52 protein-coding genes (1 of these 52 running past the window's edge) are annotated in these 57671 nt (G+C 60.2%); 27 read left to right on the forward strand and 25 right to left on the reverse strand.

What is annotated here, in order from left to right; genetic code table 11:
• Window positions 1-191: 191 nt before the first annotated feature.
• A complete protein-coding gene (tyrS, locus tag CAG02_RS04555) occupies window positions 192-1391 on the reverse strand; it encodes a tyrosine--tRNA ligase (protein WP_085709245.1) in 1200 nt (399 codons plus the stop codon).
• A 210-nt stretch (window positions 1392-1601) separates the two neighbouring features.
• On the opposite strand from tyrS, the gene CAG02_RS04560 reads away from it, so the two are divergent.
• Entirely contained in the window at window positions 1602-3026 is a 1425-nt protein-coding gene (locus CAG02_RS04560; RefSeq protein ID WP_085709244.1) for a peptidoglycan DD-metalloendopeptidase family protein, read from the forward strand.
• Between the two features lie 3 nt (window positions 3027-3029).
• Window positions 3030-4121: an anhydro-N-acetylmuramic acid kinase gene (locus CAG02_RS04565; RefSeq protein WP_085709243.1), complete on the forward strand. Its 1092-nt coding sequence runs from the start codon at window positions 3030-3032 to the stop codon at window positions 4119-4121.
• A 74-nt stretch (window positions 4122-4195) separates the two neighbouring features.
• Here CAG02_RS04565 and erpA read toward each other — a convergent pair whose 3' ends face one another.
• Both erpA and argC read right to left on the reverse strand, forming a co-directional pair.
• Window positions 4196-4546 carry an iron-sulfur cluster insertion protein ErpA gene (gene erpA / locus CAG02_RS04570; RefSeq protein WP_003228776.1) on the reverse strand — a complete coding sequence of 117 codons (351 nt, stop codon included), beginning with the start codon at window positions 4544-4546 and terminating at the stop codon, window positions 4196-4198.
• A 166-nt stretch (window positions 4547-4712) separates the two neighbouring features.
• Entirely contained in the window at window positions 4713-5747 is a 1035-nt protein-coding gene (gene argC, locus CAG02_RS04575; protein ID WP_085709242.1) for an N-acetyl-gamma-glutamyl-phosphate reductase, read from the reverse strand.
• A 135-nt stretch (window positions 5748-5882) separates the two neighbouring features.
• Between argC and hemJ the strand changes: the two genes are divergently transcribed.
• From hemJ to coq7, 6 genes are all read left to right on the forward strand, one after another.
• Window positions 5883-6311 carry a protoporphyrinogen oxidase HemJ gene (gene hemJ, locus CAG02_RS04580; protein WP_085709241.1) on the forward strand — a complete coding sequence of 143 codons (429 nt, stop codon included), beginning with the start codon at window positions 5883-5885 and terminating at the stop codon, window positions 6309-6311.
• 33 nt (window positions 6312-6344) lie between these two features.
• Complete coding sequence (locus CAG02_RS04585) at window positions 6345-7313, forward strand: nitronate monooxygenase family protein (RefSeq protein WP_085709240.1); 969 nt, start codon at window positions 6345-6347, stop codon at window positions 7311-7313.
• A 93-nt stretch (window positions 7314-7406) separates the two neighbouring features.
• Window positions 7407-8357, forward strand: coding sequence for a DUF805 domain-containing protein (locus CAG02_RS04590; protein WP_085709239.1), 951 nt, complete (start codon window positions 7407-7409; stop codon window positions 8355-8357).
• A gap of 61 nt (window positions 8358-8418) precedes the next feature.
• Window positions 8419-9207, forward strand: coding sequence for an SDR family oxidoreductase (locus CAG02_RS04595; protein ID WP_007956321.1), 789 nt, complete (start codon window positions 8419-8421; stop codon window positions 9205-9207).
• Between the two features lie 80 nt (window positions 9208-9287).
• Window positions 9288-9626, forward strand: a complete 339-nt coding sequence (locus CAG02_RS04600; protein ID WP_003228789.1) for a histidine triad nucleotide-binding protein — start codon at window positions 9288-9290, stop codon at window positions 9624-9626.
• A gap of 105 nt (window positions 9627-9731) precedes the next feature.
• Complete coding sequence (coq7, locus tag CAG02_RS04605; RefSeq protein WP_007956317.1) at window positions 9732-10379, forward strand: 2-polyprenyl-3-methyl-6-methoxy-1,4-benzoquinone monooxygenase; 648 nt, start codon at window positions 9732-9734, stop codon at window positions 10377-10379.
• A 60-nt stretch (window positions 10380-10439) separates the two neighbouring features.
• Here the strand turns inward: coq7 and speD are convergent, their stop codons facing one another.
• Window positions 10440-11234, reverse strand: coding sequence for an adenosylmethionine decarboxylase (gene speD / locus CAG02_RS04610; protein ID WP_007956315.1), 795 nt, complete (start codon window positions 11232-11234; stop codon window positions 10440-10442).
• Between the two features lie 237 nt (window positions 11235-11471).
• Window positions 11472-11894 carry an OsmC family protein gene (locus CAG02_RS04615; RefSeq protein WP_016772921.1) on the reverse strand — a complete coding sequence of 141 codons (423 nt, stop codon included), beginning with the start codon at window positions 11892-11894 and terminating at the stop codon, window positions 11472-11474.
• A 238-nt stretch (window positions 11895-12132) separates the two neighbouring features.
• Between CAG02_RS04615 and crp the strand changes: the two genes are divergently transcribed.
• A complete protein-coding gene (gene crp, locus CAG02_RS04620) occupies window positions 12133-12777 on the forward strand; it encodes a cAMP-activated global transcriptional regulator CRP (RefSeq protein ID WP_085709238.1) in 645 nt (214 codons plus the stop codon).
• Between the two features lie 10 nt (window positions 12778-12787).
• Here crp and CAG02_RS04625 read toward each other — a convergent pair whose 3' ends face one another.
• The 4 genes from CAG02_RS04625 to CAG02_RS04640 form a co-directional block, all read right to left on the reverse strand.
• Complete coding sequence (locus CAG02_RS04625) at window positions 12788-13486, reverse strand: lipoate--protein ligase family protein (protein WP_085709237.1); 699 nt, start codon at window positions 13484-13486, stop codon at window positions 12788-12790.
• A 96-nt stretch (window positions 13487-13582) separates the two neighbouring features.
• Window positions 13583-14419: an indole-3-glycerol phosphate synthase TrpC gene (trpC, locus tag CAG02_RS04630; protein ID WP_085709236.1), complete on the reverse strand. Its 837-nt coding sequence runs from the start codon at window positions 14417-14419 to the stop codon at window positions 13583-13585.
• Window positions 14416-15465 (reverse strand): anthranilate phosphoribosyltransferase, encoded by a 1050-nt coding sequence (gene trpD / locus CAG02_RS04635; protein WP_085709235.1) that lies wholly within the window; start codon window positions 15463-15465, stop codon window positions 14416-14418. Before trpD ends, trpC begins: the two co-directional genes overlap by 4 nt.
• A 9-nt stretch (window positions 15466-15474) precedes the next feature.
• Window positions 15475-16068, reverse strand: coding sequence for an aminodeoxychorismate/anthranilate synthase component II (locus tag CAG02_RS04640; RefSeq protein ID WP_085709234.1), 594 nt, complete (start codon window positions 16066-16068; stop codon window positions 15475-15477).
• Between the two features lie 403 nt (window positions 16069-16471).
• Between CAG02_RS04640 and estP the strand changes: the two genes are divergently transcribed.
• Window positions 16472-18382, forward strand: coding sequence for an esterase EstP (gene estP, locus CAG02_RS04645; protein WP_085709233.1), 1911 nt, complete (start codon window positions 16472-16474; stop codon window positions 18380-18382).
• 69 nt (window positions 18383-18451) lie between these two features.
• Here estP and trpE read toward each other — a convergent pair whose 3' ends face one another.
• The 10 genes from trpE to CAG02_RS04695 all read right to left on the reverse strand — a co-directional run bounded on the left by trpE (window position 18452) and on the right by CAG02_RS04695 (window position 30782).
• On the reverse strand, window positions 18452-19930 hold the full coding sequence (trpE, locus tag CAG02_RS04650) for an anthranilate synthase component I (protein WP_085709232.1): 1479 nt from the start codon (window positions 19928-19930) through the stop codon (window positions 18452-18454).
• 71 nt (window positions 19931-20001) lie between these two features.
• Entirely contained in the window at window positions 20002-20820 is an 819-nt protein-coding gene (locus CAG02_RS04655) for a phosphoglycolate phosphatase (protein WP_085688443.1), read from the reverse strand.
• A complete protein-coding gene (rpe, locus tag CAG02_RS04660) occupies window positions 20817-21491 on the reverse strand; it encodes a ribulose-phosphate 3-epimerase (RefSeq protein ID WP_003228808.1) in 675 nt (224 codons plus the stop codon). Before rpe ends, CAG02_RS04655 begins: the two co-directional genes overlap by 4 nt.
• A gap of 114 nt (window positions 21492-21605) precedes the next feature.
• Entirely contained in the window at window positions 21606-22754 is a 1149-nt protein-coding gene (locus tag CAG02_RS04665; protein ID WP_085709231.1) for an iron-containing alcohol dehydrogenase, read from the reverse strand.
• A gap of 205 nt (window positions 22755-22959) precedes the next feature.
• Complete coding sequence (locus tag CAG02_RS04670; protein WP_085709230.1) at window positions 22960-23784, reverse strand: ABC transporter permease; 825 nt, start codon at window positions 23782-23784, stop codon at window positions 22960-22962.
• A gap of 12 nt (window positions 23785-23796) precedes the next feature.
• Window positions 23797-25044: an ABC transporter permease gene (locus CAG02_RS04675; RefSeq protein WP_085709229.1), complete on the reverse strand. Its 1248-nt coding sequence runs from the start codon at window positions 25042-25044 to the stop codon at window positions 23797-23799.
• A 141-nt stretch (window positions 25045-25185) separates the two neighbouring features.
• The gene (locus tag CAG02_RS04680) at window positions 25186-26229 is read right to left on the reverse strand and encodes an ABC transporter substrate-binding protein (RefSeq protein WP_085709228.1); all 1044 of its coding nucleotides are present in this window, start codon (window positions 26227-26229) and stop codon (window positions 25186-25188) included.
• Window positions 26230-26277: 48 nt separating this feature from the next.
• Window positions 26278-27402 (reverse strand): ABC transporter ATP-binding protein, encoded by a 1125-nt coding sequence (locus tag CAG02_RS04685; RefSeq protein WP_085667439.1) that lies wholly within the window; start codon window positions 27400-27402, stop codon window positions 26278-26280.
• 350 nt (window positions 27403-27752) lie between these two features.
• A complete protein-coding gene (locus CAG02_RS04690) occupies window positions 27753-28382 on the reverse strand; it encodes a response regulator transcription factor (RefSeq protein ID WP_085709227.1) in 630 nt (209 codons plus the stop codon).
• The gene (locus CAG02_RS04695; protein ID WP_085709226.1) at window positions 28383-30782 is read right to left on the reverse strand and encodes a PAS domain S-box protein; all 2400 of its coding nucleotides are present in this window, start codon (window positions 30780-30782) and stop codon (window positions 28383-28385) included.
• Between the two features lie 73 nt (window positions 30783-30855).
• Between CAG02_RS04695 and CAG02_RS04700 the strand changes: the two genes are divergently transcribed.
• A complete protein-coding gene (locus CAG02_RS04700; protein WP_085709225.1) occupies window positions 30856-31845 on the forward strand; it encodes an alpha/beta hydrolase family protein in 990 nt (329 codons plus the stop codon).
• Between the two features lie 49 nt (window positions 31846-31894).
• On the opposite strand, the gene CAG02_RS04705 is transcribed toward CAG02_RS04700, so the two are convergent.
• From CAG02_RS04705 to CAG02_RS04715, 3 genes are read right to left on the reverse strand one after another with little or no spacing between them, the layout of a single operon-like run.
• Entirely contained in the window at window positions 31895-32662 is a 768-nt protein-coding gene (locus CAG02_RS04705) for a TerB family tellurite resistance protein (protein WP_085709224.1), read from the reverse strand.
• 1 nt (window position 32663) lies between these two features.
• Entirely contained in the window at window positions 32664-33335 is a 672-nt protein-coding gene (gene murU, locus CAG02_RS04710; RefSeq protein ID WP_085709223.1) for an N-acetylmuramate alpha-1-phosphate uridylyltransferase MurU, read from the reverse strand.
• Window positions 33332-34351: an aminoglycoside phosphotransferase family protein gene (locus tag CAG02_RS04715; RefSeq protein ID WP_085709222.1), complete on the reverse strand. Its 1020-nt coding sequence runs from the start codon at window positions 34349-34351 to the stop codon at window positions 33332-33334. Before CAG02_RS04715 ends, murU begins: the two co-directional genes overlap by 4 nt.
• Window positions 34352-34481: 130 nt before the next feature.
• Here CAG02_RS04715 and CAG02_RS04720 point away from each other — a divergent pair, with 130 nt between their 5' ends.
• The 11 genes from CAG02_RS04720 (at window position 34482) to CAG02_RS04770 (ending at window position 48664) form a co-directional block, all read left to right on the forward strand.
• Window positions 34482-37280 carry an LPS-assembly protein LptD gene (locus CAG02_RS04720; protein WP_085709221.1) on the forward strand — a complete coding sequence of 933 codons (2799 nt, stop codon included), beginning with the start codon at window positions 34482-34484 and terminating at the stop codon, window positions 37278-37280.
• Window positions 37261-38577 (forward strand): peptidylprolyl isomerase SurA, encoded by a 1317-nt coding sequence (gene surA, locus CAG02_RS04725; protein ID WP_139831842.1) that lies wholly within the window; start codon window positions 37261-37263, stop codon window positions 38575-38577. Before CAG02_RS04720 ends, surA begins: the two co-directional genes overlap by 20 nt.
• Complete coding sequence (gene pdxA, locus CAG02_RS04730) at window positions 38574-39563, forward strand: 4-hydroxythreonine-4-phosphate dehydrogenase PdxA (protein WP_085709220.1); 990 nt, start codon at window positions 38574-38576, stop codon at window positions 39561-39563. Before surA ends, pdxA begins: the two co-directional genes overlap by 4 nt.
• Window positions 39560-40378 (forward strand): 16S rRNA (adenine(1518)-N(6)/adenine(1519)-N(6))-dimethyltransferase RsmA, encoded by an 819-nt coding sequence (gene rsmA / locus CAG02_RS04735; RefSeq protein WP_085709219.1) that lies wholly within the window; start codon window positions 39560-39562, stop codon window positions 40376-40378. The genes pdxA and rsmA overlap by 4 nt, the downstream gene beginning before the upstream one ends.
• Before the next feature lie 113 nt (window positions 40379-40491).
• Window positions 40492-40872 (forward strand): Co2+/Mg2+ efflux protein ApaG, encoded by a 381-nt coding sequence (gene apaG, locus CAG02_RS04740; protein ID WP_085709218.1) that lies wholly within the window; start codon window positions 40492-40494, stop codon window positions 40870-40872.
• The gene (locus CAG02_RS04745) at window positions 40872-41753 is read left to right on the forward strand and encodes a symmetrical bis(5'-nucleosyl)-tetraphosphatase (RefSeq protein WP_085709217.1); all 882 of its coding nucleotides are present in this window, start codon (window positions 40872-40874) and stop codon (window positions 41751-41753) included. The genes apaG and CAG02_RS04745 overlap by 1 nt, the downstream gene beginning before the upstream one ends.
• Before the next feature lie 33 nt (window positions 41754-41786).
• Window positions 41787-42116, forward strand: a complete 330-nt coding sequence (gene glpE / locus CAG02_RS04750; protein ID WP_007959911.1) for a thiosulfate sulfurtransferase GlpE — start codon at window positions 41787-41789, stop codon at window positions 42114-42116.
• Window positions 42117-42413: 297 nt separating this feature from the next.
• Window positions 42414-44336 carry a PrkA family serine protein kinase gene (locus tag CAG02_RS04755; RefSeq protein ID WP_011336211.1) on the forward strand — a complete coding sequence of 641 codons (1923 nt, stop codon included), beginning with the start codon at window positions 42414-42416 and terminating at the stop codon, window positions 44334-44336.
• 204 nt (window positions 44337-44540) lie between these two features.
• Window positions 44541-45812 carry a YeaH/YhbH family protein gene (locus CAG02_RS04760; RefSeq protein WP_085709216.1) on the forward strand — a complete coding sequence of 424 codons (1272 nt, stop codon included), beginning with the start codon at window positions 44541-44543 and terminating at the stop codon, window positions 45810-45812.
• Window positions 45809-47371 (forward strand): SpoVR family protein, encoded by a 1563-nt coding sequence (locus CAG02_RS04765; protein WP_085709215.1) that lies wholly within the window; start codon window positions 45809-45811, stop codon window positions 47369-47371. Before CAG02_RS04760 ends, CAG02_RS04765 begins: the two co-directional genes overlap by 4 nt.
• A gap of 63 nt (window positions 47372-47434) precedes the next feature.
• The gene (locus CAG02_RS04770) at window positions 47435-48664 is read left to right on the forward strand and encodes a multifunctional CCA addition/repair protein (protein WP_085709214.1); all 1230 of its coding nucleotides are present in this window, start codon (window positions 47435-47437) and stop codon (window positions 48662-48664) included.
• A gap of 41 nt (window positions 48665-48705) precedes the next feature.
• Here CAG02_RS04770 and folK read toward each other — a convergent pair whose 3' ends face one another.
• Both folK and folB read right to left on the reverse strand, forming a co-directional pair.
• On the reverse strand, window positions 48706-49227 hold the full coding sequence (gene folK / locus CAG02_RS04775; protein ID WP_085709213.1) for a 2-amino-4-hydroxy-6-hydroxymethyldihydropteridine diphosphokinase: 522 nt from the start codon (window positions 49225-49227) through the stop codon (window positions 48706-48708).
• Window positions 49218-49574 (reverse strand): dihydroneopterin aldolase, encoded by a 357-nt coding sequence (gene folB, locus CAG02_RS04780; protein ID WP_085709212.1) that lies wholly within the window; start codon window positions 49572-49574, stop codon window positions 49218-49220. Before folB ends, folK begins: the two co-directional genes overlap by 10 nt.
• Window positions 49575-49648: 74 nt before the next feature.
• Between folB and plsY the strand changes: the two genes are divergently transcribed.
• Window positions 49649-50218, forward strand: a complete 570-nt coding sequence (plsY, locus tag CAG02_RS04785) for a glycerol-3-phosphate 1-O-acyltransferase PlsY (protein ID WP_085709211.1) — start codon at window positions 49649-49651, stop codon at window positions 50216-50218.
• 23 nt (window positions 50219-50241) lie between these two features.
• Here plsY and tsaD read toward each other — a convergent pair whose 3' ends face one another.
• Window positions 50242-51267, reverse strand: a complete 1026-nt coding sequence (tsaD, locus tag CAG02_RS04790; protein WP_085709210.1) for a tRNA (adenosine(37)-N6)-threonylcarbamoyltransferase complex transferase subunit TsaD — start codon at window positions 51265-51267, stop codon at window positions 50242-50244.
• Window positions 51268-51466: 199 nt separating this feature from the next.
• Between tsaD and rpsU the strand changes: the two genes are divergently transcribed.
• The 4 genes from rpsU to CAG02_RS04810 form a co-directional block, all read left to right on the forward strand.
• Window positions 51467-51682 (forward strand): 30S ribosomal protein S21, encoded by a 216-nt coding sequence (gene rpsU / locus CAG02_RS04795; RefSeq protein ID WP_002551877.1) that lies wholly within the window; start codon window positions 51467-51469, stop codon window positions 51680-51682.
• 483 nt (window positions 51683-52165) lie between these two features.
• Complete coding sequence (dnaG, locus tag CAG02_RS04800; RefSeq protein WP_085709209.1) at window positions 52166-54133, forward strand: DNA primase; 1968 nt, start codon at window positions 52166-52168, stop codon at window positions 54131-54133.
• A 67-nt stretch (window positions 54134-54200) separates the two neighbouring features.
• Window positions 54201-56048, forward strand: coding sequence for an RNA polymerase sigma factor RpoD (gene rpoD, locus CAG02_RS04805; RefSeq protein ID WP_085709208.1), 1848 nt, complete (start codon window positions 54201-54203; stop codon window positions 56046-56048).
• 126 nt (window positions 56049-56174) lie between these two features.
• Window positions 56175-57671 carry the 5' portion of a bifunctional diguanylate cyclase/phosphodiesterase gene (locus CAG02_RS04810; protein WP_085709207.1) on the forward strand. Its footprint extends 2250 nt past the window's final position, so only the first 1497 of its 3747 coding nucleotides appear in the window; its start codon is at window positions 56175-56177; its stop codon lies off the right edge, out of view.

The following is a 57671-nucleotide window of genomic DNA, read 5'->3' on the forward strand; positions in this document are numbered from 1 at the left end:
GAAGACCGAACCGTTGAAAGCGCCAGACAAACCGGCATTTCCAACTCCTTCCAGGCTTCGATGATCTGAAGCAATCCGCCATCGAAACCTACATAACTCATTGAATCTCAAGAAGTTTTCCGTTTCGACTGCGCCGGAAGTGGGGCGAATTATAGACATCTAGAATTCGCCGTCAACCCCTTATTTCAACTTTACTCGGATTTCAGCGTAATCCGTGCAAAAGCCTTCTTGCCGGCCTGGCAAACGTGAGTCGCGCCCAGCACATATATAAAGGAGCGATCGACAACCTCACCATCTATACGCACACCACCGGAAGCCAGCAGATCACGAGCAGCCGCCGAGTTCTTCACCAGGCCAGCCTTATTAAGGACAGCAGCAATCGGCATATCCTCGGCAGCAGTCAGCTCAACCTCTGGCAAATCATCTGGCAACTCGCCGTCCTTCATACGGTTACCCGCACCACGGTGAGCATTGGCAGCAGCCTCTTCCCCATGGAAGCGCGCAACAATTTCTTCAGCCAGCTTGATCTTGATGTCGCGAGGATTTGCGCCCGCCTCTACATCGGCACGGAAAGCATTGATCTCATCCATCGAACGGAAGCTGAGCAGTTCGAAATAGCGCCACATCAACGCATCCGGAATCGAAACCAGCTTGCTGTACATGACACCCGGCGCTTCCTGGATACCGACGTAGTTGCCCAACGACTTGGACATCTTTTTAACGCCATCCAGCCCTTCGAGCAGCGGCATCGTCAGAATGCACTGAGCCTCCTGACCGTAACCACGCTGCAGCTCGCGACCCATCAGCAGGTTGAACTTCTGATCGGTACCACCCAGCTCAACATCCGCACGCAATGCAACCGAGTCATATCCCTGAACCAGCGGATAGAGGAACTCATGAATGGCGATTGGCTGATTGGTGGTGTAACGCTTGTCGAAGTCATCACGCTCGAGCATACGAGCAACGGTGTACTGCGAAGTCAGACGAATAAAGTCTGCAGGCCCCATCTGATCCATCCAGGTGGAGTTGAACGCGACTTCGGTTTTCGCCGGATCAAGGATCTTGAATACCTGACTCTTGTAGGTCTCGGCATTTTCCAGAACCTGCTCACGGGTCAGCGGCGGACGAGTTGCACTCTTGCCACTCGGATCACCGATCATCCCGGTGAAGTCACCAATCAGGAAGATCACCTGATGTCCCAGCTCCTGGAACTGACGCAGCTTATTAATAAGCACAGTGTGACCAAGGTGCAGATCCGGCGCCGTTGGATCGAAGCCGGCCTTGATTCGCAGCGGCTGGCCACGCTTGAGCTTTTCGATCAGCTCGGACTCGACCAACAGTTCTTCCGCACCACGTTTAATCAGCGCTAGCTGCTCTTCAACCGACTTCATAACAGACCCGCAAGGCTCAGATTCAAAGGGAACCAACCATACAAGATCGCGCACCAATTACAAGTTTTGCCCGGCGCACGGATACCAATCCACGGGCGAGATACCTGCGGACTTGCCTCAGAGATGATTTGGTTATATTTTATACAGTTATTTCATCTTCATCATGTCATTCATCTTTTCCAATTCATCTTTTCAAAGTCAAAACTACTTATGACCACTGAACCGTCTAAAGCGCCACCGCTTTACCCGAAGACCCACCTGCTTGCCGCAAGTGGGATCGCCGCCCTTCTCAGCCTGGCTCTCCTGGTATTTCCTTCCAGTGATGTTGAAGCCAAAAAGACGACCCTGAGTCTTGAACTGGAAAGTCCTGCTGAACAACTGACACAAGATCAAGACGCTGCTGATGCGGTTCAAGCCACAAATGAACCAGTAGCCTCACCCTTCGCACAAATCGAAAACAGCGCAGAAGACACACCCGAAACCGCCCAGGCCGCACCAGCGCCTGCACCGGTCGCTCCTGAAAAGAAGGCTCCAGGCCACAGGGAAGTGATCGTCTCCAAGGGTGACACCCTTTCGACATTGTTCGAGAAGGTTGGCCTCCCCGCCGCTGCCGTGCACGAAGTTCTGGCCAGCGACAAACAGGCCAAGCAGTTCAGCCAGCTCAAACACGGCCAGAAACTCGAATTCGAACTCAATCCACAAGGCCAACTGACCAATCTGCACAGCAAGGTCAGCGACGTTGAAACCATCACCCTGACCAAGAACGACAAGGGTTATGTATTCAACCGCGTTACTGCCAAACCAACCGTTCGTACCGCTTATGTCCACGGCGTGATCAACAGCTCCCTGTCCCAGTCCGCCGCCCGCGCCGGCCTGTCCCACAGTCTGACCATGGATATGGCCAGCGTGTTCGGTTACGACGTCGACTTCGCCCAGGATATCCGCCAGGGTGACGAGTTCGACGTGATCTACGAGCAGAAAGTGGTCAATGGCAAAGCCGTCGGCAATGGCCCGATTCTGTCCGCCCGCTTCACCAACCGCGGCAAGACCTACACCGCCGTGCGTTACACCAACAAGCAAGGTAATAGCAGCTACTACACTGCCGACGGCAACAGCATGCGCAAGGCGTTCATCCGCACCCCGGTGGACTTCGCCCGCATCAGCTCCAAGTTTTCCATGGGCCGCAAACACCCGATCCTCAACAAGATCCGCGCCCACAAAGGTGTCGACTACGCCGCCCCACGCGGTACGCCAATCAAAGCTGCCGGCGATGGCAAAGTACTGTTGGCCGGTCGCCGTGGTGGTTACGGCAACACCGTGATCATTCAGCACGGCAATACCTACCGCACGCTGTACGGCCACATGCAAGGCTTCGCCAAAGGCGTGAAAACCGGCGGTACCGTCAAGCAGGGCCAGGTCATCGGCTACATCGGCACTACCGGCCTGTCTACCGGCCCGCACCTGCACTATGAGTTCCAGGTCAACGGCGTTCACGTCGACCCGTTGGGCCAGAAGCTGCCAATGGCCGATCCGATCGCCAAATCCGAGCGCGCGCGCTTCCTGGCGCAGAGCCAGCCGTTGATGGCTCGCATGGACCAAGAGAAGGCCACCATGCTGGCCTCGAGCAAGCGTTAAGCCATGGCTCTCTACATCGGCGTGATGTCCGGAACCAGCCTCGATGGTCTGGACATCGCCCTGATCGAGCAGATCTCGGCGATCAACCTGATCGCCACGCACTACATTCCCATGCCTGAATCCCTGCGCGCCGAGCTGCTTGGCTTGTGCGCCAGCGGCCCCGACGAAATTGCCCGCTCGGCCATCGCCCAGCAGAACTGGGTGAAACTTGCCGCCAAAGGCATCCACGTCCTGCTCGAACAGCAACAGCTCAAACCCGAAGCCATTCGCGCGATCGGCAGCCACGGCCAGACCATTCGCCACGAACCGGCACGCGGTTTCACCGTACAGATCGGCAACCCTGCCCTGCTGACCGAGCTGACCGGCATTACGGTAGTCAGTGACTTCCGCAGCCGCGATGTGGCCGCCGGCGGTCAAGGCGCCCCTCTGGTTCCGGCCTTCCATGAAGCGTTGTTCGAAGAGCGTACCGGCAACCGCGCAGTCCTGAATGTCGGCGGTTTCAGCAATCTCAGCCTGATCGAGCCGAACAAGCCTGTAGCCGGTTTCGACTGCGGCCCTGGGAATGTTCTGATGGATGCGTGGATTCATCGACGGCGTGGCGAAAACTATGATCGCAGCGGTGAATGGGCAGCCAGCGGCAAAGTTGAACCAACCCTTCTCAAGGCATTGCTGAGCGATTCCTTCTTCTCGACCAAAGGCCCGAAGAGCACCGGCCGGGAAGTATTCAACCTGCCCTGGCTAGAACAGCAACTGTCACACCTGCCGGATTTCGCCCCCGAAAACGTACAGGCAACGCTGCTTGAACTGACAGCGCTGACCATCGTCGAATCACTGCAAAGCGCTCAATCGAATACCGAAGAACTCCTGGTCTGCGGCGGCGGCGCCCACAACGCCACGCTGATGAAACGCCTGGCCGACCTGCTGCCCAACACGAAAGTCGCCAGCACCGCGACTCACGGCGTCGATCCAGACTGGGTCGAAGCCATGGCCTTTGCCTGGCTGGCCCATTGCTGCCTTGAAGGCATCACCGCCAATCGCCCCAGCGTCACCGGCGCTAAGGGCTTGCGCGTACTCGGCGCCATCTATCCCAATTGAGATAAAACGCAGATAACAAAACGCCGCAGAACCGTGAGGTTCTGCGGCGTTTTGTTGTGTACGGTAAGGCGAAATCAGATCGAGAACGAAGAACCGCAACCACAGGTCGTGGTGGCATTCGGGTTCTTGATCACGAAGCGCGAACCTTCCAGACCTTCCTGGTAGTCCACCTCGGCACCCGCCAGGTACTGGAAGCTCATCGGATCAACCACCAGGCTCACACCTTCGCGCTCGACGATGGTGTCGTCCTCGGCCACATCCTCATCGAAGGTGAAGCCGTACTGAAACCCTGAACAACCGCCGCCCGTAACGAATACGCGCAGCTTCAAGCGATCATTCCCCTCTTCATCGACCAGGCTCTTCACCTTGTGCGCGGCACCCTGAGTGAATTGCAAAGCCGTGGGGGTGAAGGATTCGACGCTCATGCTGACTATCTCCCGGCGTTACGCCGCCATAATGCGTGATGACGCGCATTATCCGCTTGTCCTAGAAAATCGGTCAACTATTGTTACGGTATATCAATAAAGCCATCAGCGACCCGGAATGCAAAAAGGCCCGTCAGACGGGCCTTTTCACCAAGCAGGATCAGTCTTACGGCAGCATGCCTGCGTGAGACAGACCAAAGCGCTCATCCAGACCGAACAGAATGTTCATGTTCTGCACCGCCTGGCCCGACGCGCCTTTGACCAGGTTATCGATCACCGAAAGCACCACTACCAGATCACCATCCTGTGGACGATGAACCGCAATACGGCAAACGTTCGCGCCGCGCACGCTGCGGGTTTCCGGATGGCTGCCGGCCGGCATCACGTCGACGAACGGTTCATTGGCATAACGCTTTTCGAACAGCGCCTGCAGATCCACCGAGCGATCCACCACGGTCGCATAGAGCGTGGAATGAATGCCACGAATCATCGGCGTCAGGTGAGGCACGAAAGTCAGGCCGACATCCTTGCCCGCTGCACGACGCAGACCCTGACGAATTTCCGGCAGATGACGGTGACCTTTCACCGCATAAGCCTTCATGCTTTCCGACGTCTCGGAGTACAGCGAGCCCACGGAAGCACCACGACCGGCACCGCTGACGCCCGACTTGCAGTCGGCGATCAACAGCGAAGTATCGGCCAGACCTGCCTCAAGCAATGGCAGGAAACCCAGCTGCGTTGCAGTCGGATAGCAACCCGGCACCGCGATCAGGCGAGCTTTCCTGATTTTTTCACGGTTGACTTCCGGCAAGCCGTAAACCGCTTCGTCCAGCAGCTCCGGCGCACCGTGCGGCTGGCCGTACCACTTTGCCCATTCATCAGCGTCTTGCAGACGGAAGTCCGCCGACAAGTCGATGACCTTGGTGCCCGCCGCCAGCAATTCACCGGCCAATGCATGGGCTACGCCGTGCGGAGTCGCGAAGAACACCACGTCGCACGCGCCCAGGGTCTTGATGTCAGGCACGCTGAACGCCAGGCCGTCGTAGTGACCGCGCAGGTTCGGGTACATGTCAGCCACGGCCAGACCAGCCTCGGATCGGGAAGTGATTACCACCACTTCTGCCTGCGGATGCTGTGCCAACAGACGCAGCAGTTCGACACCGGTGTAACCCGTGCCGCCGACGATACCGACCTTGACCATAAACCTGCCCTCAACGAACCCACTGGAAAGCCGTCGATAATAGGGGCCGCGCGCCCCTGCGACAACCGTCAAGGTGACGTGCGGACGCTCAAGCCTCTACTATCCGGCCTACCGTGAATGAGGGAAAAACCAAAAATGCTCTATCTATGGATCAAAGCGCTGCATATCGTCAGCATCGTGTGCTGGTTTGCCGGACTGTTCTACCTGCCGCGACTGTTCGTCTACCACGCACAAAGTGAAGATACGATCAGCAAGGAACGCTTCAGCGTCATGGAGCGCAAGCTGTATCGCGGCATCATGGGGCCGGCGATGATCGCCGCGCTGATCTTCGGCGGCTGGCTGATTTACCTGAACCCGAGCATCTTCAGCAGCGGTGGCTGGATTCACGCCAAACTGACCCTGGTGGTGCTGCTGATCGGTTATCACCACATGTGTGGCGCGCAGGTAAAACGTTTTGCCCGTGGCGAGAACACCCGCAGCCATGTCTTTTATCGCTGGTTCAATGAAGTCCCGGTTCTGATATTGCTGGCTATCGTAATTCTGGTCGTGGTCAAGCCGTTCTAACTTCAACTGGTTCAACTTTCCGGGGTACTTCCGATGTCGCTGCCCGCTCTGCTCGAACAACGTCTGCGCCTCCCAGTCGTGGCTGCGCCGATGTTCCTGATTTCCAATCCCGAACTGGTGCTCGCGTGCTGTCGCAATGGTGTGGTCGGCAGCTTTCCGGCGCTCAACCAGCGTGAAAGCAGCGGGTTCAAGGCCTGGCTGGAACAGATCGAAGCAGGACTGGCGACACTGGATAACCCGGCGCCTTATGCCGTGAACCTGATTGTTCACAAGAGCAATCCGCGTCTGGAGGCGGATCTGAACATCTGCGTAGAACACAAGGTGCCCATCGTCATCACCAGCCTCGGTGCGGTGAAGGAGTTGGTCGATGCGGTGCACAGCTACGGCGGCCTGGTTTTTCACGACGTGACGACTCGCCGCCATGCGGAAAAAGCTGCCGAAGCCGGCGTCGATGGCTTGATCGCCGTTGCCGCCGGCGCCGGTGGACATGCCGGCACCTGGAGCCCGTTCTCACTGATCGCCGAGATTCGCCAGTTCTTCGACAAGACGCTGCTGCTTGCAGGATGTTTGAACCACGGCCATGAGATTCTCGCCGCACAGCTGCTCGGCGCGGATTTGGCCTACTTCGGTACGCGATTCATCGGTACGACCGAAAGTCATGCGCCCGACGCCTACAAGGAGATGCTCCTGACAGCCAAGGCAGCGGACATCATTCATACTCCTGCCGTGTCTGGAGTCCCGGCCAGCTTCATGCGCCAAAGCCTGGAGGCTGCCGGATTCGATATGGCGGCACTGCAAGGCAAGGGAGAAGTGAACTTTGGCGACAAACTCAAGCCAATCAACGATGAGGCCAAAGCCTGGAAAACCGTGTGGTCGGCTGGCCAAGGGGTTGGCCAGATCGAAGACCTGCCAAGCGTGGACCAACTGGTGGCGCGCCTCGATGCAGAGTATCGCCAGGCCCTGGAACATGCGGCACAGCTACCGAACCGCTGGCCACGCTGAGAAAATTCCGGCCAGTTGCAGCCTGACTGGCCTTACACTTGGCGGCTGCGACACGTCTCAACTCAATTTCTTCGCGACAAGGATGCCTCGGCCATGAGCGAAACCCGCTACAAGATCGTTTTCGACGGTGCCCTGCAACCCGGTGTCGATATCACCACAGCCAAACTCAACCTGGCCGATCTGTTCAAGAGCGATGTGGCCGCCATCGAACGCCTGTTCAATGGCCGCGCCGTCGCCCTCAAACGCGACCTGTCGCATAGCGATGCCCAGGCTTATCTGCAAGCGCTGGGCAAGACCGGGATCGACGCCCGGATCGAACCGGAAACAGCCATCGAACTGAATCTGTCCGATGTGCAGGAGCACTCCGCCACCGTGGCTGAGCCCGATTCGCCTTATGCACCGCCTCGGGCCAGCGTCGGTGACCAACTGGCAGAATTCGCCACGCTCAAACCCTTCAGTGTCGAAGGCCGGATCGGACGCCTGCGTTACCTGGCATGGTCGATGGTGTTGAGTCTGGTAACCCTGCCGATCGTCGGCGTTTTCGCGCTGATCGGTCTGGGGCTGGTGAGTACCGACTCGACCAGCGGCCTGATCATCGGCGGTATCTTCGCCTTCTTCCTGTTCCTGGCCTTCGCGATCGTCGGCATTCTGTTCAGCATTCAGCGTCTGCACGACATCGGCTGGTCCGGCTGGCTCTGGCTGCTGACACTCGTACCTTTCGTGGGCAGCTTCTTCCCGCTGGTGATCATGGTCATGCCGGGAAGTACCGGCGCCAATCGCTATGGCCCGCCACCGCCACCGAACAGTACCGCCGTCAAAGTACTGTGCTCTCTGTGGATCGTCTTTATTGGATTGTTCTTCGTCGGAGGAATGCTGGGCGGGATTTCCGCGATCCAGCAAGAGTACGAAACCAGCCTCGAAAGCAGTTATGAAAGCGGCTCGGTGACCGCCGATGAAGTCGATGTCGAAGTCGAGCCCGTGCCGAATCCGGTGGACGATGCAGCCGAACCTGCACCCGCCCCTGTAGACTCTGCGAAAGAATGAACAGCGCTCCCCGCCGTGACACCTGCGTCCACGGCGCGGAGCTGTTGCGATGGAGAACTGCATGACCCGTTACGCTCTGATCACTGGCGCCTCCAGCGGCATCGGCCTGGCCATGGCCGAAGCCTTGGCTCGCCGTGGCCGCAGCCTGATTCTGGTGGCCCGACAGCGTGATCAGCTGGAAAGCATTGCGATTGAACTGACCCAGCGTTTCGGCGTGGAGGTGCTGTTCCGCGCCTGCGACCTGGGCGAGCCGCTGCGCCTGTCCGGGTTTCTGCTGGAGCTTGAAGAAGGCGACCGGCAGATCGATCTGCTGGTGAACTGCGCCGGCATCGGCACGTGTGGCCCGTTCCTGGCCCAGGACTGGATGACCGAGCAAGACCTGATAGAGGTGAACATCCTCGCCCTCACCCGCCTCTGCCATGCAATCGGTAATAGCATGGCCCTGCAAGGTGGCGGGCAGATTCTCAATGTGGCGTCGGTGGCCGCTTTCAATCCCGGCCCGTGGATGAGCACTTACTACGCCAGCAAGGCCTACGTTCTGCATTTTTCCGAAGCGCTGCGGGTGGAGCTGAAGAAATGCGCGGTGAAAGTCTCGGTGCTCTGCCCAGGCCCGACGCGCACGGCGTTCTTTCGCACAGCGCAACTGAACAACGACAAACTCAACGCCAGCAAACTGCTGATGAGCCCCGAAGAGGTCGCGCTGTATACCGTGCGCGCCCTGGAGAAAAACCGCGCAATCATCATTCCCGGACGCAGAAACCGCTGGTTCGCCTTTCTGCCACGACTGGGGTCGCGCTGGCTCAACCGCACCATCGTCGGCATGGTCAACAAAGCTTACTGCCCCCGCTGAAGGGCCGGCAGGCAACTGGCTGGGCGCGGTGATCCCTCGTGGGTACACTCGGCCCAGCTCACACAACGGAGAAAACAGCTGTGGATACTCTGTTCACCAAGATCATCAACCGGGAAATCCCGGCGAAGATCATCTACGAGGACGACCAGGTTCTGGCGTTCCACGACATCGCCCCGCAGGCACCGGTGCATTTTCTGGTGATCCCGAAAAAACCGGTGCGCACCCTCAACGACCTGACCGAAGACGACAAGGCACTGGCCGGGCATATTCTGTTCACCGCCCAGCGTCTGGCGCTGGAACTGGGTTGCGAAGAAGGCTTCCGGGTGGTGATGAACTGCAATGAAAAGGGCGGGCAGACGGTCTACCACATTCATATGCACGTACTCGGTCAACGTCAGATGAACTGGCCGCCGGGCTGATCGACTCGAAATCTGTGGGGGCGCCCTGCTCCCACATGACCCAGCGCAAACCTTCCCCGGCCGATTCGGTTAAACTGGCCGCCGAGATTCTTCCCGGAGGTCAGCATGACTACCCAACGTCACTACTCGCCAATTGACCGTCTTCTGCTGCAAGCCGATGCCGCAATGCGAACCCTGCTGCCCTTCAGCGGCCAGCCGTACCGTCCGTCGCCAGCCATCGTGCAGCCCGACGTGCAGATGAGCGACGAAGACACCCGCCACGTCGCCGGCCTGATGCGCATCAACCATACCGGCGAAGTCTGTGCCCAGGCGCTGTATCAGGGCCAGGCCCTGACCGCCAAGCTGCCGCAGGTGCGCGAAGCCATGGAGCATGCGGCCGAAGAAGAGATCGATCATCTGGTCTGGTGTGAACAGCGCATTCATCAGTTGGGCAGCCACACCAGCGTGCTCAATCCGCTGTTCTATGGGATGTCGTTCGGGATCGGCGCAGTCGCCGGGCTGATCAGCGACAAGGTCAGCCTCGGTTTTGTCGCGGCGACCGAGCATCAGGTGTGCAAGCACCTGAACGAGCATCTGGAGCAACTGCCGGCCGAGGATGAAAAATCCCGGGCAATTCTTGAGCAGATGCGTATTGATGAAGAACATCACGCGGAAAGCGCGCTGGAGGCTGGCGGTTTCCGCTTCCCGGCACCGGTGAAGTTCGGCATGAGCCTGTTGGCCAAAGTGATGACCAAAAGCACCTACCGGATCTGAAAAACGCCCATAAAAAAGGCGACTGCCGCAAAGCAGTCGCCTTTTTTGTGCCTGGACTTCTTAGCTCGGCATATTGCGCGCGTAGAAAATTTCCAGCATTTCGTGTTTCACACGCTCGGTCACCTGAGCACGTTGCTCGGACGACAGGTTGCTGGTGGCATCACCGAACAGGTAGTTATCCAGTTCGAAGTTCTTCAGCAGCATTTTGGTGTGGAACAGGTTTTCCTGGTACACGTTCACGTCGGTCATCTGGTACGCGTCGCGGGTGTCTTCGGAGAGGTAGTTCTGGATCGAGTTGATCTCGTGGTCGATGAAGTGCTTGTTGCCTTCAACGTCACGGGTAAAGCCGCGCACACGGTAATCCACGGTCACGATGTCCGAATCGAACTGGTGAATGAGGAAGTTGAGCGCTTTGAGCGGTGAAATGACTCCACAGGTCGACACATCGATGTCCACACGGAACGTCGCAATACCGGCGTCCGGATGGATTTCCGGGTAGGTATGCACCGTGATGTGACTCTTGTCGAGGTGGGCCAGGATGATTTCCGGCAGCGGACCCGGGGACTCTTCGATCTGGCTTTCGGTCGGGGTGACCGGTTCTTCCGAGATCAGAATCGTGACGCTGGCACCCTGAGGCTCATAGTTCTGACTGGCAATGTTCAGAATGTTGGCACCAATGATTTCGACAACTTCCGTGAGGATCTGCGTCAGGCGTTCGGCGTTGTACTCTTGATTGATGTACTCGACGTAAGCCTGCTGGTCTTGCGGGGTTTCCGCGTAGCAGATGTCATAGATGTTGAAGCTCAAGGTCTTTGTCAGGTTATTGAACCCGTGGAGCTTGAGTTTGCTTTTCACCGTTAAAAACTCTCTATGTATGCGGCCCGGCCGCGTGATCAAGCATGCCCGTCAAGTGCGAACGACGCACCTGCGTAGGACGGTTAACACCTCTTCGCGATGGCGATTTTGGTTATCTGTTCAGGCGGATGACCCGTCGGCTGACCGATCACTGCCCTGAAAAAAGTGGCGCATTATGCAGACGTCAGCGGGGGATCGCCAGAGTCTGCACTGCTTTTATGATAGTTGAATGTCGGCTCAGCCGAGTTCGACGATTTCGTAGTCGTGGGTGATTGCCACGCCGGCGGCGCCGAGCATGATCGAGGCCGAGCAGTACTTCTCCGCCGACAGCTCGATGGCGCGTTTGACCTGGGCTTCTTTCAGACCACGGCCCTTGACCACGAAGTGCATGTGGATCTTGGTGAACACCTTCGGATCTTCGGTCGCACGTTCGGCGTCCAGGAAAGCCTCGCAGCTTTCAACGGCCTGGCGGGACTTCTTCAGAATGCTGACTACGTCGAAATTGCTGCAACCGCCAACGCCCAGCAGGAGCATCTCCATCGGGCGAACACCCAGATTGCGACCACCGGCGTCCGGCGGACCGTCCATGACCACGACATGACCGCTGCCGGATTCGCCGAGGAACATGGCTTCGCCAGCCCATTGGATGCGTGCCTTCATCGCCAAGACTCCACTGTAGAAAAAAGGGTCGCCAGCTTAGCACAGGGCCCCGGTTTGACTGCGAGCGGTGATCCTAGGACCGATGCCTTTACTGCGTAGGTAATTTCTCGAATTTTCGACGAAGTGTCTGGTAAGCTGGCGCCAATTCACTGGCGCCCCAAGCCGGTATTTTTAGCGATCGCCTCAGCGCCTCATATAAAAACCAAATATAACCGTGCAGTCTTTTCGGGATACAACCATGGTTGGTATTACCCCCACACCCAAAATCAAGAACCTCGACAAGCTGCTGATGCATTGCCAGCGCCGGCGCCATGCGGCCAAGAGCAACATCATCTGCGCCGGGGATCGCTCCGATACGCTGTACTTCATCATCCGCGGCTCGGTCACGATCCTGATCGAGGACGACGACGGCCGCGAGATGATCATCGCGTACCTGAATGCCGGGGATTTCTTCGGTGAGCTGGGCCTCTTCGAACAGGCCGGCCAGGAACAGGAGCGCAGTGCCTGGGTGCGGGCCAAGGTCGAGTGCGAAGTCGCGGAAATCAGCTACGCCAAATTCCGTGAGCTGTCGCAGCAGGATCCAGACATTCTTTACGTGCTCAGCGGACAAATCGCACAACGCCTGCGTAACACCACACGCAAGGTCGGCGATCTGGCGTTCTTCGACGTCACCGGCCGTGTTGCTCGCTGCTTGCTGGAACTGTGCAAGCAACCCGACGCGATGACCCACCCGGACGGCATGCAAATCAAGGTGACCCGTCAGGAAATCGGGCGGATTGTCGGGTGTTCGCGGGAGATGGTCGGTCGCGTGCTCAAGGATCTTGAGGAACGCAACCTGGTGGATGTGAAGGGCAAGACCATGGTGGTCTTCGGCACTCGCTGAGTTCGAAAACTCAGTCGGCGTAGATCTGCGCCAGCATCAAACGAAAGAGCTCATCGAGACGCGCCAAGGCATTGGGCGCCGGGAACTTCTCATGCAACGCGATGTGGCTGGCGGCATGTACCCGTTGCTCCAGGCCACATGTTTCATTGAAGCGGTTGACCGCCGCCACCATCGATTCGCGCTCGTCATCCAGCAGCATCGCACCGTGCACCAATCCAACCGGGCGCTGACCACCCTGACTCTGGCGCCAGCGTTGAGCGGTGCCGACCATCTTGCGACCGTCAAGGTTGACGTTGAAACGACCGTCGCAGAACGCACCGTCGATTTCACCCAGCGACGACGTCCCACCCAACTCATCCAGCAACTGACAGATAGGATCACACAGACGCCGGTATCCGGTTTCAATGCGGTTCAGATCGCCTTCGCTGCGAGGCGGTGCGTAGACCAGTGCAATGTTGATCGTCGAAGCGGATTGCGGAACAGGTTCACCACCGGTTTCACGCAGCAGCACCGGCCAGCCGGCAGCGGCGGAGACTTCGCAGGCATGATCGAATCCGGTAAGGCGATTCAAACGACGCGGCATGACCAGCGCGCGATCGCTGGGTTGCCAGAACAGCAAACCGAATTCGGCATCACCGGCGCAGACCGAGGCCAGCAGATCCTGTTCGGCTTGCAGGCCAGATTCGATGGTCAAGGAAGTGGGGATCATAAGGTTTCCATAGGACGTTCAGTCTGAGGTGAATCTTATGCTGCCTTCGCGGGCAAACCCGCTCCCACAGGGATACGGGCGCCCGCGAAGAGTCGATCAGTCGAGGGTCGAACCGCTCACCGGAACGCCGCGCTCAGGGAAGAACAGACGTTGCAGTTCAATGCCCGGGCTTTCCGCGCGCATGAACGCTTCGCCGACCAAGAACGCGTAAACGTCGCTGATTTCCATCAGTTCGACATCCGCACGATTGAGGATGCCGCTCTCGGTGATCACCAGGCGATCGCGCGGAATGCGCGGCAGCAGGTCGAGGGTGGTTTCCAGGCTCACGTCGAAGGTATGCAGGTTACGGTTGTTGACCCCGACCAGCGGCGTGTCCAGGGTCTTCAATGCGCGTTCCAGTTCATCGCCGTCGTGGACTTCTACCAGCACATCGAGGCCGACGCCTTTGGCCACCGAAGCCAGTTCGGCCATTTTCACGTCATCCAGTGCGGAGACGATCAGCAGCACACAATCGGCGCCCAGGGCACGGGCTTCGACGATCTGGTACGGATCGATCATGAAGTCCTTGCGGATCACCGGCAGCGAGCACGCGGCGCGGGCCTGTTGCAGGTAGACATCGGCGCCCTGGAAGTAATCGATATCAGTCAGTACCGACAGGCAGGTCGCCCCGCCCTTCTCGTAGCTTTTGGCGATGTCGGCGGGAACGAAGTTCTCGCGGATCACGCCTTTGCTCGGCGATGCCTTCTTGATTTCGGCGATCACGGCCGGTTGTTTCTTCTTGGCCTGCGCCAGCAATGCCTGGGCAAAACCACGGGGTGCATCGGCCGCCTTGGCCAGACTTTCCAGCTCACTCAGGCTCACACGGGCGCTACGCTCGGCGACCTCCTGAACCTTGCGGGCCAGAATGTTTTCCAGAACCGTCGGTACACTCATCCCTCATTCTCCACTTTGAATACCGCGGTAAAGGCACCCAACTCCTCGAGTTTCTCCCGAGCGAGACCGGTGTGCAGAGCGTCGTGGGCCAGTGCCACGCCTTCTTTAAGACTGGTTGCCAGGTCAGCTGCGTACAGCGCCGCACCGGCATTGAGCACGATCATTTCCGCAGCCTTCTGGCCGTTTTCGGTCTTGCGCTTGCCCAGTGCATCGCGAATCAGCGCCAGCGAGGCTTCCGGCCCCTCGACCGACAGACCGTGCAGGCTCTGGCTCTTCATGCCCAGATCTTCCGGCTCGACCCAATACTCGGTGATCTCGTTGTTCTTCAGCTCGGCCACATAGGTTGGTGCGGCGAGACTGAACTCGTCCAGGCCATCCTTCGAATGCACCACCAGCACATGTTTGCTGCCAAGACGCTGCAAGACTTCGGCCAATGGCCGGCACAGGGCCTGAGTGAATACGCCGACTACCTGATGTTTGACGCCGGCCGGATTCGTAAGCGGGCCGAGCATGTTGAACAGGGTACGCAGGCCCAGGTCGCGGCGCGGGCCGGCGGCGTACTTCATGGCTTTGTGATGGGTCTGGGCAAACATGAAACCGATGCCGACGTTGTCGATGCAACGTGCCACCTGAACCGGCGTCAGATTGAGGTAGATGCCGGCGGCTTCGAGCAGGTCGGCGCTGCCGCTCTTGCCCGACACCGCACGGTTGCCGTGCTTGGCCACGGTGCAGCCTGCAGCGGCAACGACAAATGCCGAAGCCGTGGAAACGTTGAAGATGTTCGCGCCGTCACCGCCGGTGCCGACCACATCGACCACGCCGTCGAGGGTCTTGAGTTCGACCTGGTCCGCCAACTCGCGCATCACCGACACCGCACCGACGATTTCGTCGATGCTCTCGCTCTTCATGCGCATGGCCATCATGAACGCGCCGATCTGCGCGTCGGTGCATTGGCCGGTCATGATTTCACGCATCACGTCGCGCATTTCTTCGGTGCTGAGGTCGAGGTGATCGACGATACGGCTCAGGGCTGTCTTGATATTCATGGAGAGTCCTTAGCGCGTGCCGCCGGTTTGTTTAAGGAAGTTGGCGAACAGTTCATGGCCCTGCTCGGTGAGGATCGATTCCGGGTGGAACTGTACGCCCTCGATGTTCAGGGTCTTGTGACGCAGGCCCATGATTTCATCGACCGAGCCGTCATCGTGCTGAGTCCACGCGGTCAGTTCCAGACAATCGGGCAAGGTCTCGTGCTTGACGATCAGGGAATGATAGCGGGTGACGGTCAGCGGACGATTCAGACCGGCAAAAACACCCTTGTCCTCGTGGAATACCGGGCTAGTCTTACCGTGCATCACTTGGCGGGCACGTACCACGTCACCACCAAAGGCCTGGCCGATGGACTGATGGCCAAGACAGACGCCGAGGATCGGCAGCTTGCCGGCGAAGTGCTTGATGGCGTCGATGGAGATACCGGCTTCGGTCGGTGTGCACGGACCGGGGGACACCACGATGCGCTCCGGGTTGAGCGCTTCGATTTCGGCGATGGTCAGCTCGTCGTTGCGCACGACCCTGACCTCGGCACCCAGCTCGCCGAGGTATTGCACAACGTTGTAAGTAAAGGAGTCGTAGTTGTCGATCATCAGCAACATGGCGTTTCGAACCTCTTGAATTCTGACTTGGAAACAGCCTTCGAATGACTTGCCAGGACGCTGCACAAAGTCGGACGCGCAAGTGGCGACAGCAAGGCGGCATTTCAAACGGGCAAGGAAGGCAGAGCGATACAGATCCGGCGGGGCCGGCAGAAAAGATTCAGGCGCGCCAACGCCAGCGGGCGTGTGCCTTGATGACTTGATCCAGAAGTTTGCTGGTGATCAACACGGGGAAGGTCTCGTTCATACGTTCCCGCACAGTAACTTAGCTGGGCAGAGCGTGCAATATGGCCGGGCCTGACGGGGGGAAAACTATGGGAGGGTTGACGACCGATGGCAAAACGCCGGAAGTTTTTGGTACTGTCGTTTCGTTCCATACAACAATAAATAAACGGACTTGCTCATGATCAAACAGACGTTGTTTGTACCGCTCGCCGGATGCCTGCTCGCGTTGGCCTGCGCCCAGGCGAACGCCGCACCCAATCCTTATTCGAATTTCGTTGTCTTCGGTGACAGTCTCAGCGATGCCGGGACGTTTTCTGATCCGGATGGTCCCGCCGGCTCGGTCAAACGGTTTACCAACCGCACCGGCCCCAACTATCAGGACGGCAGCGGAGAGTTCTACTCGCTCAACGCCACCCAACTGATTGGTGGCCGCCTGGGCTTCACGCCGAATCAGACCGCTTCCGCGGATTCGGCGGTACGCGCCGGCCAGGGTTTGCCGGATGGCAATAACTGGGCGGTCGGCGGCTATCGCACCGACCAGATTCTCGACTCGATCACCAGCACGTCCACCACCGACGAACGCACCCGCGCCGGTTATCTGCCGTCGAACGGTTTCCGCGCCGACCCGAATGCGCTGTATTACCTGACCGGGGGCGGCAACGACTTCCTGCAGGGCCGCGTCACCAGTCTGCCTCAGGCCAATGCCGCCGCCGACCGACTGGTCGACAGCGTGCGCACCCTGCAAGGCGCGGGTGCCCGCTACATCATGGTCTGGCTGCTGCCGGACATCGGCCTGACCCCGGCCATCAACGGCTCGCCGCTGCAGGCCTTCACCTCGCAACTCAGCGCCCAGTTCAACACCGAACTGGTGAGCCAGCTACAGACGGTCAATGCCAACGTCATTCCGCTGAACATCCCGGTGCTGCTCAAGGAAGCATTTGCCAATCCGGCACAGTTCGGCCTGGCCACCGATCAGAATCTGGTCGCCACCTGCTTCAGCGGCGATGGCTGCACTGAAAACGCCCGCTACGGGATCAACAGCGCGACACCGGATCCGACCAAACTGATCTACAACGACGCCGTGCACCCGACCGAAGCCGGGCAACGTTTGATCGCCGACTATGCCTACTCGTTGCTGGCTGCCCCGTGGGAGCTGACCCTGCTGCCGGAAATGGCCCAAGGCACGTTGCGCGCGCATCAGGATGAGCTGCGCAATCAATGGCTGGCCGACTGGGAGAACTGGCAGGGCGTTGGCCAATGGCGAGCGATTGTCTCCGCTGGCGGCCAGCATCAGGACTTTGACGACCAGCACGCCGGGGCAAGTGCCGACGGCAACGGTTACAACCTGAACATCGGTGGCAGCTACCGTCTCGACGACGCCTGGCGTGTCGGTGTGGCGGCGGGTTTCTATCACCAGAAAATCGAAGCCGGCGACAACGACTCCGAGTACAAACTCAACTCCTACATGGGCACCGCATTCGCCCAGTACCAGCAAAACCGCTGGTGGGGTGACCTGGCCGTTACCGCCGGACATCTGGATTACGACAGCCTGAAGCGCAAGTTCCAGCTCGGGGTCAACGAACGTGGCGAGAAAGGTGATACCGACGGCTATGTACTGGCTATCGGCGGCCGTGTCGGCTACGACATCGCGCCAGAGGCGAGCAGCCCATGGCATCTGTCGCCATTCGTCAGCGCAGACTTCGGTAAGGTCGAAGTGGATGGCTACTCGGAAAAAGGCGCGGACTCCACGGCGCTGACCTTCGATGACCAGTCGCGCAACTCCCGCCGTCTCGGCCTCGGCATCCAGGGCAAATACCAGATCACCGCACAGACCCAGGTCTTCGGCGAACTCGCCCACGAACGCGAGTACAACGACGACGCCCAGGATCTGACGATGAACCTCAACAGCCTGCCGAACAACCGCTACACCCTGGAAGGCTACACCCCGCAGACTAATCTGAACCGCCTGAACCTGGGCGTGAGCCACAACCTCACCAAGGAAGTCGCCCTGCGCGCCAGTTACAACATTCGCAAGGATGACGACTTTACCCAGCAAGGCATCAATGTTGGCGTAAGTCTCGACTTCTGATCAGAAGGCAATAAAAAACGCGGCGCCCTCAAAGGCGCCGCGTTTTTTTGTGGCTGAATCCCCCGTCACTCAGTCCGGGGTTTGCTCCGCCAGCGCAACGGCACGGAACATCGCCCGGCGCTTGTTGATGGTTTCTTCCCATTCCAGCGCCGGTACCGAGTCGGCAACGATGCCGCCACCGGCCTGCACGTGCAGCTCGCCGTTCTTGATCACAGCGGTACGGATCGCAATCGCGGTGTCCATGTTGCCATTCCAGGCGAAGTAACCGACTGCCCCGCCATACACGCCACGCTTGACCGGCTCCAGCTCGTCGATGATTTCCATCGCGCGGATCTTCGGCGCCCCGGACAGGGTACCCGCCGGCAGGATCGCCCGCAGTGCGTCCATGGCGGTCAGGCCGGATTTCAGCTGGCCGGTGACGTTGGACACGATGTGCATCACGTTGGAATAACGCTCGATGACCATTTTCTCGGTGAGTTTCACCGAGCCGATCTCCGAAACACGCCCGGTGTCGTTGCGACCGAGGTCGATCAGCATCAAGTGCTCGGCGATCTCCTTGTCGTCGGACAGCAGGTCTTCTTCCAGCGCCACGTCCGCCTCTTCGGTAGCCCCGCGAGGACGGGTGCCGGCAATCGGGCGCACGGTGATCAGGTTGTCTTCGACCCGCACCAGCACTTCCGGCGAACTGCCGACGACGTGGAAATCGCCGAAGTTGAAGAAGTACATGTACGGCGTCGGGTTGAAGCAACGCAGCGCGCGGTACAGATCGATCGGCGCAGCCTTGAAGTCGATCGACATGCGCTGGGACGGCACGACCTGCATGCAGTCACCGGCGAGGATGTATTCCTTGATGGTGTCGACGGCTTTTTCGTAGTCATCCTGGGTAAAACTGGAGCGGAACACCGGCTCGGCCGCCTGCTGCTTGCTGAAATCCAGGCCACGGCGCGGGGTGATCGGCTGACGCAGTTTTTCCAGCAGTTCCTGCAACTGCGCCTGACCCTGCTCGTAGGCATCGGCCTGCGCCGGGTCGGCCAGCACGATCGCGTGCATCTTGCCGGCGAGGTTGTCGAAGACCACCACCGCATCGGAGACCATCAGCAGAATGTCCGGCACGCCCAGCGGATCCGGGTTCGGGCACTTGCCGAGGCGCTTCTCTACATAACGCACGCAGTCGTAACCGAAGTAACCCACCAGGCCGCCGTTGAAGCGCGGCAGACCAGCGATGGTCGGCACGTTGTAGCGAGCCTTGAAGGTTTCGACGAAGGCCAGCGGGTCTTCGACGTCGTGGCTTTCGGTCTCGACGCCATCGACGGTGATGCTGACGTGATGGTCATGAACCCGCAGCACAGTGCGGCACGGCAGGCCGATGATCGAGTAACGGCCCCATTTCTCGCCGCCCTGCACCGATTCGAGCAGGTAGGAGTTGGGCTGGTCGGCCAGTTTCAGGTAGATCGACAGCGGGGTGTCGAAGTCGGCCAGGGTTTCGCAGGCCAGCGGGATGCGGTTGTAGCCGTCAGCGGCCAGACGCAGGAATTCTTCGCGGATCATAGGGTGCCTCGTGGTGTGAGGTGCAAATCAGTCAGGTGTGCAAACGCGCCGGCAAGCCGGCCAGGAACAAGTCAGGCGCGCCAACGCCAGCGGGCCAGGGCCTTGATGACTTTCATCCAGAGTTTGCGGGTGACCACCACGATGGCGTTTCCAGAAGGGGATTGAGAAGCGTCGGGCAACGTTATCTCAGCGGCCGTATCCAGGCAACCGGGAATTAACTTGCGCAGATCGTCGATCACCAGCGCCGGGGATTCCTCGGCAATCGGCCGGCCATGGTTGTAGCCATAGCTCAGCGCGACACATTTGACCCCCGCCGCTTTCGCCGCCAGCACGTCACTGCGCGAATCACCGACGAACAACGATTGCGAAGCCGGAATGCCGGACATCTTCATGACGAAGAACAACGCCGCCGGATCGGGCTTCTTCTGCGGCAGGGTATCGCCGCCGATGATCCACTTGAAGTAGCGGCCGATCTTCATCTGATCCAGCAGCGGCGCGACGAAGCGCTCCGGCTTGTTGGTGATCAGCGCCATGGCCACGCCTTGCTTGTGCAGCCATTTCAGGGTGTCGCGCACGCCGGGATAGACCACGGTCAGCTCATGGCTGGCGCCATAGGCTTCCATGAACACCTCCAGCGCATGCTCGGCTTCGACGTCATCCACAGCGGAATGGTCGATGCCGCCCGCCAGCGCCCGACGCACCAGCACCGGCGCACCGTTGCCGACCCACTCGCGCACCGACTCGATACCGGCAGGCTTGCGCCCGAGGGAGAGCAGCATGTTATCCACTGCCGCCGCCAGGTCGGGTACCGAGTCGATCAGCGTGCCATCCAGATCGAACATCACCAACCGCGGCAGTTGCCCCGGGAACAGCTGCTCAAAACCGCTCATGGGCGGGCCAGCGCCAGTTCGGAACGCATCTTGTCGATGACTTCCTGATAGTTCGGCGCATTGAAGATCGCCGAGCCGGCCACGAAGGTGTCGGCACCGGCAGCAGCGATTTCACGGATGTTGTTGACGTTGACGCCGCCGTCGATTTCCAGGCGGATGTCACGGCCCGAGGCATCGATGATCGCGCGGGCTTCGCGCAGCTTGTCGAGGGTGCCGGGGATGAATTTCTGCCCGCCGAAGCCCGGGTTGACGCTCATCAGCAAGACCATGTCGACCTTGTCGATCACGTACTTGAGCACGTCCAGCGGGGTCGCCGGGTTGAACACCAGGCCGGATTTGCAGCCGCCTTCACGGATCAGTTGCAGCGAACGATCGACGTGCAGCGTAGCTTCCGGGTGGAAGGTGATGTAGGTGGCGCCGGCCTCGATGAAGTCGCCGACGATGCGGTCCACCGGGCTGACCATCAGGTGCGCGTCGATCGGCGCGGTGATGCCGTACTTGCGCAGCGCGGCGCAGACCATCGGGCCGATGGTCAGGTTCGGCACGTAGTGGTTGTCCATGACATCGAAGTGAACGAAGTCGGCACCGGCGGCCAGAACGTTGTCCACTTCCTCGCCCAGGCGGGCGAAGTCGGCGGAGAGAATCGACGGAGCAATAACGAAGGGCTGCATGACGCACCTTTTCTGAGCTAAATCACGATGGCGCGCATTGTATACCTCAAGTTTCCGCGCGCGCACCGTGACCGCGATGATTGGGTTGTGCCATGACGGATGACCGGCGGGTTCTCAGTACGCCGCCCGGTAGATCTTCTCGATGTCGCCAGCGCTGAGCTTGCGTGGGTTGTTGCGCATCAGGCGCTCGATCCCCGCGGCTTCTACGGCCATGGCCGGGATCGCGTCTTCGGGCACGCCGAAACTGCGCAGCCCCAGCGGGATTTCCACCGCAGCACACAGTTCGGTCATTGCCGCGACGGCGCTATCGGCCGCTTCATTGAGACTCAGATGAGCGGTCTTCACCCCCATGGCTTCGGCAATATCCTGCATCCGTTCGACGCAGGCCATCTTGTTCCAGGTCATGACATACGGCAGCAACAGCGCATTGCTGACGCCGTGGGCAATGTTGAAGCGCCCGCCCAGCGGATACGCCAGCGCATGCACCGCGCCTACCCCGGCATTGCCGAACGCCATGCCGGCCATCAGGCTGGCGGTGGCCATGTCTTCCCGGGCCTGCAGGTTGGAGGGATTGGCGTAGGCCTTGGGTAAAGATCGGGCGATCAGCTTGATTGCGCCGATGGCCAGCGAATCGGTGATTGGCGAGGCATTCAACGACAGGTAGGACTCGATGGCATGCACCAGGGCATCGACACCACTGGCGGCAGTGACACTGCGCGGACAGGTCAGGGTCATTTGCGGACTGACCAGCGCCACGTCCGGCAACAGGTAATCGCTGACAATGCCCTTCTTCAATTGCGCGACCTTGTCCGAAAGAATCGCCACGTTGGTCACCTCGGAACCGGTGCCGGCCGTGGTCGGGATGGCGATCAGCGGCGGGCCCTTGCGCGGCACCTGATCGACGCCGAACAGGTCTTCCAGCGCGCCGTGATAACCGGCGTACGCCGCGACACTCTTGGCGATGTCGATGGCACTGCCGCCACCGAGGCCGATCAGCCCGTCATGCCCGCCCTCGCGATAGACGCGCATGCAGTCCTCGACGATGGCGATTTCCGGATCCGGCAGCACCCGGTCGAAAATTTCGTACTCGCGCTCGCCGATCTGCGCCAGCGCCAGCTCCACCGTGCCGGACTTGACCAGCGCGGCATCGGTGACGATCAGCGGGTTGTCGATGTCCAGCCGCGTGAGCTCGGCCGCCAGTTGCTCGATGGCCCCGGCGCCGGTGATCAGTTTGTGAGCGATCTTGAACGAGGAAAGACTCATCGTGCGCAGCCTCTTATAGATGTGGGAGCTGAGCACAAGCGTAGCTGGGGAATTGGGGTTGTCTGTCATTCAGCGCATGAATGAGCAGAGCAACCCTTGTGGGAGCGAGCTTGCTCGCGAAGGCGACGTCACATTCGTCACCTGTATCGCCTGACACATCGCTTTCGCGAGCAAGCTCGCTCCCACAGGTTTTGGTGGCGGACTCTCAGACCTGAGCGGTGCGCAGTTTTTCGCTACGCCCACGCAACCACTCCAGCGTCAGCAGCAGGATCACCGAGAAGGCAATCAGCAGAGTGGCAGCGGCGGCAATCGTCGGACTCAGGTTCTCGCGAATCCCGCTGAACATCTGCCGAGGCAACGTCGCCTGCTCGGGACCTGCGAGGAACAGCGTCACCACCACTTCATCGAACGATGTCGCGAAGGCAAACAGCGCACCGGAAATCACCCCCGGCGCAATCAGCGGCAAGGTCACCCGGCGGAATGTCACCAGCGGTGAAGCCCCAAGGCTGGCCGCCGCCCGCACCAGGTTGTGGTTGAAGCCCTGCAAGGTCGCCGACACCGTGATGATCACGAACGGCACACCCAGCACCGCGTGCACCACGATCAGCGAGAAGAAACTGTTGCCCAGGCCCAGCGGCGCGAAGAACAGGTAGCTGGCCACACCGATGATCACCACCGGCACCACCATCGGCGAAATCACCAGCGCCATCACCAGCGCCTTGCCGGGAAAATCGCCACGGGTCAGGCCGATGGCCGCCAGCGTGCCGAAGACCATCGCCAGCACGGTCGCGGCCGGAGCGACGATGATGCTGTTCTTCAGCGAACGCATCCATTCCGCCGAGGCGAAGAAGTCCTGATACCAGTGCAGCGAAAAGCCCTGCAGCGGGTACACCAGGAAACTGCCCGAGTTGAACGACAGCGGCACGATCACCAGCACCGGCAGGATCAGGAACAACAGGATCAAGCCGCAGAGGATCCGCAAGCTGTAGAACCACACCCGCTCGACGGGCGACATATAAGGACTCAGCATTTCAAATTCCCCTTAGCTCAGGCGCAGGCGACTGGCGCCCACCAGCCAGCTGTAGATCAGATAAAGCACCACGGTCGCCAGCAGCAACAAACCGCCCAGCGCAGTGGCCATGCCCCAGTTGATGCTGGTGTTGGTGTAGAACGCGACGAAGTAGCTGACCATCTGATCGTTCGGGCTGCCCAGCAGCGCCGGGGTGATGTAGTAGCCGATGGCGAGGATGAACACCAACAGGCAACCGGCGCCGACACCGGCATAGGTCTGCGGGAAGTACACCCGCCAGAAGCTGGCGAATGGATGGCAGCCGAGGGAAATCGCAGCGCGCATGTAGGTCGGCGAGATGCCTTTCATCACGCTGTAGATCGGCAGGATCATGAACGGCAGCAGGATGTGCACCATCGAGATGTAGACCCCGGTGCGGTTGAACACCAGCTCCAGCGGTTTATCGATGATGCCCATTGCCATCAGTGCACTGTTGATCAAGCCGCCAGATTGCAGCAACACGATCCACGCGGCGACTCGTACCAAGATTGAGGTCCAGAACGGCAGCAGCACCAGAATCATCAACAGGTTGCTTTGACGCGACGGCAGGTTGGCCAGCAGGTACGCCAGCGGATAAGCGAGCACCAGGCAGATCACGGTGATGATCAGACCCATCCAGAAGGTCCGGGCGAAGATGTCGAGGTAGATCGCCTGATCCGGGGTCGCCGGGGCCAGTTCGCCGAGGTCGTCGATGCGGTGATCCACCGCCGCCAGCAGGTAGAACGGGGTGATGCTGCTGGTGTTGCGCTTCACCGCTTGCCAATAGGCCGGATCGCCCCAGCGTTCGTCGAGGCCTTCCAGCGCTTCTTTATAAGAGGCCGGTTCGCTGGCGAAGGGCAGCGAGCGGGCAGTTTTGGTCAGCAGGCTGCGATAGCCGGCCAACTCCATGTTCAGGCGCTTGGACAGATCGCCCAAGGTCTGGTTTTTGCGGGCTTCGGCGAGATCTTCGCCGGCGGCCTTGTAGACCGGTTCAGCGGGCAGTCCGCGACCGTCCCAACTGGCGATGGCCGCCACGGTGCGAGGCATGCCGCCCACCACTTCCGGGTTGCCGACGCTTTTGTAGAGCAGCGCCACGATCGGCACCAGGAACACCAGCAACAGAAACAGCACCAGTGGCGCGATCAGCGCCTGGGCTTTCCAGCGGTTAACCCGCTCGGCGTGCTTGAGCCGCTGCTTCAAGGTGGGGCTGTTGCCCTCGTTCAGGGGAACGGCGATAGCCATGACGTACTCCGCAAATCTTTGATCAATCGAAAATGTGGGAGCGAGCCTGCTCGCGATAGCGTTTTCGGACTCAACATTGATGCCGACTGACACACCGCAATCGCGAGCAGGCTCGCTCCCACAGGAGGGCGAGCCCTCTACTTACTTCGCAGCCCAGGCGTTGAAACGCTGCTCCAGTTGCTCACCGTTGTCAGCCCAGAAGCTGACGTCGATCTGCACCTGATTGGCGATGTTTTCCGGGGTGGTCGGCATGTCTTTCAGAATCGCCTTGTCCAGCAACGGCACGGCCTGAGAGTTGGCCGGACCGTAGGCGATGTTTTCCGAGTAGGTCTTCTGCTGCTGCGGCTGCACCGAGAACGCGATGAATTTCTTCGCCGCTTCGGCACGTGCCTTGTCCAGGCCTTTCGGGATGGCCCAGGCGTCGAAGTCGTAGATGCCGCCGTTCCACACCACTTTCAGGTTGGATTCTTTCTGCACGGCAGCGATACGACCGTTGTAGGCCGAGCTCATGACCACGTCACCGGAGGCGAGGTACTGCGGCGGCTGGGCGCCGGCTTCCCACCACTGGATGTTCGGTTTCAGCTCATCCAGTTTCTTGAATGCGCGGTCCTGGCCGTTCTTGCTGGCCAGTTCCTTGTAGACGTCTTTCGGCGCAACGCCGTCGGCCATCAGTGCGAATTCGAGTGTGTACTTGGCGCCTTTGCGCAGGCCGCGCTTGCCCGGAAATTTCTTGGTGTCCCAGAAATCCGCCCAGCTGGTCGGTGCGGTTTTCAGCTTGTCGGCGTTGTAGGCCAGTACGGTCGACCATACGAAGAAGCCCACGCCGCAAGGCTGGATCGCGCCTTTGACGTAGTCTTCGGTCTTGCCGAACAGCGCAGGATCGAGCTGCTCGAACATGTCTTCGTCGCAGCCACGGGACAGCTCCGGCGATTCAACCTCCACCAGATCCCAGGAAACGCTCTTGGTATCGACCATGGCTTTGACCTTGGCCATCTCACCGTTGTACTCGCCGGCGACGATCTTGCCGTTGCCCGCCGCTTCCCACGGTGCGTAGAAGGCTTTGACTTGCGCCGCCTTGTTCGCCCCGCCAAACGACACCACGGTCAGATCCGGGCCGGCAGCCATTGCGCTTGCCGCACCCATCAGGCCCAGGGTCAGGGCTGTGAACTTCAGGGATCTCAACATTTATTGTTCTCTCCACGTGCAGGGTTGGTGTTGGTATTGCGGGGCGTTTTAGTGCGCCTCTAAAAGTGGGTCGAGTGCACGAACGTGCTCGACCTGCCAGCCAAGCGGAACCACGTCGCCGACCGCGAGCGCTGGATCGAGCTCGGCAATCGGTTGTTTCACGAAGAAGTCGGTCTTGCCGCAGACTTCCAGGCGCACCCGGACGTGGTCGCCCAGATAGATGAATTCGGCCACCCGCCCGGAGAAGCGGTTGACGCATTGGTCGCTCGAACCGTTGAGGCTGACGCGCTCCGGCCGGATCGACAGGGTGACGGGTTCACCGGTCTGGCCGATGTTGACCGCCAGCGCCTCGACCTTTTCCCCACGACCCAGCTCGACCACGCAGCGCTCGCCGCTCTGGCTGAGCAGGCGACCGTTGAGGCGGTTGTTCTCGCCGATGAAGTTGGCGACGAAGGTGTTCTTCGGTTCTTCGTAGAGGGTGCGCGGCGGCGCGATCTGCTGGATCTCGCCCTGATGGAACACGGCAACGCGGTCGGACATGGTCAGGGCTTCGCCCTGGTCGTGGGTCACGTAGACCACGGTCACGCCAAGACGCTGGTGCAGGTGTTTGATTTCCATCTGCATGTGTTCGCGCAGCTGTTTGTCGAGGGCGCCGAGGGGTTCGTCCATCAGCACCAGTTGCGGCTCGAACACCAGCGCACGGGCCAGCGCCACACGTTGCTGCTGGCCGCCGGACAACTGCGCCGGATAGCGCGAAGCGAAGGCATCGAGCTGGACCATGCTAAGGACTTTCTTGACCTTGTCGCTGACGTCGCTCTTGTTCAGGCCACGCACGGTCAGCGGGAATGCCAGGTTCTCGGCGACGGTCATGTGCGGGAACAGCGCGTAGTTCTGGAACACCATGCCGATGTCGCGCTTGTGCGGCGGCACGTTGTTGATCGCGCGCCCGGCCAGGAGGATTTCGCCGGCGGTCGGCGTTTCGAAACCGGCGAGCATCATCAGGCTGGTGGTCTTGCCGGAGCCGGACGGCCCGAGCAGGGTCAGGAACTCGCCCTTGCGGATGTCCAGGTTGAGGTCTTTGACGATCAGGTTCTCGCCGTCGTAGCTCTTCTGCACTCCACGAAAGCTGACCAGCACATCGCTGGCCCCTGCGTTTGATTCGACCTGGCTCATACCCACACCTTTGTTATTGATGACTGCTGTGGGATTAAGCCTAGTGGCTGCTTGCAGTCACGCAAATCGGGGCGCAGGAGAGAATCGCCTCAGCCGGATGGAAGGCCGGGGGTAGGGATTGCCCTACAAGGATGGCGCTAATAGATAGAGCAGTTGCGAGTGTTGAGCTGCAAGCCGCAAGAACAAGCAAAAGCGCGTGTCGCTTATGGATATGCCCAATATCGCAGGATCGATGAAGAAACCTGTGGGAGCGAGCTTGCTCGCGAAAGCGGTGTGTCAGTCGCCATCTTTTCTGTCTGACACGGCCTCTTCGCGAGCAAGCTCGCTCCCACAGTGGATAGAGGTGTGGTTCAGAGAAGTTTGTGTTCCATCGCGTACTTCACCAGTTCGGCAAGTGAAGTGATGTTGAGTTTCTGCATCAGCCGCGCCTTGTGGGTGCTGATGGTCTTGCTGCTCAAGGCCAGTTGCTGGGCGATGTCATTGACGTTGGCGCCCTGGGCCAGGCGTTCGAACACCGAGAACTCGCGCTCCGACAGCAACGAATGCAGTGGCCGTGTATCGGTCAGGCCGACTTCGAAGACCATCCGGTCGGCCAGTTCCGGATCGATGTAGCGTCCACCCGCCGCGACCTTGCGGATTGCCGTCAGCAGCAGCGCCGGATCGCTGTCCTTGGTCGCATACCCGGCGGCGCCGACCTTCAGCGCCCGGGCGGCCATCTGCGCTTCGTCGTGCATCGACAGCACCAGAATCGCCGGCGGATTGTTCAGTGCGCGGATGCGTGGAATCGCTTCCAGCCCGTTGACCCCGGGCATGGAAATATCCAGCAGCACCACCTCGCACGGCACATTGCGCAGGGTCTCGAGCAACTGTTCGCCATTGCTCGCCTCCCCCACCACTTGCAGATCCTTGGCCAGGCCGATCAATTGCTTGATGCCTTCGCGAACGATGGTGTGGTCTTCGGCTACCAGTACACGGATCACTTACTTCTCCTCATCCAGAGGCACCCGCACGCTCAGTGTGGTGCCCTCGCCCGGCGCGCTGTCGAGTGACAATTGCCCGCCCATGATCAACACCCGCTCGCGCATGCCCACCAGTCCAAAGGATGTCGGCCTGCCCGCAGCGGCGACAAATCCTACGCCATCATCGCTGACCGTCAGACACAAATCGGCGCCGTTCAGCGCCAGCGTCAGTTCCACAGTATGCGCCTGGGCATGGCGCATGACGTTGGTCAGCGCCTCCTGGAGGATGCGGAACAGGCCGATGGCCTTGGCGTCGCTCAGCGGCGGCAGATTGTCCGGCACCTGCACCAGACACGGAATCTGCGTGCGCGCCTCGAATCGCCGGGCCTGCCATTCGATCGCCGAGGCAATCCCGGCATCGAGAATCGGCGGGCGCAATGCCGTCGCTACGTCGCGCACCAACTGGAACAACTGGGCGATCAGGCGTTTCATGCTGTTCAGGCGCTCGTTCAGACCCGGGTCGAGTTGCGCGTAGGCCAGTTCGCACATCGATGTCTCCAGTTTCAGCACCGTCAGCATCTGCCCCAGTTCGTCGTGAACTTCACGGGCAATGCGCGCCTTCTCCTCTTCCCGCACGCTTTCGAGGTGCGCCGACAGTTCGCGCAACTGCTCCCGCGATGCCGCCAGCTCCAGTTCGATGCGCTTGCTTTCGGTGATATCCCAGACGATGCCGTCCCAGACGTAGGCGCCATCCTCCAGTTGCCGGGTGATGGCCTTGATCTCGGCCCAACGCTGCTCGCCCTGGCGCGTCAGGATCCGCCCCTGCCACGACCAGTCGCTGTCGGTGTCCAGCGCATGGTCCTGAGTCTGGTGATAACCGGCCTTGTCGTCCGGATGCACCAGGCTGCGTAAACCCATGTCGCGATGGGCGATGGCGGCCGGTGCGTAGCCCACCAGACTCTCGCTGCCCTCACTGATGTAGGCAAAGTCGATCTGCCCGGTCACCGGCGCCCGCTCCAGGCGGAACACCAGCCCCGGCACGTTGGCCGCGATGCCTTGCAGGCGCGCTTCGCTTTCCTGCAACGCGGCCAGGGCCCGCCGGCGTTCGGTCACGTCGGTGAGGTAGACCACCAGATACTCACTGTCGCGAAAGCGCAGAAAACTCAGCGACACATCCGCCGGCAACACACTGCCATCGGCCCGCATGCAGCTCGTCTCGAAACTGAGGGGCCCTTCTTCGCTGGCCCGGGCGCGCTTCCACAAATTGAGCCAGCGATCCATGTGCAGGCCGGGTTCGAAGTCGATCAACGGGCGCTCGATCAGTGCGCCCTGTGGATAACCGAGCATGTGTTCCGCCGCTCGGTTGGCGTAACGCACGTGGCTGTCCCAGTTGACCCAGAGAATGCCGACGGTGCTCTGGTCGATGGAAAACTGGGTCAGGCGCAAGGCTTCTTCGCTGGCCGCGCGCAGGGCGATGTCTTCCCGGGCGGCCAGCAGGCGTTGTTCGAGACTGCGTTGCTGACGCCGCTGCCAAAAAACAATCGCCGCGCAACTGAGCAGCAACACGGCGAACAGCAGGCTCAGGTTCTGCCAGAACCCCGGCGATTCCGAAAGCCGTGGGTATTTGGGTTGCAGCCATTGCGTGTGCAGGCGCTCCAGATCTTTCGCCGGGATCGCCCGCAAGGCGCTTTCGACGATCCCGGCCAGTTCCGGCCAGTCGCGACGGGTGGCGACTCGCAGCAGTTGCGGCAGACCGATGTCACCGACCACCACCAGCCCGGCAAACTCCGGCTCGGTCGACAGCCGCCCCAATTGCGCTTCGTCCACCACCGCGTAAGACGCTTGCTGACTCAACAGCAACTGCAAGGCCTGACGCTCCAGCGGCACGCCCTGCAGATTCAGATGGGGATAGTTGCCGCGCAGATAATCAGCGGTGACGCTGGGCATGCGCACGGCAACCCGGGCCTGGCTGTCGAGTTTTTCCAGTTCGACCGAACTGCTGACTTTCTGATCACTGACCACCAGTTGCGGCACGCGCATGTAGGGATCGGAGAACTGCCAGAGGCGCAGTGAGCCGGGTGTCTGGGTTAGGCCCGGGGCGATATCGATTTCGCCCTCCCGTGCGGCGGCTTCGAGTTGTTCCAGATCGGGGAAGTTGCGCCAGCTGAGTTCGATGTCGAGGGCCTTGGCCATCCACTTCATCACCTCGACATTGGCCCCGGACAGCCGCTGCAGACGCCGGTCGTATTGCGCGTACGGTGCCTGCAGAATCAGGCCGACACGCAGTTCATTGTGCCCGGCCAGCCACTGATGCTGGCTCGCCGACAGCTGCGCAGCATGACTCGGCGGGGCAGGCGCGGCCCAGCCCATCAAGGGAAACGCCAGACAGCCGATAACCCACAGGCAGTAAAAACGCATCATTGAAATCCCATACACTGACAAATTCTGACCAACCCATTAGGCTGCCGGGATACTTTCTGGCCTGGAATAACCGATGCCCCCTGTCTCTCGCCTGGCAATGCCAGCATTGTGCCTGTCGCTGATCCTGCCTTGTGCCTTTTCCGTCGAAGCCGCCGATCCGGCACCCGCCCCTGCCGCGGAAAAACCCGCCGAAGAAAAACCGGTCGAACGCCAGCCACTGCTTGAGCGTAGTCAGGAAGAGGCCTCGGCACTCGAACGCAAAGTCCCGGCCCAGGAACAACAACAGTTGCAGGCCGGCAGCGATACCTTCCTCGCCCTGTGGAAACCGGCCAACACCGCCGACCCCAAAGGCGTGGTAATCCTCATCCCCGGTGCCGGCGAAACCGCTGACTGGCCCCAGGTGATCGGCCCGCTGCGGCGTAAACTGCCGGACGTCGAGTGGAACAGCCTGAGTATCACCCTGCCCGACCTGCAAAGCGATGCCATCGCACCACGCGTGGTCGAAGCACCGGCAACGCCGAAAACCGCCGATGCCGGCAGCAAGGATTCGACCACCGCCCAACCGATCGAGCAAGCCGCCGGTGGTGAAGCGGACGTGGCTGACAAGGTCGTTGCCGAGACCACTGAAGAACAATCCAAGGCCGACGCCGAGCGAATCTTCGCCCGCATCGACGCGGCGATTGCCTACGCCGAACAGCAAGGCGCACACAGCATCGTGGTCCTCGGTCACGGCACTGGCGCCTATTGGGCCGCACGGTTCCTCAACGAAAAGCAGACCGCGCAAGTGGAAAAACTGCTGATGGTCGCCGCGCAAGTGCCGCCCAAGGCCAAGCCTGAACTGGCAGAGCTGACACCACTGTTGAAACTGCCGACGGCCGATATCTTCTATATGGACAAGCCGCTGGATCGCAACGCCGCGCTGGAGCGTTTGCAGGCCAGCAAGCGCTTGAAGACGTCGTCGTTCAGCCAGGTCGCGCTCAAGGCGCTGCCCGACAACAAGGCCGAGCAGGAGCAATTGTTCCGCCGGGTGCGCGGCTGGCTGAACCCGCAAAACCCGGACTGACCGACCACACAAAAAAAGATCGCAGCCTGGGCTGCGATCTTTTTTTCATCTAGCGGAAATCCCGCCGCTCGCGAATCAATGTGTAGGCATTGTGCAATTCACGGGTCTTTTCAGTCGCCTCGAGCACCTGGGCCGCCGTCGCCCCCGCCCCGGCCACCTTGTCCGGATGATGACGACTGAGCAGGCGACGGTAGGCGCGTTTGATCTGTGCCGGTTCGCTGGTCGCCGACACGCCGAGCAGGCGCATCGCGTCCTGATAACTCACCGCCGCGCTGACGATCGGGCGCTTGTGCGGTTCGTAATCCGCCGCCAGCGCCTGAATCTGGTGAGTCGTCCAGCCCAGCCACTTGCCCCACTGCGCCAGCAGTTCTCGCTCGCTGCTGCCGGCCCGGCCGTCGGCCCAGACCATCCGCCAGCAAGCACGCAACACGCCTTCGGCAGCATGGGGTTGAGCACTCAGACGCCGCAGATAACCGCGCAGGCGATCCCCACCGGACTTGCCGCGATTGAACGCGGCAATGGCCCGACGCTGCGCCGGCTCGCTCATGTCCAGCGCGCGCATCTCCTGACGCGCCTGCTGGATATGGCCGTCGGTGACCCGCCCGTCGCTCTTGGCCAGACGCCCGAGCAGGACGAACAACAACTCGTCGTTGCGCAGCATCGGCTGGCCGCCGAGTTTTTCCCGCAAATGTCCCCAGCTCTGCAAATGCAGGCGCCGATCCAGCGCCTGCCCCAACAAAGCCCCAAGCATGGCCCCCGGAATGCTGGCGATAGCAAAACCCGCTCCGGCTCCAATCAGAGTCCCTGGCCACAACATATCAGCGACTCGCTTCTATCAAGGTTTCGGCTTCAGCCAGACGCTCGTGCGTACCGACATCAACCCACTGACCTTTCAGTCGCTCACCGCTGACCTGCCCGTCCGCCATGGCCTTGCGCAGCAACGGTGCCAGTTTGAAGGCGCCGTCCGCGCAGCCATCGAACAATTGCGGGTGCAGCACGGCGATGCCGCTGTAGGTCAGGGTCGGCGCTTGCGGTTGGCCGTCCTGTACCTGATCACCGACCAGGCTGAAGTCGCCGGTCGGGTGGTGCGCCGGATTGTCCACCAGCACCAGATGCGCCAGTCCGCTGATCGGCTGGTGCAGCATGCTGAAGTCATAATCGGTCCAGATATCGCCGTTGACCACCAGGAACGCTTCGTCGCCGAGCAGCGGCAAGGCGCGAAAGATCCCCCCACCGGTTTCCAGTGGCTCGCCCTCGGGCGAGTAACGGATGCTCAGGCCGAATTGCGAGCCGTCACCCAGGTAATCTTCGATCTGCTGGCCGAGCCAGGCATGGTTGATCACGATTTCGCTGAAACCCGCCGCCGCGAGGGCGCGCAGGTGATACTCGATCAATGGCACGCCAGCGGCACGCACCAGCGGTTTGGGGGTGGTCAGGGTCAGCGGGCGCATGCGCTCGCCTTTGCCGGCCGCCAGAATCATTGCCTTCATGCCGTCACTCCGGCACGCAGGCTGACCAGCAGCGCCTGCAGTTGCGCCAACTCCGGACGGCGGGCGATCACCGTTTCTATATAAGCGAAGAAACGCGGCACGTCGGCCAGGTATCGAGGCTTGCCATCACGGTGACAGATGCGGGCGAAGATCCCGATGACCTTCAAGTGACGCTGCACACCCATCAGGTCGCTGGCACGCAGGAAGTCTTCGAAATCCGGCTGCACGGGGATGTTGAGCGCTGTCGCCTGCTGCCAGTAGTTTTCCAGCCAGCCGCGCACACGCTCTTCAGGCCAGCTGAGGAAGGCATCCTTGAACAGGCAGGTCACATCGTAGGTCACCGGGCCGTACACCGCGTCCTGGAAATCCAGCACGCCAGGGTTCGGTTCACTGAGCATCAGGTTGCGCGGCATGTAGTCGCGGTGCACCAGCACTTTGGGCTGGGCCAGCGCGCTGTCGATCAGCAGATCGCTGACCTGCTGCCATTGTTGCTGCTGAGTCGCGTCGAATTCGATGCCCAGCTCGCGCTTCACGTACCACTCGGGGAACAGTTCCAGCTCACGGCGCAGCAGCGCAACGTCATAGCTCGGCAGCGGTGCCACCATCGGCAACTGCTGAAAAGCCAACAGCGCCTGCAAGGCATCGCTGAACAATGCGTCGGCATTTTCGCCATTGATCACGTCGAGATAGGTCTTGTTGCCCAGGTCATTGAGCAAAAGAAATCCGCGATCGAGGTCTTCTGCATAAATTTTCGGCACGTTGATACCGGATTTCGCCAGCAAAAAGGCGATATCCACGAACGGTTTGCAGTTTTCCTGGGGTGGTGGTGCGTCCATCACGACGAAACTGCGACCGGCGCCTTCCCAACGGAAATAACGGCGGAAACTCGCGTCGCTGCTGGCCGCGATCAACGTGGCCGGGGGTACGGCACCCCAGCCCTGCTCGGCAAAAAGGGTCGCCAACTGTTCATCGAGCCAAACTTTCAGGTGTTGCAAGCGTACATCTTGGTCAGGCATTGCAAGGGTCTCCGACGGCGCTAGCCGTCAAGCGGGTCATGCTTTATTATCCAGCATCTTTTTCAGACCATCGAGAGGCGTGCGGCCCACACCGCGGGCAGATGGCACGCAGGAAGCCCGGACTAATAAGATGGCATTGAAATCCCCCGCGTTTCGTAAAAAATTTCCGTTGTTGGTAACCGGCAGTCTGCTGGCTATGCAACCTCTGGCCAGTTCATTCGTTGTCGCCGCCGAGCAGTATGACTGCGCGGTCTCGGCTACGGGCGGCTGGGCCTGTTCGCCGAAGACGCCGACGGCTGCATTGCCACCGCGTCCGGTGCATGACGGCAGTGCCGTCAGCGCTGCCGGCGAAGCCCCGGCCGAGAACGGCAGCGCTTCGGACTCCGGTTCCAAACCCGTGCTGGTCACCGAGTCCAAGGGCCGCGGCCTGAAATCCCGTAGCGAAGACTACAGTCACCTCGACTGGGTTCCGCGCGAGAAGCTCACCGCCGCCCAACTGGCCGAGACAGGTCCTTACTGCTCTGGTTCCTATATCGAACCAATTCGTCCTGGCATGAATGACAAGACGAATAAAAGTGACGCCCCGACCTTCATCGGCGCGAAAGCGTCGCGCTACAACACCGAAGATCAGGTCGGCACGCTGGCCGGTGACGTGGTCCTGCGTCAGGGCAGCATGCAGGTCGAATCCCAGGAAGCGAGCCTCTACCAGGCCGAGAGCCGCGCCGAACTCAAGGGCGACGTGCGCATCCGCGACAACGGCGCGCTGATCGTCGGCGACCACGCCGATGTGCAGCTCGACACCGGTGAAGCGAAAGTCGACAACGCCGAATACGTGATGCACAAATCGCGCATCCGCGGTAACGCGCTGTACGCCAAGCGCGCCGAAAACGCGATCATCCGCCTGAAGGACGGCACGTACACCACGTGCGAACCGAACAGCAACGCCTGGCAGCTCAAGGGCAACAACATCACCCTGAACCCTGCCACCGGCTTCGGTACCGCGACCAACGTGACACTGCGGGTCAAGGACATTCCGATCCTGTACACGCCGTACATCTATTTCCCGATCGACGACCGTCGTCAGTCGGGTTTCCTGCCGCCGACCATCGGCACCGGCAGCGACACCGGCTTCATGCTGGTCACCCCGTACTACTTCAACCTGGCACCAAACTACGATGCCACGTTGTATCCGCGCTACATGAGCAAGCGCGGCCTGTTGATGGAAGGCGAATTCCGTTACCTGACCAAGTCCAGCGAAGGTCAGTTCGGTGCCGCGTACCTCAACGACGAAGACACCGATCGCAGCAAGCAGAGCGATTACGAAAAAAATCGCTACATGTACAACTGGCAACACAAGGGTGGCCTGGACTCCCGCGTGTTCACCCAGGTTGACTACACCAAGATCAGCGATCCGTATTACTTCCAGGACCTGACCACCGACCAGATCGGTGTGAAGAGCCAGGACTACGTGAATCAGCAGGGTTCCGTCACCTATCGCGGCGACAGCTACACGGCTCGCCTGAACGCTCAGGCGTATCAGCTGGCAACCGTGTCGAACATCACGCCATACGACCGTCTGCCGCAGATCACCTTCAACGGACAGCTGCCGTATCACCCGGAAGGCCTGGATTTCGATTACGAGACCGAGATCGTTCGGTTTGATCGCGACCTGAAAAACGGCAACTTCACGAACGAAGACGGCACTGTCGAGCCGCGTCTGGACAACAACATCCAGGGCCTGGCCCGCGCCAACGGTGACCGACTGAATCTGAAGCCTGGCGTCAGCCTGCCGATGAACTGGACCTATGGCTTCCTCAAGCCATCGCTCAAATACCAGTACACTCAGTACCAGTTGGATCTGGACGGCACCGGCAAGTCTCAGATTGCTGCAATGTCGCCGGAAAACCAGAATCTCTACGGCAAGTTCAGCAGCAACCAGAACCGTGGCGTACCGATTGCAAGCATCGACAGCGGACTGTACTTCGACCGCGACACGTCCTACTTCGGCAAGAACTACCGTCAGACTCTGGAACCACGTCTGTTCTATCTTTATGTACCCGAGAAAGACCAGTCTGATATTCCAGTGTTCGACACCAGCGAATACACCTTCAACTATGCCTCGCTGTTCCGTGACAACCGCTTCTCCGGTTCCGACCGTGTCGGCGACGAGAACAAGCTTTCGTTGGGCGTGACCAGCCGCTGGATCGAAGAAGATGGCTTCGAACGTCAACGCATCAGTGTTGGCCAGGCCTTGTACTTCAAGGATCGCGAAGTCCAACTGCCAGGGATCGATGCCAAAACCCGCGACGATGCGCATTCCAATGTCTCGCCATACGCGCTGGAATACGAATACCGCTGGAACCGCGACTGGCGCACCACTGCCGACTACAACTGGGATCCGGACAGCCGCAGCCCTCGTTCCGGCAGCGCGATGTTCCACTACCAGCCTGAAGACAACCCGAACAAGGTGGTCAACGTCGGTTATCGCTATCGCAACGACCAGGTTCGTTACGACCAGAACACCGGTAAATGGTCGGTGGGCGGTGGTGACTACGGCACCCCGGGCCAGCCTGGTTATGTGAAGGACTACTACAAGATCCAGCAGCATGACTTCTCGGTCATTTGGCCGATCGTTCCACAATGGAGCGCCATCAGCCGCTGGCAGTACGACTACAACCGCAACCGCACGCTGGAAGCCTTCGGTGGTTTCGAATATGACAACTGCTGCTGGAAACTGCGCCTGATCAACCGCTACTGGGTCAGCTATGACGAATTCAGTCAGAACGCCCCGGAAAACGAAAAAGGCGACCACGGCCTCTTCCTCCAAATTGTTCTGAAGGGACTCGGCGGCCTCACCGGCGCCAAGACTGAGAGCTTCCTCGACAAAGGCATCCAAGGTTATCGTCAACGTGAAGACCAAGCTTTCTGATTGTCTGCGCCCGCTGATGCTGGGCGCGCTGTTCCTGGGTACTGCGGCGAACGCCGCAGTACAGTCCATCGATAAGGTTGTGGCCATCGTCGACAACGACGTGGTCATGCAGAGCCAGCTGGATCAACGCGTCCACGAAGTTCAGCAAACCATCGCCAAGCGCGGTGGCGGCTTGCCGCCTCCGGGCGTGCTCGATCAGCAGGTGCTCGAGCGCCTGATCGTCGAAAACCTGCAGCTGCAGATCGGCGAACGTTCAGGCATCCGCATCACCGATGAAGAGCTGAACCAGGCTGTCGGCACCATTGCCCAGCGCAACAACATGACTGTCGACCAGTTCCGCGCGGCACTGGCTCGCGACGGCCTGAGCTACGAAGGCGCCCGTGACCAGATCCGCAAGGAAATGATCATCAGCCGTGTGCGTCAGCGCCGAGTTGCAGAACGCATTCAGGTATCGGAGCAGGAAGTGAAGAACTTCCTCGCCTCCGACCTGGGCAAGATGCAACTGTCGGAAGAGCTGCACCTGGCCAACATCCTGATTCCGACCCCGGAAAGCGCCAACTCTGAAGCGATTCAGAGCGCCGCACGCCAGGCGATGGAGGTTTACCAGCAACTCAAGCAGGGCGCTGATTTCGGTCAACTGGCCGTTGCCAGATCCGGCAGCGACAACGCCCTGGAAGGCGGCGACATGGGCTGGCGTAAAGCCGCTCAACTGCCACCACCGTTCGATCGTGAACTGAGCGCCATGTCGCCAGGCGACATCACTCAGCCTGCGCGCACTCCGGGTGGCTTCATCATCCTGAAGCTGCTGGAAAAACGCGGCGGCGAAAGCCAGATGCGTGACGAAGTGCATGTGCGCCACATCCTGGTCAAGCCAAGTCCGGTCCGCGACGAAGCCAAGACAAAGGAACTGGTTCAATCGCTGTATAACCGCATCGAAGCTGGCGAAGATTTCGCCGAACTGGCGAAAAAATACTCGGAAGACCCGGGTTCCGCCCTTAACGGCGGTGACCTGAACTGGATCGACCCGAACGCACTGGTACCGGAATTCCGCGCCGTGATGGCCAAGTCCCCGCAGGGTCAGCTGTCCAAGCCGTTCCAGACCCAGTACGGCTGGCACGTTCTGGAAGTCCTTGGCCGTCGCGCCACCGACAGCACCGAACAGGCCCGTGAGCAGCAGGCAATGACCGTACTGCGCAACCGCAAATACGACGAAGAGCTGCAGACCTGGCTGCGTCAGATCCGTGACGAAGCGTACGTAGAGATCAAACTCCCTGGTGCAGACCAGGCAGCGCAGTGAAACCCAAGCGTTTCGCGCTGACACCCGGCGAACCAGCCGGCATCGGTCCCGACCTGTGCCTGCTGCTCGCCTCGCAAGCCCAGCCACATCCCCTGATTGCCATCACCAGCCGCGACCTGCTCCAAGAGCGGGCCGCGCAGCTGGGGCTGGCCGTCAGTCTGCTGCCCGTTTCGCCCGGTCACTGGCCGGACGTTCCGGCGCCGGCCAACAGCCTTTTTGTCTGGGACACCCCGCTCAGCGCCCCCGTGGTCGCCGGGCAGCTGGACAAGGCCAACGCCGCATTCGTCCTTGAAACCCTGACCCGCGCCGGCAATGGCTGCCTGAACGGCGATTTCGCCGGGATGATCACCGCCCCGGTGCACAAGGGCGTGATCAACGAATCCGGCATCGCCTTTTCCGGACACACCGAATTCCTCGCCGACCTGACCCACACCGCCCAGGTGGTGATGATGCTCGCCACCCGCGGTTTGCGCGTGGCGCTGGTCACCACTCACCTGCCCTTGCGCGACATCGCCGATGCGATCACGCCGGAGCGACTGGAACGGGTCACGCGGATCCTGCACGCCGACCTGCAAGACAAATTCGGCATCGCCCGACCGCGCATCCTGGTCTGCGGGCTCAACCCGCACGCCGGTGAAGGCGGACACCTGGGCCATGAAGAAATCGACATCATCGAACCAACATTAGAGCGCCTGCGCGGCGAGGGCATGGACCTTCGTGGCCCGCTGCCTGCCGACACTCTGTTTACCCCCAAATATCTGGAGCACTGCGACGCAGTGCTGGCGATGTACCACGACCAGGGCCTGCCCGTGCTCAAGTACAAAGGCTTCGGCGCTGCGGTCAACGTGACCCTGGGCCTGCCGATCATCCGCACCTCCGTCGACCATGGCACCGCCCTGGATCTGGCCGGCAGCGGCAAGATCGACACCGGCAGCCTGCAGGTCGCCCTGGAAACCGCCTACCAGATGGCCGAGACCCGTTTATGACCGAGCAATACCAACACAAGGCGCGCAAACGCTTTGGCCAGAACTTCCTGCACGATGCTGGCGTCATCGACCGCATCCTGCGCTCCATCAGTGCCAAGTCCGGTGACCGGATGCTGGAAATCGGCCCGGGCCAGGGCGCGCTTACCGCCGGCATTCTCAATTCCGGCGCACAGCTGGACGTGGTCGAACTGGACAAGGACCTGATCCCGATCCTCAACCAGCAGTTCGCCGGCAAGAGCAATTTCAACCTGCATCAGGGCGATGCGTTGAAGTTCGACTTCAACACCCTGAATGCTGCGCCGAACAGCCTGCGCGTGGTCGGCAACCTGCCGTACAACATTTCCACGCCGCTGATTTTCCACCTGCTGAACAACGCCGGCATCATTCGCGACATGCACTTCATGTTGCAGAAGGAAGTCGTGGAGCGTCTGGCCGCCGGCCCGGGTGGCGGCGACTGGGGCCGTCTGTCGATCATGGTTCAGTACCACTGCCGGGTCGAACATCTGTTCAACGTCGGCCCGGGCGCTTTCAACCCGCCGCCGAAGGTAGACTCGGCCATCGTGCGCCTTGTACCGCACGCGGTACTGCCGCACCCGGCCAAGGATCATCGCCTGCTGGAGCGCGTGGTGCGCGAAGCCTTCAACCAGCGCCGCAAGACCCTGCGCAATACCCTCAAGCAATTGCTGAGCAACGCTGAGATCGAGGCCGCCGGCGTCGATGGCAGCCTGCGGCCCGAGCAGCTCGATCTGGCCGCATTCGTGCGCCTGGCCGACAAGCTTGCCGAACAGCCCGCGAAAACACCTGCAGCCGACTGACAGGCAATCATCGCGCTCGGGCAGGACACCGCTCTGGTCTCCTGCCCGATACTTGCCTAGACTCAATCCATCGGCTACCCCCCGCGTCCCGCTTTGTCCTTAAGGCCTTTTGCATGTCTGATCCTCGTTATCAGGTCGATGTCAGTGTCGTTACTCACTACCTGGCAGACCAATCGCAACCCGAGCACGACCGCTTCGCCTTCGCCTACACCATCACTGTGCAGAACAATGGCGAACAACCGGCCCGACTGATGTCCCGGCATTGGGTGATCACCGATGGCGACGGGCATGTCGAAGAAGTGCGCGGTGCCGGCGTGGTCGGCCAGCAGCCCTTGATCGATGCGGGGCAAAGCCACACCTACAGCAGCGGCACGGTCATGACCACCAAGGTCGGCACCATGCAGGGCAGCTATGAAATGGTCGCCAGTGACGGCAAGCATTTCGATGCAATCATCAAACCCTTCCGCCTCGCCGTTCCCGGAGCCCTGCACTAATGGCGACGTATGCCGTCGGCGACCTGCAAGGCTGCCTCGAACCGCTCAAGTGCCTGCTCAGGCAGGTCGCGTTCGACCCGGCAGTGGATCGGTTGTGGCTGGTAGGCGATCTGGTCAACCGTGGCCCGCAATCGCTGGAAACCCTGCGTTTCCTCTATGGCATGCGTGAGTCGCTGGTCTGCGTCCTCGGCAATCACGATCTGCACCTGCTGGCGGCGGCGAAAAACATCGAGCGCATGAAAAAGTCCGACACCCTGCGCGAGATTCTCGAAGCACCGGACTGCGCCGAACTGATGGAGTGGCTGCGCCAGCAGAAACTCATGCACTACGACGAGCAACGTGAAGTCGCAATGACCCACGCGGGCATCCCGCCGCAATGGTCGCTGCGCAAGGCCTTGAAGTACGCCGAAGAAGTCGAGACCGCCCTGCGCGACGACAACCTGCTCCCGGCCTTCCTCGACGGCATGTACGGCAACGAACCGGCGAAGTGGGACAGCGACCTAAAAGGTGTGGCCCGCCTGCGGGTCATCACCAACTACTTCACGCGCATGCGCTTCTGCACCGCCGAAGGCAAGCTCGACCTCAAGAGCAAGGAAGGTCTGGACACGGCGCCACCGGGCTACAAACCGTGGTTCCAGCACAAGGAACGCAAGACCCGTGGCCTGCGGATCATTTTCGGCCACTGGGCGGCGCTTGAGGGAGATGTCCACGAGCCCGGCATTTCGGCCCTCGACACCGGATGCGTGTGGGGCGGCAGCCTGACCCTGATGAACGTCGACAGCTTTGAACGGCTGTCGTGCAAATGCGACGAACACGGCGGTGTCCTGCCTCCCGTCGCACCACCGATCACCGAATCCTCGCCAGTCAGCGCCCCGCGTTAGACTGCGTTTTCAGCCGAGCCACAGGAACCCGCCATGAGCGAATTCAAACGAATCCCCCCGGAACAGGCCCAGGCCCTGCGCGAGCAAGGTGCCGTGGTCGTCGACGTCCGTGACCCAGCCACATTCGCGGCGCTGCACATCAGCGGCTCGAAGCATCTGGACAATCATTCCCTGCACGCCTTCATCCAGGGCGCCGACCTCGATGCCCCGACCGTCGTGGTCTGCTACCACGGCAATTCGAGCCAGGGTGCCGCGGCGTATCTCGTCAGCCAGGGCTTTTCCGACGTCTACAGCATGGACGGCGGCTTCGAGCTGTGGCGTACGACTTTTCCTTCGGAAACCGCGCAAGGCACCTCCGAATAATTTTTTTGTAACGTGCAAGCCCCGGCTCCCGTGGGCTCGCGCGGTGGCAGACGAACGGTCTGCCACAACTAATTACGTATCTCGCCTTTACCTCCCGAATTCCCAACTATCCTTAAGCCCAGGCCATCCAAAACAGGGGAGAGCCGGTACACCGGCGCACGGGTCATCGGGAGTGACTTTCGCGGTTGTCGATCGCGGAAGGGTTCTGGGGGGTAAACAACAGCTGCCATCGCGGCTGCTTGCCAGCATCGACTGAGTGATCCGGCGTCGGCTCCACGTATCGAGCGAGGTGACGTCATGAGTATCTTTAGCCACTTCCAACAACGCTTCGAGTCCACACGCCAGGAAGAATTCTCGCTGCAGGAATACCTGGAACTGTGCAAAAAGGATCGCAGCGCCTACGTTTCCGCCGCCGAGCGTCTGTTGATGGCTATCGGCGAACCGGAGCTGCTCGACACTTCGACCAATTCGAGGCTGTCGCGAATCTTTTCCAACAAGGTGATCCGCCGCTATCCGGCCTTTGAAGACTTCCACGGGATGGAAGAATGCATCGACCAGATCGTGTCGTATTTCCGCCATGCCGCCCAGGGTCTTGAGGAGAAGAAACAGATCCTCTACTTGCTCGGCCCCGTCGGTGGCGGTAAATCGTCCCTGGCCGAGAAGCTGAAACAGCTCATGGAAAAAGTGCCCTTCTATGCCATCAAGGGCTCACCGGTATTCGAATCGCCACTGGGTCTGTTCAACGCCACCGAAGATGGCGCGATCCTCGAAGAGGACTTCGGCATTCCCCGGCGCTACCTGAACACCATCATGTCGCCATGGGCCACCAAACGCCTGGCCGAATTCGGTGGCGACATCAGCCAGTTCCGCGTGGTCAAGCTGTACCCGTCGATCCTCAACCAGATCGCCGTGGCCAAGACCGAACCGGGCGACGAGAACAACCAGGACATCTCCGCGCTGGTAGGCAAGGTCGATATCCGCAAGCTGGAAGAATTCCCGCAGAACGACGCCGATGCCTACAGCTATTCCGGTGCGCTGTGCCGGGCCAACCAGGGCCTGATGGAATTTGTCGAAATGTTCAAGGCACCGATCAAGGTGCTGCACCCTTTGCTGACCGCCACTCAGGAAGGCAACTACAACAGTACCGAAGGTCTGGGGGCAATTCCGTTCACCGGGATTCTGCTGGCCCACTCCAACGAATCGGAGTGGCACACCTTCCGCAACAACAAGAACAACGAAGCCTTCATCGACCGGATCTACATCGTCAAAGTGCCGTACTGCCTACGGGTCAGCGACGAAGTGAAGATCTACGACAAGCTGCTGTTCAACAGCTCCCTGGCCAAGGCCCATTGCGCGCCGGACACCCTGAAGATGCTGGCGCAGTTCACCGTTCTGTCACGCCTGAAGGAGCCGGAAAACTCCAACATCTATTCCAAGATGCGCGTGTATGACGGCGAAAACCTCAAGGACACTGATCCGAAGGCCAAGTCGATCCAGGAATACCGCGATGCGGCGGGCGTCGACGAAGGCATGAACGGCCTGTCGACCCGGTTTGCGTTCAAGATCCTGTCCAAGGTCTTCAACTTCGATCCGCACGAAATCGCCGCCAACCCGGTGCACCTGCTCTACGTGCTGGAACAGCAGATCGAGCAGGAACAGTTCCAGGCCGAGACCCGCGAACGTTACCTGCGTTATCTGAAGGAGTACCTGGCGCCGCGTTATATCGAATTCATCGGCAAGGAGATCCAGACCGCTTACCTCGAGTCCTACAGCGAGTACGGCCAGAACATCTTCGACCGCTACGTGCTATACGCGGACTTCTGGATTCAGGATCAGGAGTATCGCGATCCGGAAACCGGCGAGATCCTCAACCGCGTCGCCCTCAACGAGGAACTGGAAAAGATCGAGAAACCGGCCGGCATCAGCAATCCGAAGGATTTCCGCAACGAAATCGTCAACTTCGTGTTGCGCGCCCGGGCCAACAACAACGGCAAGAACCCGACCTGGCTCAGCTACGAAAAACTGCGGGTGGTCATCGAGAAGAAAATGTTCTCGAACACCGAGGACCTGCTGCCGGTCATCAGCTTCAATGCCAAGGCCAGCAAAGAGGATCAACAGAAACACAACGACTTCGTTACACGAATGGTCGAACGCGGCTACACCGACAAACAGGTACGACTGCTCTCCGAGTGGTATCTGCGGGTCAGAAAATCACAGTAAACCGCGGCCGGTCAGACCGGTTGTCGTCAGCCCGAGGCCTGTGTGCGCATTTTCTGCTACACAGGCCTCTGGAAGGTGTTCGAAAGGCGGTAGCGAGGTTCAGGCAGCACCCAAAGCGCTTGGGGGAGCGTTTGCGTCCCCAGGCATTCGGTTAAACGCTGCATGACCGCTCGCCCTTTGCAGGACAGCTTCTAAGGAGCAGTCATGAGCTATGTGATCGACCGACGTCTCAATGGCAAGAACAAGAGCACGGTGAACCGTCAGCGCTTCCTGCGGCGTTACCGTGACCACATCAAGAAGGCTGTCGAAGAGGCGGTCAGCCGGCGCTCCATCACCGACATGGAGCACGGCGAGCAGATCAGCATTCCCGGTCGCGACATCGACGAGCCGGTGCTTCATCATGGTCGCGGCGGCAAGCAGACCGTGGTTCATCCCGGCAACAAGGAATTCACCGCCGGCGAACACATCGCCCGCCCGCCGGGAGGTGGCGGAGGCCGTGGGCCGGGCAAGGCCGGAAACTCCGGCGAAGGCATGGACGAATTCGTCTTCCAGATCACCCAGGAAGAATTCCTCGAGTTCATGTTCGAGGACCTCGAACTGCCGAACCTGGTCAAACGCAACCTGACCGGTACCGATACCTTCAAGACAGTTCGCGCCGGGATCAGTAACGAGGGCAACCCGTCCCGGATCAACATCATCCGTACCCTGCGCTCGGCCCATGCCCGGCGAATCGCGCTGTCCGGCAGCAGCCGCGCCAAGCTGCGCGAGGCCAAGGAAGAACTGGCACGCCTGAAACGCGAAGAACCGGATAATTTCGGCGACATTCAGAACCTGGAAGCGGAAATCGAGAAACTCAGTGCGCGCATTCATCGCGTGCCCTTCCTCGACACCTTCGACCTCAAGTACAACCTGCTGATCAAGCAGCCGAACCCCAGTTCCAAGGCCGTGATGTTCTGCCTGATGGACGTTTCCGGCTCCATGACCCAGGCGACCAAGGACATCGCCAAACGCTTTTTCATCCTGCTGTACCTGTTCCTGAAGCGGAACTACGACAAGATCGATGTCGTGTTCATTCGCCACCACACCAGCGCCCGGGAAGTGGACGAGGAAGAGTTTTTCTATTCCCGCGAAACCGGCGGCACTATCGTTTCCAGCGCACTGAAACTGATGCAGGAGATCATGGCCGAGCGTTACCCGAGCAACGAATGGAACATCTACGCCGCCCAGGCCTCCGACGGCGACAATTGGAACGACGATTCGCCGATCTGCCGCGACATCCTGATCAACCAGATCATGCCGTTCGTGCAGTACTACACTTACGTAGAGATCACCCCGCGCGAACATCAGGCCCTGTGGTACGAGTACGAACGCATCGCCGAAGCCTTTTCCGACACTTTTGCCCAGCAGCAGCTGGTCTCGGCCGGAGATATCTATCCGGTCTTCCGTGAACTCTTCCAGCGCAGGTTAGTGACATGACCGCCAAAGAGCAGAAGCGCCAACCCATTTCCACCGGCTCCGAATGGACATTCGAGCTGATCCAGACCTACGACCGCGAAATTGCCCGGATCGCGGCCGGGTACGCCCTGGACACCTATCCCAACCAGATTGAAGTGATCACCGCCGAACAGATGATGGACGCCTACGCCTCGGTCGGCATGCCGCTGGGCTATCACCACTGGTCCTACGGCAAACACTTCCTCAGCACCGAGAAATCCTACAGTCGCGGGCAGATGGGACTGGCCTACGAGATCGTGATCAACTCCGACCCGTGCATCGCGTATCTGATGGAAGAGAACACCATCTGCATGCAGGCCCTGGTGGTGGCCCATGCCTGCTATGGCCACAACAGCTTCTTCAAGGGCAACTACCTGTTCCGCACCTGGACCGACGCCAGCTCGATCATCGACTACCTGGTGTTCGCCAAGCAGTACATCATGCAGTGCGAGGAGCGCCACGGCATCGACGCGGTCGAGGACCTGCTCGACTCCTGCCATGCATTGATGAACTACGGCGTCGACCGCTACAAACGCCCGTATCCGATTTCCGCCGAGGAAGAGCGGCGCCGGCAGAAGGATCGCGAAGAACACCTGCAGAAGCAGATTAACGATCTGTGGCGCACCATCCCCAAAGGCGCGGACAAATTCAGCGACAAGGACAATGCACGGTTCCCGGCCGAACCCCAGGAAAACATCCTGTATTTCATCGAGAAACACGCACCGCTGCTGGAGCCGTGGCAGCGGGAGATCGTGCGCATCGTGCGCAAGATCGCCCAGTATTTCTATCCACAGCGCCAGACTCAGGTGATGAATGAAGGCTGGGCAACGTTCTGGCACTACACGCTGATGAACGACCTTTACGACGAGGGTCTGGTCACCGACGGTTTCATGATGGAGTTCCTGACGTCTCACACCAGCGTGGTGTTCCAGCCGGGTTTCGACAGCCCCTACTACAACGGCATCAACCCTTACGCACTGGGCTTTGCCATGTACCGCGACATCCGTCGCATGTGCGAAGAACCGACAGAAGAAGACCGTCGCTGGTTCCCGGAAATCGCCGGCACCGACTGGCTGTCGACCATCAAGTTCGCCATGAGCAGCTTCAAGGATGAGAGTTTCATCCTGCAGTACCTGTCGCCGAAGGTGATCCGTGACCTGAAACTGTTCAGCATCCTCGACGACGACCAGAAAGATGATCTATTGGTGCCTGCCATCCATGACGAGGGCGGCTACCGGATCATCCGTGAGACCCTGGCCGCACAGTACAACCTGGGCAACCGTGAACCGAACGTGCAGATCTACAGCATCGACCGGCGCGGTGACCGTTCTCTGACCCTGCGTCACCAGCAGCACGACCGAAAACCGCTGGGCGACTCCACCGACGAGGTACTCAAACATCTGCACCGGTTATGGGGCTTCGACATTCATCTGGAAACCCTGCAGGGCGACCAGATCATGAAAACCCACCATGTACCGCCCCGCAGCGAACACGGCGAGGGGGATTACGGTCGGCTCGATCTGGCCGTCATACATCTTTGATCCCGTTCAGGCCTCCGAAAGTCCGGCGCAAGGGTTATCCTGTCGGGCCAACGGAGGTTTTTTATGCAGATTTACAAGGTCGGCGGTGCAGTACGTGATCGCCTGCTGGGCAAACCGGTCACCGATATCGATTGGGTGGTGGTCGGCGCCACCGCAGAAGAAATGCTCGCCAAAGGGTTTCGCCCGGTCGGTGCGGATTTCCCTGTGTTTCTTCACCCGAAAAGCGGCGAGGAGTACGCTCTCGCCCGCACCGAACGCAAGAGCGGTCGCGGTTATGGCGGATTCACTTTTCACGCCAGCCCCGAGGTCACGCTTGAAGAAGACCTGATCCGTCGCGACCTCACGATCAACGCCATGGCCGAGGACGACCAGCAAAACCTGACGGATCCCTATCACGGCCAGCGCGATCTCGAAGACCGGATCCTGCGTCACGTTTCCCCCGCGTTCGCCGAAGATCCATTGCGGGTCCTGCGTGTTGCCCGCTTCGCGGCTCGTTACGCAGAACTCGGTTTCAAGGTTGCACCCGAGACCCTTGAGTTGATGCGCCAGCTCAGCGAATCCGGTGAACTGGAGGCCCTGACCGCCGAACGCAGCTGGAAAGAGATTTCCCGCGCACTGATGGAAAGTCAGCCGCAGGTGTTCATTCAGGTACTGCGTGACTGTGGCGCACTGAAAGTGCTGATGCCGGAGGTCGACGCCCTGTTCGGCGTACCGCAACCGGAAGTCCATCATCCGGAAATCGACAGCGGCATTCACACACTGAGCGTGCTTGAGCAAGCCGCCCTGCACCAGCAACCATTGACGGTGCGCTGGGCCTGCCTGCTGCATGATCTCGGCAAGGGCCTGACCCCGGAAGAGGAATGGCCGCGGCACATTGCCCACGAGCACAAGGGCCTGAAGCTGATCAAAGCGGTCAACGAGCGCTTCAAGGTACCGAAGGACTGTCAGGAACTGGCCTTGCTGGTCGGCCAGTATCACACCCACGGCCATCGCGCCCTGGAACTGAAGGCGTCGACCTTGCTGGAATTGCTGCAGAGCTTTGATGTTTATCGCCGGCCGCAGCGTTTCGAAGAGTTTATCGTCGCATGCGAGATGGATGCCCGAGGTCGCAAAGGACTTGAGCAGCGCAGTTATCCACAGGCCGATTACCTGCGCGGTGCCGCCAGCGCTGCTCGGGGCGTTGCGGTACAGCCGCTGCTGGAGAAAGGATTCAAGGGCCCGGAACTGGGCGAAGCGCTCAAGCGTGAACGGCTCAAGGCGTTGAAGGCTTACAAGGAATCAGCGTCGTCCTGAGAACACCTGACGCCATCGCGAACCGGTCGCGATGGCGTCAGTCAGTTCAACAGATCTGGAGGCGTGAGCTGAATACCGCGCCATTCAAACCCGACCGGTGCCAGCACCTGATCGATCTGCGCCTCGGACCACAGCGTGGCAAAGCTTTTTCCCACACCTGGATGTACCCGATCCGGCGCGATCAGCGACAACGGCCACAACACGAAGGCATTTTTCAGAATCTCGGCCCGAGGCAGGATCAGCCCGTCGAAATTGCCTGCCAGCTCACCGTACAGCAAGACGTCGATATCCAGCGGCAATCCCTTGCGATCCGGGGCATAACGGCCGTTATCCGCCTCGATGAATTTCAGCCGTCGATCCAGCTCCATCAGCGGCAGATCGGTGTAGGCCGACACCACGAAATTGAAGAACGGGCCGCTCTTGATCCCCACCGGCTGGCTTTCGAACACCGCCGAACAGCGGATATCCACCAGAAAACCGGCCAAGGCATCCAGGCCTGCACGCAAATGAGTTTCGCGCTCGATATTGCTACCGAGCCCGAGGTAGACCTGAGTCAGCGACATCCGCGCTCGATCTCCACACCCACGCCACCCTTGGCGGCCGGGACCGCGCCAGGCTTGGTCAGCTTCAGGCGCACCCAGGTGATCTTGAATTCGGCCATCAGCACTTCGACCAGACGCTCGGCGAAGGTCTCGACCAGCTGGAACCGTGCCTGCTCGGCAAAGGCCTGGATCCGTGTGGAAACACTGGCGTAATCGAGTGCCAGGGTCAGGTCGTCACCGGCGGCTGCCGGACGATTGTCCCAGGCGAAGCTCAGATCAAGACGCAGACACTGTCGGATGCCGCGCTCCCAGTCGTAGGCACCGATCACGGTGTCGACTTCCAGGCCCTCGATAAACACTCTGTCCAAGCACTTCTCTCCGCTGCACGACAAGGGCGCAATGCGCCGTTAGAATCAGGGCGTCCTCGCCCGGAATAGTTAGCATGTTTTGGTTACTGGCGATTCTCGCCTACCTGCTCGGCTCGCTGTCCTTCGCCATTTTGCTCAGCCGCCTGACCGGAAATCCGGATCCGCGAATGAGTGGCTCGGGTAATGCCGGTGCCACCAACATGCTGCGCCTGGCCGGTCGCAAACTCGCGATCCTGACCCTGCTGGGTGATCTGTGCAAAGGCCTGCTGCCGGTGCTGATCGCCTCGGCGGCAGGCCTTTCGCTGCAGGATCAGGCATGGATCGGCGTCTGCGCCGTGATCGGTCACCTGTTCCCGCTGTACTTCCGTTTCCGCGGCGGCAAGGGCGTCGCCACGGCGGCCGGCATGCTGCTGGGTCTGTATCCACCCGCCGCATTGCTGGCGGTGTGCGCCTGGCTGCTGACGTTCTACCTGACCCGCACCAGCTCACTGGCAGCATTGATTGCCACACCCCTGACCCTGCCATTGCTGGCCTGGCAGGAGCCGGAAGCACTATTGCCGATGAGCACGCTGACGCTGCTGATCGTCTGGCGCCACCGGGGCAATCTACGCGACCTGTTTGCCGGGCGCGAACGGCATTTTTAAATACCGTACGTGAGCACCGCTCATCACAGCGCCGACAACTGCTCCATCGGCCAGCGTGCCTGCACGCTGATGGCCAGGCTTTCCTGCTGGCCGGCCTGCAGACGCTGGCAACCGGCAAACGCAATCATCGCGCCGTTGTCGGTGCAGAATTCGGGACGGGCATAGAACACATCGCCCTTCATGTCGCCGAGCATTTTTTCCAGAGAAACCCGCAATGCCTTGTTGGCGCTGACGCCACCGGCGATCACCAGACGCTTCATGCCGGCCTGCTTCAACGCGCGCTTGCACTTGATGGTCAAAGTCTCCACCACAGCCTGCTGGAACGCCAGCGCGATGTCGCAACGGGCTTGCTCGCTGTCGTCCCCGGCGCTGACGCACTGCTGCCAGGTGTTAAGGGCAAAGGTCTTCAAGCCGCTGAAGCTGAAATCCAGGCCCGGGCGATCGCACATCGGACGCGGGAAGGTGAAACGTCCTGCGGCACCCTTCTCTGCCAGCTTGGCGATTTCCGGCCCACCCGGATAATTGAGGCCCATCATCTTCGCAGTCTTGTCGAAGGCTTCGCCTGCGGCGTCATCAAGGGTTTCGCCCAGCAGGCTGTATTGGCCGATGCCATCGACCTGAACCAGCTGCGTATGACCACCGGAGACCAACAAAGCGACGAACGGAAACTCCGGCGGTTTTGGCTCCAGCATCGGCGCCAGCAAGTGACCTTCCATGTGATGCACACCGAGGGCCGGAATGCCCCAGGCAAACGCCAGCGCCTGGGCGCAGGAAGCCCCGACCAACAAAGCCCCCACCAGGCCAGGACCTGCGGTGTAGGCGATGGCGTCGATCTCGGTCGGCACGCAGTCAGCCTCGGCCAGCACCTGACGGATCAAGGGCAGCATGCGCTTGACGTGATCGCGGGAGGCGAGCTCCGGCACCACACCGCCGTAGATGCGGTGCAGGTCGATCTGGCTGAACAGTGCGTCAGCCAGCAGACCGCGCTCGCTGTCGTATAAAGCGACGCCGGTTTCGTCGCAGGAAGTTTCTAATCCCAGTACTAGCATGGGTTTGCGCCTTGTTTAGGCTGAATTCGAAGGCGCGCATAATAGTCGCCACTGGATGCCCCGACCAGCGGTTTTCGATCAGAGGCTTTGCATTCCGAGCGTTGAGGGGTTAACATCCGCAACCCTTAAAAACCGACGTCTTCAAGTGCTCTTTTGCCGCGAGGATGTTGACCCCGGTAATGAATGAAGGTAGCTCTGGATGCCAGCCGTCAAAGTTAAAGAGAACGAACCCTTCGACGTAGCTCTGCGTCGTTTCAAGCGCTCCTGCGAAAAAGCCGGTGTACTGGCTGAAGTTCGTAGCCGCGAATTTTACGAGAAGCCAACTTCCGAGCGTAAGCGCAAGGCAGCAGCCGCTGTTAAGCGTCACGCCAAGAAAGTTCAGCGCGAACAGCGCCGCGCCGTTCGTCTGTACTAATACACAGACGATCGTAGCAAGCTTCTGCCAAGCCCGGCCCTCAGCCGGGCTAATGGCATTTGCGTAAAACGCTTGATGCTTCACCGTCGAAGCCGCACACGCGACCGAGACAAATCCGCTTCACCGCGTCAGGCCTGGCTCTTTTGCCAGCGGTGCACGTCTTTTCTGACGAGCCTTTCAAGGCTACTGACGAGCACACCCACTGATTCCTCTTACGACGATCAGCCCAAGGCACCTGCTTGCGTGCCCGCTTCATGAGCTATCCGAGGCCCTCAACCGGCCGTCAGCGGATTCAGCGCAACACTTTCATAAAGTCGAAGACTGATAGGTACTAACGTCAGTGGATTTTCGGCAGATACACTTCCCGACAGCGATTACGCAGACGACACCGGTCGAGCCGCACTCTTCGTGCGCTTTCAAGCATGACCCGTGTCCGGCCGCCCTTCGCATCGGACTCATTACAGCGCAGACGACGAGAACGCCATGGCCGGGCTGATTCCCCAGAGCTTCATTGACGACCTGCTGAACCGCACCGACATCGTCGATGTGGTCAGCTCGCGCGTGCAACTGAAGAAGGCTGGCAAGAACTACACCGCCTGCTGCCCGTTCCATAAAGAGAAAACCCCGTCGTTCAGCGTGAGCCCCGACAAGCAGTTCTATTACTGCTTCGGTTGCGGCGCCGGCGGTAACGCGCTCGGTTTTCTCATGGACCACGACAACCTGGACTTCCCCCAGGCAGTCGAAGACCTGGCCAAAGCCGCCGGCATGGAAGTGCCCCGCGAAGAAGGTGGCCGCTCGCACAAACCGCGACAGCCGACCGATTCGCCGCTTTATCCACTGCTGACTGCCGCTGCGGACTTTTACCGCCAGGCGCTCAAGAGCCACCCGGCACGCAAGGCTGCCGTGGATTACCTCAAGGGTCGCGGCCTGACGGGTGAAATTGCTCGGGACTTCGGCCTCGGCTTCGCCCCGCCAGGCTGGGATAATCTGTTCAAGCACCTGAGCAGCGACACCCTGCAGCAGAAAGCCATGATCGACGCCGGCCTGCTGATCGAGAACGCCGAAACCGGCAAGCGCTATGACCGCTTCCGCGATCGCGTGATGTTTCCGATCCGCGATACTCGCGGGCGCATTATCGCCTTCGGCGGTCGGGTCCTCGGCGACGACAAGCCGAAATACCTGAACTCACCGGAAACCCCGGTATTCCATAAAGGTCAGGAACTCTACGGCCTCTATGAAGCCCGCAAGAACAACCGCAACCTCGACGAAATCATTGTCGTCGAGGGCTACATGGACGTCATCGCCCTGGCCCAGCAAGGCCTGCGAAACGCCGTCGCGACCCTGGGCACAGCTACCAGCGAAGAGCATCTGAAGCGCCTTTTTCGGGTCGTACCGAACGTGCTGTTCTGCTTTGACGGCGACCAGGCCGGCCGCAACGCCGCATGGCGTGCACTGGAAGCCACGCTGAGCAGCCTGCAGGACGGTCGCCGCGCACGCTTCCTGTTCCTCCCCGAAGGCGAAGACCCGGATACCTTGATCCGCGCCGAAGGCACCGACGCCTTCCGTGCACGGATCAATCAACACGCGCAGCCACTGGCAGACTATTTCTTCCAGCAACTGACCGAAGAAGCCGACCCTCGCTCGCTCGAAGGCAAGGCGCACATGGCGACGCTTGCCGCGCCGCTGATCGATAAAGTGCCAGGGGCCAACCTGCGAATCCTGATGCGCCAGCGCCTGACCGAGATCACCGGTCTGAGCAGCGAGACCGTCAGTCAGTTGGCCCAGAGCACACCGCAGGAAGCGCCGCCCGCCTACGACCCCGGCATCGATTACGACGCGATGCCGGACTTCAGCGACTACCATCAGCCGCAGGCACAGGACATGTATGTGCCGCAGCAGGAATGGACGCCGAAGAAACCCGGTGCCGGCGGCAAGAAATGGGATAAAAAGCCCTGGGACAAGAACGGCAAGCGTGGCGGTGATCGCGATCAACCGCGCACCCCTAGAGTGCCGGCTCCCGTCGAGCCACCGATCATGGCCGCCCTGCGAACCGTGATCCATCACCCGCAACTGGCGCTGAAGGTCGAGACGGCCAGCCATTTTGCGGACGAAGACAATACCAATACCCAGCTGCTGGTGGCCTCACTGGAAGCCGTGCAAAAGAATCCTCAGCTAAACTCTTTTCAGTTGATCTCGCGATGGCATGGCACCGAACAAGGTCGATTGCTGACCCGCCTGGCAGAAAAGGAGTGGTTGATCAACGGAGAAAACCTTGAACAACAGTTTTTCGACACCATAACTAGCTTGTCAGCCCGCCAGCGCGAGCGAAAGCTGGAACAACTTCTCAGGAAATCACGTCAAAGCGATCTGAGCACCGAAGAAAAATCTTTGCTGCTCGAATTGCTCAAACGGGATGTTCCTGCATCAAACCCGACCTCAACTGGCGCGTGAGGTCATAGCTCAGGTATAATCCTCGGCTTGTTTTTTGCCCGCCAAGACCTTCAGTGGATAGGGTGTTATGTCCGGAAAAGCGCAACAGCAGTCTCGTATTATTGAGTTGATCAAACTGGGTCGTGAGCAGAAGTATCTGACTTACGCCGAGGTCAACGACCACCTGCCCGAGGATATTTCAGATCCGGAGCAGGTGGAAGACATCATCCGCATGATTAACGACATGGGGATCCCCGTACACGAGAGTGCTCCGGATGCGGACGCCCTTATGTTGGCCGACGCCGATACCGACGAGGCCGCTGCGGAAGAAGCAGCCGCCGCGTTGGCAGCGGTCGAGACCGATATCGGTCGCACCACTGACCCAGTGCGCATGTACATGCGTGAAATGGGTACGGTCGAGCTTCTGACTCGTGAAGGCGAAATCGAAATCGCCAAGCGTATCGAAGAGGGCATCCGTGAGGTGATGAGCGCAATCGCGCACTTCCCCGGCACGGTTGACCATATTCTCTCCGAGTACACTCGGGTCACCACCGAAGGCGGTCGCCTGTCCGACGTCCTGAGCGGTTACATCGACCCGGACGACGGCATTACGCCGCCGGCTGCCGAAGTGCCACCGCCGATCGACGCGAAAGCCGCGAAAGCGGACGACGATTCCGAGGACGATGACGCCGAAGCTTCCGATGACGAAGAAGAAGCCGAAAGCGGTCCTGATCCGGTCATTGCTGCCCAGCGCTTCGGCGCCGTGGCCGACCAGATGGAAATCACCCGCAAGGCCCTGAAAAAGCACGGTCGTCACAACAAGGCAGCAGTTGCCGAGTTGCTGGCCCTGGCTGATCTGTTCATGCCGATCAAACTGGTGCCGAAGCAATTCGAAGCCCTGGTCGAGCGTGTTCGCAGTGCCCTGGATCGTCTGCGTCAGCAAGAGCGCGCGATCATGCAGCTGTGCGTACGTGATGCACGCATGCCGCGTGCCGATTTCCTGCGCCAGTTCCCGGGCAACGAAGTCGATGAAAGCTGGTCCGACGCCTTGGCCAAAGGCAAGAGCAAGTACGCCGAAGCCATCGGTCGCGTGCAACCGGACATCATCCGTTGCCAGCAGAAGCTGACCGCGCTGGAAACCGAGACCGGTCTGACCATCGCCGAGATCAAGGACATCAACCGTCGCATGTCGATCGGTGAGGCGAAAGCCCGCCGCGCGAAGAAAGAGATGGTTGAAGCGAACCTGCGTCTGGTGATCTCCATCGCCAAGAAGTACACCAACCGTGGCCTGCAATTCCTCGACCTGATCCAGGAAGGCAACATCGGTCTGATGAAAGCGGTGGACAAGTTCGAATACCGTCGTGGTTACAAGTTCTCGACCTATGCCACCTGGTGGATCCGTCAGGCGATCACTCGCTCGATCGCCGACCAGGCCCGCACCATCCGTATTCCGGTGCACATGATCGAGACGATCAACAAGCTCAACCGCATTTCCCGCCAGATGTTACAGGAAATGGGTCGCGAACCGACCCCGGAAGAGCTGGGTGAGCGCATGGAAATGCCTGAGGACAAGATCCGCAAGGTGTTGAAGATCGCCAAAGAGCCGATCTCCATGGAAACCCCGATCGGTGATGACGAAGACTCTCATCTGGGTGATTTCATCGAAGACTCGACCATGCAGTCGCCAATCGATGTCGCCACTGTCGAGAGCCTGAAAGAAGCGACTCGCGAAGTGCTGTCCGGCCTCACTGCCCGTGAAGCCAAGGTACTGCGCATGCGTTTCGGTATCGACATGAACACCGACCATACGCTCGAAGAAGTCGGCAAACAGTTTGACGTGACCCGTGAGCGGATCCGTCAGATCGAAGCCAAGGCGCTGCGCAAGCTGCGCCACCCGACGCGAAGCGAACACTTGCGTTCGTTCCTCGACGAGTGATACCAGAACCCCCGGCCCAGGCCGGGGGTTTTGTTTTATCGGGCAGATTAAATGCCTCGCACCACCCTCCCCCGCGCACAGCCCGTCTACACTCGAAACATTCCCCCGAGCCATAACGAGACCGTTATGCCCAGACTGGCGTCCGTGCTTTTTTTGCTGTCACTGATGATCTGGACCGCAACGGCTGACGCGCTGACTCTGACCGACGAAGAACGTAGCTGGCTGGCGGCTCACCCGGACTTGCGCCTGGGTGTCGATGCGTCGTGGCCGCCATTCGAGTTTCGCGATGACCAGAACCGCTATCAGGGCCTGGCGGCGGACTATATCGACGTGATCCGCCAGCGTCTGGCCATCAAACTTACCCCCATAGAGCCCTCGAGCTGGACAGCCGTGCTCGAACAGGCCAAAAACGGCACGATCGATCTGCTGCCGGGCATCATGTCCACCCCCGAACGCCAGAATTACCTGGCCTTCACCCGCCCTTACCTGGACTTTCCGATCGTCATCCTCGCCCACGTCGGCGGGCCGCAACCGCGCAAGATCGAGGATCTGTACGGGCTGAAGATCGCCGTTGTCGAAAACTATGCACCCCATGAACTGTTGCGCACCCATCATCCCGATCTGAATCTGGTGGCCATGCCCAATGTCAGTTCGGCGTTGCAGGCCCTGGCGACCGATGAGGTGGACGCAGTGGTCGGCGATCTCGCCTCCAGTGTCTGGAGCCTGCGCCAGCTCAAGCTCGACGGGCTGTATGTCAGCGGCGAAACCCCTTATCGATATCAACTGGCAATGGGGGTTCCCCGCGACAGCAAAATGCTGGTGGGCATTCTGGACAAAGTCCTGGCCGACATGTCCCCGGAGCAGATCAGCAGCATCCAGGAACACTGGGTGGGCAACGTCCTCGATCATCGGACATTCTGGTCGGATCTGCTGGTCTATGGCCTGCCAGGCCTGCTGTTGCTGGTGATCATCCTGGCAGTGGTGATCCGCATCAACCGCCGCTTGAGCTCGGAAATCGCCCGACGCATCGACCTCGAACAGGAACTGCGCAGCAGCGAGTACCACTATCGCGGGCTGGTAGAGAGCCTGTCGGCCATTGCCTGGGAAGCACGAATCAGCGACTTCACCTACAGCTACGTGTCGCCCCACGCCGAAGACCTGCTGGGTTATCCACTGTCGCACTGGCTGATTCCGGGCTTCTGGCGCAACATCATCCATCCCGCCGACCTGACCCGCGCCCAGAGCTTCTGCGATCACGAAGTCCTCGCCGGGCGCGATCACAGCCTCGACTATCGGGTGATCACCGCTGATGGCCGGTGCCTGTGGGTGCGCGACATCGTCAGCCTCATCGAGCACGGCCACGAGCCGGTGATGCGCGGCTTGATGATCGATATCAGTGAAACCAAACGTACCGAAGAAGCCCTGCGCCTGTCGGAGCAGAAATTCGCCTCGGTGTTCCAGCAATGCCCGGACATTCTGGTGATCGCGCGGCTGTCCGACGGCTGTCTGCTGGAGGTCAACGAAGCCTTTGAAGAACAGATCGGGCTCAAAGCCGAAGACGTCATCGGCCAGACCGCTACCGAACTCAATATCTGGGGCATTCCCGGGGTTGGCCCCGGCCTG

The sequence above is a fragment of the Pseudomonas sp. R43(2017) genome, assembly GCF_002112345.1.
GTDB lineage: Bacteria > Pseudomonadota > Gammaproteobacteria > Pseudomonadales > Pseudomonadaceae > Aquipseudomonas > Aquipseudomonas kribbensis.

Excerpts from the sequence above, each read along its gene's own strand:
- tyrS (WP_085709245.1), bottom strand. The coding sequence starts at position 1,391 with ATGAAGTCGGTTGAAGAGCAGCTAGCGCTGATTAAACGTGGTGCGGAA.
- CAG02_RS04560 (WP_085709244.1), top strand. The coding sequence starts at position 1,602 with ATGACCACTGAACCGTCTAAAGCGCCACCGCTTTACCCGAAGACCCAC.
- CAG02_RS04565 (WP_085709243.1), top strand. The coding sequence starts at position 3,030 with ATGGCTCTCTACATCGGCGTGATGTCCGGAACCAGCCTCGATGGTCTG.
- erpA (WP_003228776.1), bottom strand. The coding sequence starts at position 4,546 with ATGAGCGTCGAATCCTTCACCCCCACGGCTTTGCAATTCACTCAGGGT.
- argC (WP_085709242.1), bottom strand. The coding sequence starts at position 5,747 with ATGGTCAAGGTCGGTATCGTCGGCGGCACGGGTTACACCGGTGTCGAA.
- hemJ (WP_085709241.1), top strand. The coding sequence starts at position 5,883 with ATGCTCTATCTATGGATCAAAGCGCTGCATATCGTCAGCATCGTGTGC.
- CAG02_RS04585 (WP_085709240.1), top strand. The coding sequence starts at position 6,345 with ATGTCGCTGCCCGCTCTGCTCGAACAACGTCTGCGCCTCCCAGTCGTG.
- CAG02_RS04590 (WP_085709239.1), top strand. The coding sequence starts at position 7,407 with ATGAGCGAAACCCGCTACAAGATCGTTTTCGACGGTGCCCTGCAACCC.
- CAG02_RS04595 (WP_007956321.1), top strand. The coding sequence starts at position 8,419 with ATGACCCGTTACGCTCTGATCACTGGCGCCTCCAGCGGCATCGGCCTG.
- coq7 (WP_007956317.1), top strand. The coding sequence starts at position 9,732 with ATGACTACCCAACGTCACTACTCGCCAATTGACCGTCTTCTGCTGCAA.
- CAG02_RS04615 (WP_016772921.1), bottom strand. The coding sequence starts at position 11,894 with ATGAAGGCACGCATCCAATGGGCTGGCGAAGCCATGTTCCTCGGCGAA.
- crp (WP_085709238.1), top strand. The coding sequence starts at position 12,133 with ATGGTTGGTATTACCCCCACACCCAAAATCAAGAACCTCGACAAGCTG.
- CAG02_RS04625 (WP_085709237.1), bottom strand. The coding sequence starts at position 13,486 with ATGATCCCCACTTCCTTGACCATCGAATCTGGCCTGCAAGCCGAACAG.
- trpC (WP_085709236.1), bottom strand. The coding sequence starts at position 14,419 with ATGAGTGTACCGACGGTTCTGGAAAACATTCTGGCCCGCAAGGTTCAG.
- trpD (WP_085709235.1), bottom strand. The coding sequence starts at position 15,465 with ATGAATATCAAGACAGCCCTGAGCCGTATCGTCGATCACCTCGACCTC.
- CAG02_RS04640 (WP_085709234.1), bottom strand. The coding sequence starts at position 16,068 with ATGTTGCTGATGATCGACAACTACGACTCCTTTACTTACAACGTTGTG.
- estP (WP_085709233.1), top strand. The coding sequence starts at position 16,472 with ATGATCAAACAGACGTTGTTTGTACCGCTCGCCGGATGCCTGCTCGCG.
- trpE (WP_085709232.1), bottom strand. The coding sequence starts at position 19,930 with ATGATCCGCGAAGAATTCCTGCGTCTGGCCGCTGACGGCTACAACCGC.
- CAG02_RS04655 (WP_085688443.1), bottom strand. The coding sequence starts at position 20,820 with ATGAGCGGTTTTGAGCAGCTGTTCCCGGGGCAACTGCCGCGGTTGGTG.
- rpe (WP_003228808.1), bottom strand. The coding sequence starts at position 21,491 with ATGCAGCCCTTCGTTATTGCTCCGTCGATTCTCTCCGCCGACTTCGCC.
- CAG02_RS04665 (WP_085709231.1), bottom strand. The coding sequence starts at position 22,754 with ATGAGTCTTTCCTCGTTCAAGATCGCTCACAAACTGATCACCGGCGCC.
- CAG02_RS04670 (WP_085709230.1), bottom strand. The coding sequence starts at position 23,784 with ATGCTGAGTCCTTATATGTCGCCCGTCGAGCGGGTGTGGTTCTACAGC.
- CAG02_RS04675 (WP_085709229.1), bottom strand. The coding sequence starts at position 25,044 with ATGGCTATCGCCGTTCCCCTGAACGAGGGCAACAGCCCCACCTTGAAG.
- CAG02_RS04680 (WP_085709228.1), bottom strand. The coding sequence starts at position 26,229 with ATGTTGAGATCCCTGAAGTTCACAGCCCTGACCCTGGGCCTGATGGGT.
- CAG02_RS04685 (WP_085667439.1), bottom strand. The coding sequence starts at position 27,402 with ATGAGCCAGGTCGAATCAAACGCAGGGGCCAGCGATGTGCTGGTCAGC.
- CAG02_RS04695 (WP_085709226.1), bottom strand. The coding sequence starts at position 30,782 with ATGATGCGTTTTTACTGCCTGTGGGTTATCGGCTGTCTGGCGTTTCCC.
- CAG02_RS04700 (WP_085709225.1), top strand. The coding sequence starts at position 30,856 with ATGCCCCCTGTCTCTCGCCTGGCAATGCCAGCATTGTGCCTGTCGCTG.
- CAG02_RS04705 (WP_085709224.1), bottom strand. The coding sequence starts at position 32,662 with ATGTTGTGGCCAGGGACTCTGATTGGAGCCGGAGCGGGTTTTGCTATC.
- murU (WP_085709223.1), bottom strand. The coding sequence starts at position 33,335 with ATGAAGGCAATGATTCTGGCGGCCGGCAAAGGCGAGCGCATGCGCCCG.
- CAG02_RS04715 (WP_085709222.1), bottom strand. The coding sequence starts at position 34,351 with ATGCCTGACCAAGATGTACGCTTGCAACACCTGAAAGTTTGGCTCGAT.
- CAG02_RS04720 (WP_085709221.1), top strand. The coding sequence starts at position 34,482 with ATGGCATTGAAATCCCCCGCGTTTCGTAAAAAATTTCCGTTGTTGGTA.
- rsmA (WP_085709219.1), top strand. The coding sequence starts at position 39,560 with ATGACCGAGCAATACCAACACAAGGCGCGCAAACGCTTTGGCCAGAAC.
- apaG (WP_085709218.1), top strand. The coding sequence starts at position 40,492 with ATGTCTGATCCTCGTTATCAGGTCGATGTCAGTGTCGTTACTCACTAC.
- CAG02_RS04745 (WP_085709217.1), top strand. The coding sequence starts at position 40,872 with ATGGCGACGTATGCCGTCGGCGACCTGCAAGGCTGCCTCGAACCGCTC.
- glpE (WP_007959911.1), top strand. The coding sequence starts at position 41,787 with ATGAGCGAATTCAAACGAATCCCCCCGGAACAGGCCCAGGCCCTGCGC.
- CAG02_RS04755 (WP_011336211.1), top strand. The coding sequence starts at position 42,414 with ATGAGTATCTTTAGCCACTTCCAACAACGCTTCGAGTCCACACGCCAG.
- CAG02_RS04760 (WP_085709216.1), top strand. The coding sequence starts at position 44,541 with ATGAGCTATGTGATCGACCGACGTCTCAATGGCAAGAACAAGAGCACG.
- CAG02_RS04765 (WP_085709215.1), top strand. The coding sequence starts at position 45,809 with ATGACCGCCAAAGAGCAGAAGCGCCAACCCATTTCCACCGGCTCCGAA.
- CAG02_RS04770 (WP_085709214.1), top strand. The coding sequence starts at position 47,435 with ATGCAGATTTACAAGGTCGGCGGTGCAGTACGTGATCGCCTGCTGGGC.
- folK (WP_085709213.1), bottom strand. The coding sequence starts at position 49,227 with ATGTCGCTGACTCAGGTCTACCTCGGGCTCGGTAGCAATATCGAGCGC.
- plsY (WP_085709211.1), top strand. The coding sequence starts at position 49,649 with ATGTTTTGGTTACTGGCGATTCTCGCCTACCTGCTCGGCTCGCTGTCC.
- tsaD (WP_085709210.1), bottom strand. The coding sequence starts at position 51,267 with ATGCTAGTACTGGGATTAGAAACTTCCTGCGACGAAACCGGCGTCGCT.
- rpsU (WP_002551877.1), top strand. The coding sequence starts at position 51,467 with ATGCCAGCCGTCAAAGTTAAAGAGAACGAACCCTTCGACGTAGCTCTG.
- dnaG (WP_085709209.1), top strand. The coding sequence starts at position 52,166 with ATGGCCGGGCTGATTCCCCAGAGCTTCATTGACGACCTGCTGAACCGC.
- rpoD (WP_085709208.1), top strand. The coding sequence starts at position 54,201 with ATGTCCGGAAAAGCGCAACAGCAGTCTCGTATTATTGAGTTGATCAAA.